This is a genomic window from Anaeromyxobacter sp. Red801, assembly GCF_049201065.2.
Lineage (GTDB): Bacteria > Myxococcota > Myxococcia > Myxococcales > Anaeromyxobacteraceae > Anaeromyxobacter.
Genome location: NZ_CM181236.1, coordinates 1,178,444 through 1,235,164 on the forward strand (window position 1 = coordinate 1,178,444; position 56,721 = coordinate 1,235,164).

The window sequence follows — 56,721 nt, forward strand, 5'->3', positions numbered from 1 at the left end:
CCGCGCGCGTTCGACCCGGAGGAGCGCGCGCTCGTCACCGCGGTGGCGACGCAGTGCGGGCTCTCGATGGAGCGGGCGCGGCTGCACGAGGGGCAGCGCAGGCAGGCCGAGCGGCTGAGGCAGATCTTCTCGACCACCGCGGCGCTCTCCGGCGCGGCCACGCCCGGCGCCGTGGCGGACGCGGCGTTCCGCGGGCTCTCGGCCATCGGTGCGGTCGCCGCCGAGCTGCACGCGCTCGAGGCGCCGGACCGGCTGGTGCGGGTGGCGCGGCACGGGCCGGAGCCCGGGGCGGAGCCGGACGCGCCCGGGGCGCCGGCGCCCGCCGCCGACGTGGTGCGCAGCGGCAAGGCGCTGTGGCTCGAGTCGCCCGAGGCCATCGACGCCAGCTTCCCCAACCTCGAGGCCGGTCGGCGGGCGCGGGGGGAGGGCGCCTGGGCCGTGGTCCCGCTCCTCGCCGGCGGCGAGCCGCTGGGCGCGATCTCGGTCGCGTTCCCGGGGCCGCGCCGGTTCGACCCGGACGATCGGCTGTTCGTCCGCATGCTCGCGGTCCCGTGCGCGCAGGCGCTCGAGCGCGCGCGGCTGTACGAGGCGGCGGAGCGGATCCGCCGGGACGCGCAGTGGAGTGCCGCCACGCTGGACGCGATGTTCGCGTCGCTGCCGGTGGGGCTCGGGCTGCTCGATCGCGCCATGCGGTACGTGCGCGTGAACGACCGGCTCGCGCGCCTGAACGGGCTGCCGGTCGAGGCGCACCTCGGGCGCATGCCCGCCGAGATCCTGCCGGGCCTGCCCGGCGAGCAGCTCGCCGCGGCGTTCGGCCGCGTCGTCGAGGGCGGCGGCGCGTTCGAGGAGGTGGTGGTCGGGGAGCTGCCCTCCGAGCCGGGCGCCACGCGGCGGTTCCGGGCGACCTGGTTCGCGGTGGCCGTGGCCGGGGAGGTGGTGGGCGCGGGCGTCATGGTGCGGCAGGAAGGCGAGGGATAGCCCGGGCGCGGCACGGTCCCGCGGGCATGCGACAGGGACCGTTGCTTGCGTGGCGCGCGACCCCGCCGGTAGGATCCGCGCGTGAAATTCTCCTGCGACCGGTGCGGCAAGCGGTACGCGACCGCGGACACGCCCGTCCCGGGCCGCGTGTACAAGCTCAAGTGCCGCGCGTGCGGGCACGTCATCGTGCTGAAGGGCCCGGCCGCCGGGGCGCCGCCCGGCGCGCCGCCGCGCAGTGCCGCGGTCCCTCCCGCCCCGCCGCCGCCATCGGCGCCGACGCCGGTGCCGACCGTCACCGCCGTCGAGATCCCACCCCCGCCGCCACCCGAGCCCGAGCCCCTCCCTCCCGTCGAGCCCCCGCCGCCGCTCGAGTCACTCTTCCCCGAGGCCCACGAGGCGAGCGCCGCACCGCGTACTTCCGTGGCGCCGCCCGGCCCGGCCCCGCGCGCCGAGCCCGAGCCCGCCGACGCCGGCTACGTGGATCTCTTCGAGGAGGGGTCGCTCGGGGACGGCACCGGCCTGCCGCTCGCCCGCGGCCCGCGCTCCGGCCCGCCGCCGTCCGGCGACGACGCGAGCGGCGAGCTGCCCGCGCCGGCGCCCGAGCCCGCCGTTCCGGCGGCGCCGCCGCTGCCCACGCCCCGCGTCCCCGATCTTCCCCGCCCGCCGTCGGAGCAGCGCGGCGCGCCGCTGAAGCTCATCGGGTTCGGGGTGCTCGTGATGCTGGCGATCGTCGCGGTCGCGGTGTGGCGCGGCGCCGGCCGCACCGCGCCGTCCCGTCCGCCCGCGCCCGCCAGCGCGCCCGCCGCGAAGGCGCCCGAGGCCGCGCCGGCGCCCGTGCCGCCCGCGCCCGGTCCGGCCCAGGCGCCTGCCGCCGCGGAGCCCGCCCCAGGCGCCGCCCCGGCCCCGGGCACCGCGACGCCGCAGGCCGAGCCTCCGCCCGCGCCCGAGCGCGCGCAACCCGCCCGCCCGGCCCCGGAGGCGCCGCGCCCGTCCCGCGCGCCCGCGGCTGCCCCAGCCGCCCCCGCGCCCGCCGGCGACGTCCGGCGGCCTCACGCCCGAGCGCATCCAGCAGGTGATCGCGACCTCGCGCCCGCGGTTCGATGCCTGCCTCGCCGAGGCCCGGCCCGGCCGCGGGCTGGCGCTCGATGGACGGACCGTGAACCTGCGCGTCGCCATCACGCCGGCCGGCGCGGCCACCTACCCGACCTTCGACGACGTGACGATCGGCTCCACCGAGCTCGGCGCCTGCCTGAAGTCCGCCGCGCGCCAGATGGCGTTCCCCCGCTTCGAGGGCGAGCCGGTGCGGATCGAGGTGCCGATCACGCTGCCGAAGCGGTAGGGATGTGGTCCGGCTTCGACGGGCGGACGTTCCGCCGCGGCTTCGCCGAGAGCCCCTTGCGCCGGGCGCGGTCGGCGAGGAGGAGGTCGAGCGCCGCCTCGAGGACGTCCTCGCGGGAGGCGCCGGGCATGGAATGGGAGAGCGCATCGCGGGCGGCGTCGAGCTTCTTCAGGAAGGCCTTCGACACCGTGAGGTGCATGCGAGCCGAATCCCCGTCGAGCCAGTCCACCGAGCTGGGCTTCGCGGCTGGCGTCACCCGCTCGCAGTTCGACAGGCTCACTGCGAGCGGACTCTGTGCGAGCGGACTCTGTGCGAGCGGACTCTGAATGACCCGCGGCCTCGACCCGGCTGGGCACAGGCGTTTCATGCGCATGAAACAGAACGACCGGTGGGGGTCCCGGCGATGCGGGGTCTGCACGAAGCATCGCACGCGGACTTCGTGCTCCGTGAAAACGCACGAGGATGGCCCAGGACGAGAGAACGCGGCCGGGGTGCCGCGACCCCTCGGCTCACGAACGCGCGCCACGGCGACGCCCTGCGCATGCGCGGAGACCCTGCGCGACGGCGTGTCAGTTCGCGAAAGCCGCCCCGAGCCCCGATCCCGTCAAGCGTTCACTGTGAGACAAATGGGCGCCGCCGCGCTCCGCCGCTCCGCCCGCACCCGCCTCGCGCAGGACCCGCGCCCCGCGCCACGCCCTCAGGTCTCTCCGTAAGCCGATCCCCGCAGCCCCGGCTCCGGCCCGCAGCACCGCCCCCGACCCCCGCCGCACCCTCGTAGCCCGCCAATGCCACCACAAAAGGAAACGGCGACGACCTCTCGGTCGCCGCCGTCTCGCTACACGATCCGGCTCGGCGCCTCAGATCAGCCCGTGCGCCACCATCGCCTTGGCCACCTTGATGAAGCCGGCGATGTTCGCGCCCACCACGTAGTTGCCCGGGGCGCCGAACTCCTCGGCGGTCTCGTAGCAGTTCTGGTGGATGTTCTTCATGATGTTCGCGAGCCGCTTCTCGGTGTACTCGAAGGTCCAGCTGTCGCGGGTCGCGTTCTGCTGCATCTCGAGCGCGCTCGTGGCGACGCCGCCGGCGTTGGCGGCCTTGCCCGGCCCGTAGGAGATCTTCGCGTCGAGGAACACCTTGATGCCCTCGGGCGTGGTGGGCATGTTCGCGCCCTCGCCGACCGCGATGCAGCCGTTCTTCACCAGCGTCTTGGCGTCGTGGCCGTTGATCTCGTTCTGGGTGGCGGACGGCATCGCCACCTGGCACGGGATCTCCCAGATGTTGCCGCCCGAGACGTAGCGGGCGTGGCCGCGGTACTCGACGTAGTCCTTGATGCGCCGCCGCTCGACCTCCTTCAGCTGCTTCACGAGGTCGAGGTCGATGCCCTTCTCGTCGATGATGTAGCCGTTCGAGTCGGAGCAGGCGACCACGCGGCCGCCGAGCTGGGTGATCTTCTCGATGGTGTAGATGGCCACGTTGCCGGAGCCGGACACCACGCAGCGCTTGCCCTCGAAGGAGTCCTTGCGGACCTTCAGCATCTCCTCGACGAAGAACGTCGCGCCGTAGCCGGTCGCCTCGGTGCGCACCAGCGAGCCGCCGTAGTCGAGCCCCTTGCCGGTGAGCACGCCCGCCTCGTACCGCGAGGTGAGGCGCTTGAACTGACCGTACATGTAGCCGATCTCGCGGCCGCCCACGCCGATGTCGCCGGCGGGCACGTCGGTGGTGTCGCCGATGTACCGCCACAGCTCGGTCATGAAGCTCTGGCAGAACCGCATGATCTCGTTGTCCGACTTGCCCTTCGGGTCGAAGTCGGAGCCGCCCTTGCCGCCGCCGATGGGCAGGCCGGTGAGGGCGTTTTGAAGATCTGCTCGAACCCGAGGAACTTGATGATCCCCAGGTAGACGGACGGGTGGAACCGCAGGCCGCCCTTGTACGGGCCGAGCGAGCTGTTGTACTGGACGCGGAACCCGCGGTTGACGTGGACCTCGCCGCGGTCGTCCTGCCACGGCACGCGGAAGATGATCTGCCGCTCCGGCTCGCAGATGCGCTCGATGATCTTGCGCTCGCGGAACTCGGGGTACTTCGCGAGCACGGGCCCGAGCGTCTCGAGCACCTCCCGCACCGCCTGGTGGAACTCGGCCTCGCCGGGGTTGCGGCGAAGCACGTCCTGGTACATCGACTCCAGCCTCTCATCCATCTTGTTGGACATGCTCTCCCTTTCGTTGCGGGCGCGATCCCGCGTTCGAAGATCGGGCAGTCTGCACGGTCCGCAGGCACCTGAGAAGGGGCCGGCGCCGGAAATCGACTGATCCGATCGAGGGAGCGCCGGGCGCCGCCGCGTCAGAAATGCACGGCGTGTGCGCGCGCCGCGTTCGACCGGAACAGCTCCAGCCAGCCCGGGCCGCTGATCCGCTCCGCCAGCGCGATGGCGAGGTGCTTCGGCTGCACGCCCATGGGCGCGTTGCGGCCGAGGCCCTGGACGCACGACGGGCAGTTGGTGAGCACGGTCGCGCCGCCGGGCCGCGTCTCGAGCGCCTCGGCGAACGCGGCGCGCTTGCGGTGCAGCATGGCGTCGGTGATGTCCGGCCGCGACAGCGTGAGCGTGCCGGCCTCGGAGCAGCAGTGCGGCACGGCCTCCACCTTGCCGAACCCGCCGAGCTTCACCAGCACCTCCTGCGCCTTGCCGTCCAGCGAGTCGTGGCAGGGCGCGTGGTACAGGAAGTCGCCGGAGCCCTCCAGCTTCAGGCCGCGCTCCAGCGCGTACCGGGTGACGTCCACGAGGCGCCCGCCGAAGAGCTGGCCCGCCTCCATCTCCGCCAGCCCCTCGCGGCAGGTGCCGCAGGTCACGACGCACCCGTCGAACTGCAGGTGCGCGAACATGTCGCGGATCTGGCTGAACAGGATGGTGTCCCGCAGCATGATCTGCGAGTGCGTGTCCGCCTTCCCGTTCACCTGCTGCGGGAACCCGCAGCACATGAACGGCGGCGGCAGGATCACCCGCGTGCGCAGCTGGGTGAGCACGTGGAGGGCGGCCATCGAGATGTGCGACTGGAGCCGCTCCGAGCCGCAGCCCGGGAAGTAGAAGACGGTCCGCTCCGCCTCGGCGCCGCCGCCCGGCTCGAACACCAGCACCTGGTCCTGCTCGCAGGCGGGGATGACGTCGCGGAGCGTCTCCGGAGGCGCCGGCGGCATGGGCGCGCGCAGCAGCTGGAGCGGGTAGAGCCGCGGCGCTGCGTCCTTCGGCTGGAACGGCGCGGTCACCTCGCAGCCGGCCCGCTGCAGCGCGCCGCCGATCTGCACCACGGTGGAGCGGAACAGCCGGTTGTAGGTGGGCGAGCGGCTGTCGAGGTAGCCGAGCGTGGCGCGGGTCGCCGCGGTCGAGTGCTTGTAGCCCCAGCTCGCCAGGATCTCGCGCTCCAGGATCGACACCTTGCCCGAGTCGATGTCCACCGGGCAGGGCTTCAGGCACTTGTGGCAGATGGTGCAGTGGTCGGCGACCTCCTCCAGCCACCGCAGCAGCTCGAAGCGCGTGGAGCGCTTGCGCTGGGCGTCGTAGAGCAGCGCCTCGATGAGCGAGCCGATCGCCAGGTTCTTGTTGCGAGGGTGGAAGAACATGCCGCGCGCCGGGTGGTACACGCAGCAGTCCGGCTTGCACTTGCCGCAGCGGACGCAGTGCGCGATGGCGCGGGCCAGCTCCTCCAGCTGGCCGTGCTGGAGGATGCGCGCCTCCAGCTCGAGGAGGTTGAACGACGGCGTGAAGACGCGGTCGAGCACGTCCACGTCCTCGAGCTTGCCCGGGTTCATCAGCCCGCCGGGATCCACGTCGCGGCGGTGCGCCGACAGCTCCTCGATGCGCTCCGGCTCCAGGTACTTGAGCTTGGTGATGCCGATGCCGTGCTCGCCGGAGACCACGCCCCCGAGCGACACCACCTTCTCCATCACCACGTCGAGCACGTGCTCGGTCCGCCGCAGCATGGGCCGGTCGTTGGACAGCACCGGGATGTTCACGTGGACGTTGCCGTCGCCGGCGTGCATGTGCGTGGCGAGGACCACCAGCCGGTCGCGCACCTCCTGGTGCGCCCGGTCCACCGCGCGGGTCAGCTCGGGCCAGCCGCGCATCAGCTTGGCGAGGTCGCGGCGGAAGTCCTCCAGCAGCGCCAGCGCGCGCAGGTCCTTCGGGCCGGCGCGCGAGATGGCGTCGCGGGCGCGGGCGCAGCGCTCGAGCGCGGCCGGGATCTTGCCGGCCAGCCACTCCGGGTCCTCGCGCGGCGGCTCGGTGGTCCGCAGCAGCTCCTCGGCCCGGTCCACCAGCCGGCCCTGCGCGTACCGCTCCTCCTCCACGTTCATGTCCTCGACGAACCGCGCGAACCCGGCCAGCTGGTCGAGCGGGAGGACGATGTCCTCGTTCATCTTGAACGCGTTGGTGCGCCGGGCGATGGCGCCCAGCTTCTTGCGGTCGGCCCAGAACCGCTTGCCCTCGGCCGCGTCGCGCGCCTCGAACAGCTCGGTGTTGGGGTGCTCGTCGAGGATGGCGCGGATGCTGCCCACGCCGCGCGCCGCCTCCTCGGCGGAGTGGCCCACCACGTCGATGAGCAGCACCGCCCGCGGCGTGTCGGCCCGGGCGGCCTTCACCTTGTAGTCGATGGCGCGGACGTACTCGTCGTCGAAGTGCTCCAGCGCGGTGAGCGTCTCCTTGCCGTCGTTCGGGAACGGGAACGCGCGGGCCAGCTGGAGGATCACCCGCGAGGCCTCGTCGAAGTCCGGCCCGAAGAACTCCAGGCACAGCGTCCGCTTCACCTCGAACTCGGGGTAGAGGATGAACTCCGCCGAGGTGATGACGCCGTCGGTGCCCTCCTTCTGCAGCCCCGGCACGCCGCCCAGCGCCTTGTTGGTGATGTCCTTCCAGAGCCCCTTCTTGCGGACGTCGGCGCCGCGCAGCGCGACCGTCTTCACCACCGCGCCGTCCTGGTCGGACACCTGGAACGTGACGGTGTCCTCCGGGAGGATCTTGCGCAGCTGGTGATCGGTGCGCCGGACCGTCCAGAGCCGGCCGGACGGCATCGCCATCCGCCACGAGATCAGGTTGTCGATGCAGGTGCCCCACTGCACGCAGTCCTTGCCGCCGGCGTTCTCGGCGATGTTGCCGCCGATGGTGCAGGCCCAGGCGCTGGTGGGGTCGGTCGCGAACACCAGGCCGCGCGCGGCGGCGTGCTCCATGGCCGTCTCGGTGACCACGCCGGCCTCGAGGTCCACCACCTGCGCGGCCGCGGTCCGGCCGTCCGCCAGCGTGAAGGCGCGCTGCGAGACGCCGCGGATCCGGTTCAGCTTCTCGGTGTTCACCACCACGCAGCCGGGCCGCAGCGGCACCGCGCCGCCGGTGAGCCCGGTGCCGCCGCCGCGCGGGATGGCCTTCAGGCCCAGCCGCGCGATGCCCGCCAGCACCGGCGCGACCTGGCGCTCGTCGTCGGGCATCACCACCGCGACCGGCAGGTGCAGGCGCCAGTCGGTGGCGTCGGTGGCGTGCGACACGAGCGTGAACGGGTCGAAGAGCACCGCGTCCTTGCCCACCACCGGGCCCAGCTCGCGCAGCATCCGGCGGCGCAGCTCCGGGGTCCCGTCCACCTCCTGGCGGAAGGCCACGAGGAGCTGCCGGCTCTCGGACAGGACCTCCAGCACGCGGGCCTCGCCGTTCGCGTTCTTCTCGACCAGGCCGAGGTCGGTCTCGATGTTCGCGAAGAAGCGCCGGCGCCGGGCGCGGGACTCGACCAGCTCCTGGAACAGGAAGGGGTTGCGCCGGTGGATGAGGATCTCGCCGAAGAACCGCATCAGCAGGCGCGCGCTGCGGCCGGTGACGCGGAGCCCGCGGAGCTCCTCCAGCTTCTGCCAGACGTGCGGACCGAGCAGGTGGGAGATGGCCTGGCGGTCGTCGGCCGAGGTGTAGTTGAACGGGATCTCGCGGGGTGAGGTGCTGGCCGTCATCGTCGAGGTGCCTTCGGGAGGGGCTCCACGCCCCCATGTGGAGCGGAACTGGCGAAGATAGCAGCTTTCGTGCCGCGCGTCTTTGGCGGAGCCCCTGCTTTTTCGCGGGGTTGGCTCCACCTCGCGCGCCGCGGAGCCGGCAAGCTTTTCGCGCGCGCGCATGCCTGGGGACAGGAGGGCGCGGTCGCCGGGACGAGGGACTACCCCGAATGCGTCGTCCGGGGGACTGTGCCGGCCGGGGGAGTCGAGGGGGAAGCCTGATGAGCACGCGCTGGAGCCCGGCGCTGGAGCTCGGTCACGACGTGATCGATCGGCAGCATCAGGAGCTGTTCCGCCGGTACGAGTCGCTGGTCCAGGCCCTGGCGCGCGGGGATCGCGCCGAGGTCGGCCCGCTGTTCGAGTTCCTGGGCAGCTACGTGGTCGAGCACTTCGCGGACGAGGAGCGGCTCATGTCGGAGACCGCGTTCCCCGGCCTCACCGTGCACAAGGCCTCCCACGACCGCTTCGTGCGCGAGTACCACGCGCTGCGCGACCTGTTCGAGCGGGCCGGGCCGAGCGCCGGCATCGCGGTGCGGGCGGAGACCTGGATCGCCGACTGGCTGGCCACGCACATCGGCGCGACCGACGCCCACCTGGCGCGGCACCTGCGGGGAACCCGGTGAGCGGGGCTGCGGCGCCGCGCCCGTGGCGGCCGGGACCGCGACCGGGGATACTGGGCCCGCCATGGTGATCGAGTGGACGCCGTCGCTCTCGGTGGGGGTGGCCGAGATCGACGCCCAGCACCAGGAGCTCTTCCGCCGCGCCGCGCGCCTCATCGTGGCGCTGCGCGCGGGCGATCGCTCCGAGGTCCAGCCGCTGCTCGAGTTCCTCGCCGACTACGTGATCGAGCACTTCGAGGCCGAGGAGCGGGAGATGCGCGCGGCCGGGTTCCCGGAGTACGCCGCGCACAAGGCCGCGCACGACGCCTTCCGGCGCGACTTCGAGGAGCTGGCGGGCGAGGTCCAGCGCAGCGGCGCCAGCCCGCTCGCCGCGCTGACGCTGCACAACTGGATCTCCGACTGGCTCCGGCGGCACATCGCCGGCGTGGACCAGGAGCTCGGGCGCTACCTGCTGGCGCGCGGCTAGCGGAGCGCTCGCGCCGCCGCCGGCCCCGGCGCGGCGCCCTTCACTTGCGGTGTCGTGGACCGCTCCGGTCGCCGACCGGGGAATCGGTCGCCCGCCCTCCGACGCCCCTCGACACGGTGCGGCAGGCTGTGCTCCACTTCCCAGCCCGACGCCGAACCGCTGGACCGAGCCGAGCCCGTGACGCCCGACTTGATCCTCGACGCCCCGTTCCTCGCCCGCCCCAGAGCGGACGGCGATCGCCATCGACTCTCCACCTCGCCAACGACGCGCGCCTCGCGTGCGCGCGCCGCTACGTCGTCCCGGAGCCCGACATGACGATCCCGTTCAAGCGCGTGATGGCCGCGAACCGCGGCGAGATCGCGATCCGGATCTTCCGAGCCTGCACCGAGCTCGGCATCCAGACCATCGCGATCTACTCGGAGGAGGACCGCCTCTCGCTGCACCGCTACAAGGCCGACGAGGCGTACCTCGTCGGCAAGGGCAAGCCGCCCATCGACGCGTACCTCGGCATCGAGGAGATCGTGGAGCTGGCGAGGCGGCTGGAGGTGGACGCGATCCACCCCGGCTACGGCTTCCTCTCGGAGAACCCGGAGTTCTCCGAGGCCTGCGAGCGGGCCGGGATCGCGTTCGTCGGCCCGACCTCCGAGATGCAGCGCAGGCTGGGCGACAAGGTGGCCGGCCGCAAGGCCGCGCAGGCCGCCGGCGTGCCGGTGGTGCCCGGCACCCCCGAGCCCATCCTCCACGACGAGGAGGCGCTCATCTTCGCGAAGCAGCACGGGTACCCCATCATCATCAAGGCGAGCGCCGGCGGCGGCGGCCGCGGCATGCGCGTGGCCCGCAACCAGAAGGAGCTGCTGGAGGGGCTGGTCTCGGCGCGCAGCGAGGCGCGCGCCGCGTTCGGCAACCCGGCGGTGTTCCTCGAGCGCTACATCGAGCGCCCCAAGCACATCGAGGTCCAGGTGCTGGGCGACCACCACGGCAACCTCGTCCACCTGTTCGAGCGCGACTGCTCGATCCAGCGCCGCCACCAGAAGGTGGTCGAGTTCGCGCCCTCGCTCGCGCTCGGCGAGGCGCAGCGCGAGGCGATCTGCGGCGACGCGCTGAAGATCGCGCGCTCGGTGAGCTACCGGAACGCCGGCACGGTGGAGTTCCTGGTGGACCAGCAGGGGCACCACTACTTCATCGAGGTCAACCCGCGCATCCAGGTCGAGCACACCGTCACCGAGTCCATCACCGGCCGGAACCTGGTGCAGGCGCAGATCCTGGTCGCGCAGGGCAAGCGCCTCTCCGACCCGGAGATCGGCATCGCGCGGCAGCAGGACGTGCAGCGGCGCGGCTTCGCCGTGCAGTGCCGCATCACCACCGAGGACCCGCAGAACGGCTTCGCCCCCGACTACGGGGTGCTGAAGGCGTACCGGTCGCCGGGCGGGTTCGGGGTGCGGCTCGACGCCGGCTCGGCGTTCGGCGGCGCGGTGATCACGCCGCACTACGACTCGCTGCTGGTGAAGATCACCACCTGGGGCCTGACGCTCGACGCCGCGGCGCACGTCATGGACCGCTCGCTGCAGGAGTTCCGCGTACGCGGCGTGAAGACCAACATCGCGTTCCTCGAGAACGTGATGCGCCACCCGGTGTTCCTGACCGGCCGCTGCGACACCTCCTTCATCGAGGCCCACCCCGAGCTGCTGGCGCGGTCGGAGCGCAAGGACCGCGGCACCAAGCTCCTGCGCTACCTCGCCGACGTCACCGTCAACGGCTCGCCCGGCGTGTCGCGCGCGACCCGGCCCGCCGAGATCCGCGAGCCGCGCGTGCCCAGGGTGGACCTGTCGCGGCCGCGGCCCAAGGGCACCCGGGACATCCTGCTGGAGCGCGGGCCCGAGGGGCTGGCGCGCTGGGTGCTCGCCGAGAAGCGGCTGCTGTTCACCGACACCACGCTGCGCGACGCGCACCAGTCGCTGCTCGCCACCCGCGTGCGCACGCACGACATGCTCCGCGTCGCGCCCGCCACCAGCGTGCTCGGCGCGGGCCTGTTCTCGCTGGAGATGTGGGGCGGCGCCACGTTCGACGTGGCCATGCGCTTCCTGCGCGAGGATCCGTGGGAGCGGCTCCACAAGCTGCGCAAGGAGATCCCGAACGTCCTGTTCCAGATGCTGCTCCGCGGCTCGAACGCGGTCGGCTACACGAACTACCCGGACAACGTGGTGGAGCGCTTCGTCGAGGAGGCGGCCCGCTCCGGCGTGGACGTGTTCCGCGTGTTCGACGCGCTGAACTGGACCCGGGGCATGCAGGTCGCCATGGAGGCGGTGCGCCGGCAGGGCAAGGTCTGCGAGGCGGCCGTCTGCTACACGGGCGACATCGACGACCCGCGGCGCGACAAGTACCCGCTCGACTACTACGTGAAGCTGGCGAAGGAGCTGGAGCGGATGGGCGCCCACTTCCTCGCGGTGAAGGACATGGCCGGGCTGCTGAAGCCGTTCGCCGCCGCGAGGCTGGTGAAGGCGCTCAAGGACGCGGTGGGCCTGCCGGTGCACCTCCACACGCACGACACCTCCGGCGTGGCCTCCGCCACGCTGCTCGAGGCGACCAGGGCCGGCGTGGACGTGGTGGACGCGGCGCTCTCGCCGCTCTCCGGCCTCACCGCGCAGCCGAACCTGAACTCGCTCGCGGCGGTGCTGGAGGGGAGCGCCTGGGATCCGAAGCTCGACCGCGACGGGCTGCAGCAGCTCGCGAACTACTGGGAGACGGTGCGGGACTGGTACGCGCCGTTCGAGTCGGGGCTGAAGAGCGGGACCGCCGAGGTCTACCGGCACGAGATCCCGGGCGGCCAGTACTCCAACTACAAGCCGCAGGTGGCCGGGCTCGGCCTCCTCGACCGGTGGGAGGAGTGCAAGGACATGTACCGGAAGGTGAACCTGCTGTTCGGGGACATCGTGAAGGTGACGCCGTCGTCGAAGGTGGTCGGCGACATGGCCATGTTCCTGGTGAAGAACGGGCTCGAGCCGGAGGACCTGTTCACCGAGAAGGCGAACGACCTCGCGTTCCCGGAGTCGGTGGTGGGGCTCGCCCGCGGCATGCTGGGCCAGCTCCACGGCGGGTTCCCGGAGCGGCTGCGCCAGGTCATCCTGCGCGGGCAGGAGCCCATCACCTGCCGGCCCGGGGAGCTGCTGGAGCCGGCCGACCTCGAGCTGGAGCGGCGCAAGGCGGCGGAGCGGGTGGGGCACCCGGTGGACGACAAGGCGCTCGTGTCCTGGCTGCTCTACCCGAACGTCTGGCCGGAGCTCTCGCGCCACCGCGAGACGTTCTCCGACACCTCGGTCGTCCCCACGCCGGTGTTCTTCTGGGGCCTCGAGCCGGGCCAGGAGACGAGCATCGAGATCGAGCCGGGCAAGACGCTCATCGTGAAGCTGGTCTCGATCGGCAAGCTCGAGAAGGACGGCACCCGCGACCTGATCTTCGAGCTGAACGGCGAGGGGCGCACCATCAACGTGCGCGATCAGTCGGCCACGCAGGCCTCCGCGGCGCGCGTGAAGGCCGAGCGCGGCAACCCGGCGCACGTGGGCGCGCCGATGCCGGGCAAGGTGCTGAAGGTGAACGTGAAGCCGGGCGACGAGGTGAAGGCCGGCGCGGTGCTGCTCGTCACCGAGGCGATGAAGATGGAGACCAACGTCAAGGCGAAGGGCGACTGCCGCATCGCCGAGGTCCGCTTCAAGGAGGGCGACAAGGTCGAGAAGGAGGACCTGCTCGTCGTCCTCGGCTGAGGCGCGCGGCCCGCCGCGCCGTCGAACGTGAGGGGCGGCCCCCGCGCGGAGCCGCCCCTCACCCCCGTCCGTGCACTACGGCCGGTACACCCCGCCGTCGAGCGTCTTCGCCTCGCCGTCGATGGTCACCCCGCCGGCCGCGCCGGCCGGCGTGCCCGCGCCCCCGCGCGCGGTGAGCGGCGCCGTCACCGCGGTCGCCGTGGCCGAGGAGGCCAGGTCGATCGACCCGCCGATGCCGCCCGCCATCGCGGCCGACGCGCCACCGTCCACGTTCACCGCGCCGCAGGCCACCTGCGTGCCCCACAGCTGGACGTGGCCGCCCACGCCGCCCTCGCCGGCGCCGCCGGCGCCCCCGGCGGCGCGGAGCGCGGCCTCGATCTGGATGCCGTCCGCTGGCACCGCCGCCGCCGCCGGCGCCAGCGTCGGCGCGCTCGCGCCGTCCACGCCGATCCAGCCGGCGTTCCCACCGCCGTCGGCGCCGTCGCCGCCGCCCGTGTCCACCGCGCCGGTCCCCACCTCGACCCGCACGTCGCCGCCGGCGAAGCCCTCCTGCCGCACCACCACCGCGCCGGCGTCGCCGCCCACCGTGCCGTCGCCTCCGCCCGCGTCGAGCTGGGCGAGCACCACCGCGCGCACCGCGTCGGTCGAGCCGGTGGCGTACACGTCCACCGCGCCGCCGGTGCCGCCGGGCCCGTTCTGCGCGCGCCCGCCGCGCGCCCGCAGCACGCCGCTCGCGAGCGCCCGCCCGTCGGAGGCCTCGAGGGACACCACCGCGGCGCCGCCGCCGGGGCCGTCCACGGTCGCGGCGCCGCCCGACGCGTCCAGCTCGCCTGCGCTGAAGGTGTCGCCCACGCCGCAGCCGGACAGGTACACGTACCCGCCGTCGCCGCCGCCGCTGGTGCCGTTCCCGCCGCGCGCGAGGATGCGGCCGGTGTTGTGGGCGTCGCAGGTGCCTCCCTCGCCCCAGATGCCCCACAGCGAGGCGGCGATCGCGTAGCCGCCGGCTCCGTCGGCGCCCTCGCCGCCGGACCCGTCGATGGTCCCGGTGTTCACCAGCGGTCCGTTCGAGGAGCCGAGGTCCAGCTCGCCGGCGTGGCCGCCGGAGGCGGTGCCGCGGCCGCCGCGCGCGAGGATGGCGCCGGCGTTCACGATGGCGCCGCTGATGCGCACGATCACGCCGCCCGACGCGAGGCCGTCGCCGGCCGAGTCGGGGGGCGTGCCGTCGATCCGGCCGCTCGGGGAGACGTGCAGCGCCGCGGCGCGGAGGGAGATCGCCGCGGTGGACCGGTCGGCCTCGAGGACGGGGGTCCGGAGGGTGCCGTCCACCCGGATCGCGCCGCTCACCGCGACGTACGCCTCGAAGGACTCGCCGGGATCCAGCGTGAGCGTCGCCCCGGCCTTCACCCAGAGGCCGGTCGCCGGGTTCGCGCCGTCGTCGCCCAGGATCTCGCCCGCGACGGGCACGAGCGCGGTGTCGGCGGCGATGGTCCGCGGGTTCGCGCCCAGGTCGGGCGCGGGCACCGTCGGGATGGCGAGCCCGGGCGGCGCGACGCCGGGGCGGACCGCGGCGCCGCTGCCGGGGGTGACGGACACGATGAACGCGCCGCCGGCGCCGCCGCCGGCGGTGCGGCCGGTGCCCCCGCGCGCGCCCACGGCGGGCAGGGCGGCGGAAGGGGCGTCGCCACCGGCGCCGGAGCAGGCGGCCAGCGCGACCGCGCTGGCGAGGGAGGCGAAGGTCCTGAGGTGCAGACGGGTCACGGTGGTCCTCTCGGGCCCGCCCGCGAGGTGCGGGCACGGGGCCGCGCAGGAATGCCCGCGGGCGCGGTCCGGGTCGAGCGGGCGCGCGGGGGCCTGACCGGGGGGCCAGTGCGCCGGCACGGTCGCGCGAGACGCGGGCACGGGATGCCCGCGCGGGTCGCGGAGCGGGACCGACCCGGGGGCTGGCTGGCGCGGCCCCCGCGCCCCGTTATCTCCGGTCCGTCACCTCTCGTGCACCCGGAGCGCCATGCTCGAGCACACCACTGCAGCGGCGGAGGCGGGGGGCGGCCGCGCGGCCGCTTCCCCGCTCGTCAACGATTTTTCCATCCAGGTCGCCACCGCGAACGGCTCGGGCTCGCAGAGCTCCAACACCGTCCTGCTCCGGGCGCTCTTCCAGATGGGCATCCCGGTCTCGGGCAAGAACCTGTTCCCCTCCAACATCGCCGGGCTCCCGACCTGGTACACGGTCCGCGCCTCGAAGGACGGCTGGGTCGCGCGCAAGAAGGAGATCGATTTGCTCGTGGCGATGAACCCGGACACGGCGCGCGAGGACGTGCGCGCGCTGGCGCCGGGCGCGGCGGTGGTCTACGACGCGCCGCTCGGTCTCGCCTCGCTGCGCGACGACCTCGTGTTCTACCCGGTCCCGTTCGACGAGGTGGTCGCGCCGGTCGCGAGCGAGGCCCGGCTCCGCAAGCTCCTCCGGAACATGGCGTACGTGGGCGTCCTGGCGCGGCTGCTCGGGATCGAGGCGGCCGAGGTCGAGCGCGCCATCGGGCGCGTGTTCGGGCAGAAGGCGAAGGCGCGCGAGCTGAACGTGGCCGCGGCGCGCGCCGGCTTCGAGCACGCCGGCGCGCTGGAGAAGCGCGACCGCCTCTCGGTCCGGCGCATGGACGCGACCGCGGGGAAGATCATCGTGGACGGGAACTCCGCGGCGGCGCTCGGGGCGCTGTTCGCCGGGGTCACCGTGGTGGCCTGGTACCCGATCACCCCGTCGTCCTCGCTGGTCGAGACGCTCATCGGCCACCTCCGCGAGCACCGCGTGGACGCGGACGGCCGGGCCACCTACGCGGTGGTCCAGGCCGAGGACGAGCTCGCCGCGGTGGGCATGGCCATCGGCGCCGGGTGGGCGGGCGCGCGCGCCATGACCGCGAGCGCCGGCCCGGGCCTCTCGCTCATGGCCGAGTTCGTGGGGCTCGCCTACTACGCCGAGATCCCCGTCGTGATCTTCGACGTGCAGCGGGTCGGGCCGTCCACCGGCCTGCCCACCCGCACGTCGCAGGGCGACGTGCTCTCCACGGCGTTCCTCTCGCACGGCGACACGCAGCACGTGCTGCTGTTCCCGGGCTCGGTCGAGGAGTGCTTCTCCATGGGCGTGGCGGCGTTCGACGTCGCCGAGCGGCTGCAGACCCCGGTGTTCGTGATGACCGACCTCGACCTGGGGATGAACAACTGGATGGCCGACCCGTTCCCGTACCCCGATCGCCCGCTCGACCGCGGCAAGGTGCTCTCGAAGGAGGACCTCGACCGGCTGGGCGGCTTCGCCCGCTACCGCGACGTGGACGGCGACGGGATCGGCTGGCGCACGCTGCCCGGCACCGATCACCCGCGCGCCGCGTACTTCACGCGCGGCACCGGCCACGACGACGCGTCGGCGTACAGCGAGAGCCCGGCCGTCTTCGAGGAGAACATGGCGCGGCTGGCGCGGAAGCTCGACGGCGCGCGGGCGCTCCTGCCCGCCCCGGAGCGGCACGGCGGCGGGACGGCGCCGGTGGGCATCCTCGCCTACGGGTCCTCGCACCCGGCCATCCTGGAGGCGCGCGCGCAGCTCGCCGCCGAGGCGGGCCTCGACACCGACTACCTGCGCGTCCGCGCCTACCCGTTCTCGCGCGAGGTGGAGGCGTTCGTGCGCGCGCACGAGCGGGTCTACGTGGTGGAGCAGAACCGCGACGGGCAGCTCGCCGCGCTGCTGAAGCTGGATCTCCCCACCGAGCTGGTGCCGCGGCTGCGCGGCATCGCCCACGTGCACGGGCTCCCGCTCGACGCGCGCTCGGTGACCGACGAGCTGCTGGCGAAGGAGGCGAGGTGACCATGGCCGCTCCCGTTCCCCCCGGCGGCGCCGCCGCGCGGCAGAACCGCCTCGGCCTCGCGCTCGCGGACTACAAGGGCGGCAAGACCACCCTGTGCGCCGGCTGCGGCCACAACTCCATCTCCGAGCGGCTGCTCGAGGCCATGTTCGACCTGGGCGTCCCGCCGGAGCGGGTGGCCAAGTTCTCCGGCATCGGCTGCTCGTCCAAGACCCCCGCCTACTTCATGAGCCGCTCGCACGCGTTCAACGCCGTGCACGGGCGCATGCCGGCGGTCGCGACCGGCGCGCTGCTCGCGAACCGGACGCTGGTCGGGGTGGGGGTGTCCGGCGACGGCGACACCGCCTCCATCGGCATCGGCCAGTTCGCGCACCTCATGCGGCGCAACCTGCCCATCCTCTACGTCATCGAGGACAACGGCGTGTACGGCCTCACCAAGGGCCAGTTCTCCGCCACCGCCGACGTCGGCTCGCGCCTGAAGAGCGGCGTCGCGAACGAGCTGCCGCCCATCGACACCTGCGCGCTCGCCATCCAGCTCGGGGCCACCTTCGTCGGCCGCTCCTTCTCCGGCGACAAGCGGCAGCTCTCGGCCATGCTCAAGGCGGCCATCTCGCACCGCGGCACCGCCATGCTCGACGTGCTCTCGCCCTGCGTCACCTTCAACGACCACGAGGGCTCGACGCGCTCGTTCGCCTACGTGAAGGAGCACGACGCGCCGCTGCAGGAGCTGTCGTACGTGCCGGCGCACGAGGACGTGGCGGTGGACTACGATCCCGGCACCACGGTGGACGTCGAGCTGCACGACGGCGCGCACCTGCGGCTCCGGAAGCTGGAGGAGGGGTTCGACCCGCGCGACCGCACCCGCGCGGTGGCGCGGCTGATGGAGGCGTCCGCGCGCGGCGAGGTGCTGACCGGCGTGTTCTTCGTGGACGCGAAGGCGGCCACGTTGACCGACCAGCTCCGGACGGTGGACGCGCCGCTGGCGACGCTGCCGGAGGCGCGGGTGCGGCCGCCGCCGGCGGTGCTCGAGGAGATCATGGCGTCGCTGCGCTGATCAGCGCGCCAGCAGCCGCGGCCAGACGCGCCAGCGGCAGGCGCCCTGCGCGTCCTGCTGCGCCACCGTCCCATCCCAGCCCTGCTCCACCGCGCCGGTGGTGCAGGCGCCGGCGCCGGGCCGGCGCAGCCAGATCCGCCCGCAGAGGCGCCCCGAGGGCGCGCGCAGCTCGACCGCCTGGGCGCAGTCGGCCGCGGCCTCGCCGGGCGGCGGGAGCAGCGCGTAGCCGGCGTCGCCGCGCGTGAGGCGCAGCGTCCAGGCCGCGCGCCCGGCCAGCCAGCCGGGGAGCGGCGCGCTCGCGGTGGCGAGGCGCGGGTAGACGCGCCGGAAGGCGCCGTCCGCGCGCAGCGCGAGCGCGCCGTCGAGGAGCGGCACCAGCTCGAGGTCGTGCCGGGGCGCGTCCGAGCCCGTCAGCGCCGCGGCGCCCTCCACCAGCTCGGCGGCGGCGAGCGCGCCGCCGTCGGGACCCAGCCAGGCGACGTCCACGGACGCCGACCGCTGCCACAGCGCGAGCGCCTCGCCGCCGCGGGAGACGCCGCCCACCAGGAACGTCACGTCCGGCTCGCTGCGCGCGCCGAGGCGGGCCGGGGCGTCCCAGCGCGGCGCGCCGGCGGCGTCGAAGCGCTGTGCGTGGAGCGCGCTCCAGTGGTTGCCGGCGACGGCGGTGTCGGCGACCAGCGCGAGCGCGCCGCCGGAGGGGTCGCCGGCGAGGCCGGCGCCGCGCAGCACGGCCTCGGCCGGATCGGCCGACACGGTCTCGGCGCGCAGCGGGGCGCCGTCGCCCGAGAGGGCGATCACCCGCACCGCCGGGCCGCCGGGCGCGGCGTCGTCCTGCACCAGGCCGAGCCAGCCCGAGGGCTGCGCCAGGAGCGGCCAGGCCGGGAACGTGCGGCCGGGCGCGCCGGCCGCGTCGAACACCTGCCAGCTGGCGCCGCCGGCGGCGTCGCGCGCGGAGGCCGCCACCTGCCCTGCGCCGTCGGACAGCGCGGGGCCGCAGGTGGCGCCCGCCGGCAGGTCGCGCGAGATGGCCACCGGCTCGGGCGCGTCCTGCGGCACGAGCCCGGCGCACTCGCCGGCCGCGTCGAGCCGCTCGATGGTGAGGGCGGCCGACGGCGCGGCGGACGGCGGCACGGGGGCCGGGTCCGGCGCCGCGGGGGGCTGGGCCGCGGCCGGCGTCGGGGCGGGGCCGCCCCCTCCGCAGGCGAGCGAGAGGGCGAGCACGGCGGGGAGGGCGGTGCGCACGGGCCGAATCTCGGCACGCCGCCCCGCCCGCGCCTGCCCGCCTGCCCGCCCCGCCTGCGGCGAACCGGGCGCTGCGAACTCGGGCCGGGCGGGTTAGGACGGACGCATGCGCGCGATCCGGTTCCACGAGCACGGCGGCCCCGAGGTCCTGAAGCTGGAGGATGTGACGGTCGGTGATCCCGGGCCGGGCGAGGCCCGGCTCCGCATCGGTGCCGCGGGCGTGAACTTCGTGGACGTGTACCACCGCTCCGGCCTGTACCCGATGCAGCTCCCGTCCGGCCTGGGCGTCGAGGCGGCGGGGCGGGTGGAGGCGGTGGGCGCGGGCGTGGACCACGTCCGCCCGGGCGACCGGGTCGCGTTCGTCGGCGGCCCGGGGTGCTACGCCGAGGCGCGGGTGGTGCCGGCGGACCGGCTGGTGCGCCTGCCGGACGCGATCTCCGACCGCACCGCCGCCGGCGCCATGCTGAAGGGGCTCACCGCCCAGGTGCTCATCCGGCGCACCTATCCGGTGAAGGCCGGCGACACGGTCCTGTGGCACGCGGCCGCGGGCGGGGTGGGGCTCATCGCGATCCAGTGGCTGAAGGCGCTCGGCGCGACCGTGATCGGCACGGTGGGCAGCGACGAGAAGGCGGCGCTGGCGCGCGCGCACGGCTGCGACCACGTCATCGTGTACACGCGCGAGGACTTCGTGGCGCGGGTGCGGGAGCTCACCGGCGGCGAGGGCGTGCCGGTGGTGTACGACTCGGTCGGGAAGACCACCTTCGCCGGCTCGATCGACTGCCTGCGGCCGCTCGGCATGATGGTCACGTTCGGCAACGCCTCCGGGCCGGTGCCGCCGGTGGACCCGCTGCTGCTCTCGCGCAAGGGCTCGCTGTTCCTCACGCGGCCGAGCGTGTTCACCTACGTGGCGCGCCGCGCGGACCTGGAGCGCAGCGCCGCCGAGCTGCTCGAGGTGGTCGGGAGCGGGGCGGTGAAGGTGGAGGTCGGCCGGGCGCTGCCGCTGGCGCAGGCGGCCGAGGCGCACCGGGCGCTGGAGGCGCGCGCCACCACCGGCTCGCTCGTGCTCGAGCCGTAGCCGGCGGTGCGCGCCGCTCGCACCCGTCGTCGCTGACGCGCGGCGTCGCGCACGCACACCCTTCCCCGCGGGCCCGCGCGCGTCTAGGATTCCGCCCCCGTTTCCCCCGGAGGCAGCGCCTTGACCGCACCGTCCTACGTCAGCGGACCGTCCACCACGCCGCTCCTCGGCGAGACCATCGGCGAGAACCTGCGCCGCACGGTCGAGCGGTTCCCGGATCGCGAGGCGCTGGTCTCGGTGTACCAGGGCTACCGCGCCACGTACCGGCAGTTCTGGGAGGAGACGTCGCTGGTGGCGCGGGGGCTGCTGGTGCGCGGGGTGAAGAAGGGCGACCGCGTCGGCATCTGGGCGCCGAACCGGTACGAGTGGGTGGTCTGGCAGTACGCCACCGCGCGCATCGGCGCGATCATGGTGACCGTGAACCCCGCCTACCGCGTGCACGAGCTCGAGTACGCGCTGAAGCAGTCCGGGGTGTCGATGCTGGCCCTGTCGCGCACGTTCCGGAACGCCGACTACGTGGCGATGGTGCGCGAGGTGCGGCTGCGCTGCCCGGAGCTGCGGCAGACCCTGGTGATCGACGACGAGTGGGGCGCGCTGAAGCACGACGCGCTGCGCCTCTCCGAGCAGGAGCTGACCCGGCTCGAGCGCGACCTGCAGTTCGACGAGCCCATCAACATCCAGTACACGAGCGGCACCACCGGGTTCCCCAAGGGCGCGACGCTCTCGCACCACAACCTGCTCAACAACGGCTTCTTCATCGGGGAGTACCTCGGCTACGGCGAGACCGACCGGGTCTGCCTGCCGGTGCCGTTCTATCACTGCTTCGGCATGGTGATCGGGAACCTGGCCTCGACCAGCCACGGCTCCACCATCGTGATCCCGCTCGACAACTTCGACCCGGTCACGGTGATGCGCACCGTGCAGCAGGAGCGCTGCACCTCACTCTACGGCGTGCCGACGATGTTCATCGCGGAGCTCGACCACCCCGAGTTCCACACCTTCGACTTCTCCTCGCTGCGCACCGGGGTCATGGCCGGCTCGCCCTGCCCGATCGAGGTGATGAAGCGGGTGCAGAAGGACATGCACATGCCGGAGGTCACCATCTGCTACGGCATGACCGAGACCTCGCCGGTGTCCACGCAGTCGCGGACCGACGATCCCATCGAGAAGCGGGTGACCACCGTCGGGCAGGTCCACCCGCACGTCGAGATCAAGATCGTGGATCCCACCACCGGCCGCGTGATGCCCCGCGGGACGCCCGGCGAGCTGTGCACCCGCGGCTACTCGGTGATGCTCGGCTACTGGAACGATCCGCACGCCACCCGCGGCGCCATCGACGACGGCCGCTGGATGCACACGGGCGACCTCGCCACCATCGACGAGCACGGCTACGTGAAGATCGTCGGGCGCATCAAGGACATGGTGCTGCGCGGCGGCGAGAACATCTTCCCGCGCGAGGTGGAGGAGTTCCTCTACACGATCCCGGGCGTCTCCGACGTGCAGGTGATCGGCGTGCCCGACGTGAAGTACGGCGAGGAGCTGATGGCCTGGGTGAAGCTGCGGCCCGGGATCTCGCTCACCGGCGAGGAGATCCGCGCCTACTGCAAGGGCAAGATCGCGACCTACAAGATCCCGCGGTACTACAAGTTCGTGGACGGGTTCCCGATGACGGTCTCGGGCAAGGTCCAGAAGTACAAGATGCGCGAGACGGCCATCCAGGAGCTGGGGCTGCAGCAGGCGGCCTCCATCGAGACCGCCTGAGCGCCGGCGCGGCGGACGCGCCGCCCGCCGTCCGGGCCACGGGCGCCCGCCTCCCTCCCCGCCCTCGCGGCGCATCGCGCCCGTACGGACGCGTGCCTACCTTCTGCGTCGGACGGGCAGACGCCCGCCAGGAGGGGACCATGCGCAAACTGGCAGTGTTGATGGGCGCGCTGCTGCTCGCCGGGACGGCGGCGGCGGACGATCGCCTCGGCAGCACCAAGCAGGAGACCAAGGAGGCCGGCCAGGCGGCCGCGCGCGACACGAAGGAGTCGGCCGACCGCGCCGGGCAGTGGACGCGCGATCAGACCGGCACCGGCAGCGCGAACGACTCGACCATGCACCAGAACACGGCGCAGGCCGAGCAGCGGCGGGACGAGATGTCGAAGAAGGACTTCGACATCAAGGGGAAGATCTCCAAGGTCTCGGGCACCAGCATCACGCTGGATCGCGACGACGCGACCACCGCGACGCTGCACTGCGACCGGAACACCAAGGTGGAGCTGGACGGCAGCACCGCCCGCCTGTCGCAGCTCAAGCCCGGCCAGGACGTGAAGGCGTCCTTCAACCTCAAGGGCGACAAGCCCATGGCGATCGAGGTGAAGGCCGACTCGAACAAGTAGCGTCGCCCGGAGGCAGCACGGGCCTCGCGCGCGTGCGCGGGGCCCGTGCCGTCCCCCGGCGGGCGCCGCCCGGGCCTCAGGACTGCTGCTTCACCTCGTGCACGAGCTTGGCGAGCGAGGCCTTCGCGTCGCCGAACAGCATCGAGCTGTTCTCGGCGTAGAACAGCTCGTTCTCGATGCCGGCGAAGCCCGGGTTCATCGAGCGCTTCAGCACGATGACGTGCTTCGCCCGGTCCACGTCGAGGATGGGCATGCCGTAGATGGGCGAGGAGCGGTCGTTGCGCGCGGCGGGGTTCACCACGTCGTTCGCGCCGATCACCAGGGCCACGTCGGCGTTCTGGAACTCGTCGTTGATCTCGTCCATCTCCTTGAGCTTGTCGTAGGGGATGTCGGCCTCGGCGAGCAGCACGTTCATGTGCCCCGGCATGCGGCCCGCCACCGGGTGGATGGCGTAGAGCACGGTGCCGCCGTTCTTCTCGATGAGCTGGGCCAGCTCCCGCACCTGGTGCTGCGCCTGCGCCACCGCCATGCCGTAGCCGGGGACCACGATCACCAGCCGCGCGAAGGCGAGCTGGATGGCGGCGTCCTCGGGGGTGATGGAGCGGACGGTGAGCCCCTGCGCGGTCTTGGCGGAGGGCGGGGGCGCCGAGCCGAACGCGCCGAACAGGACGTTCGTGAACGACCGGTTCATGGCCCGGCTCATGATGATCGAGAGGATGAAGCCCGAGGCGCCGTCGAGCGCCCCGGCGATGATGAGCACGTTGTTGCCGATGGCGAAGCCGGTCGCGGAGGAGGCCAGGCCCGCGTACGAGTTGAGCAGGGAGATGACCACCGGCATGTCGGCGCCGCCGATGGGGAGCACCAGCGAGATCCCGAACGCGAGGCCGAGCGCCACCATCGCGTAGAACGCGGCCGGGTGGGCGCCCGGGTCGTAGACCAGCCAGCAGAACAGCCCCAGCGCCGCAGCGAACATGGCGATGGAGACCACGTTCTGGCCGGGGAAGGTGAGCGGGCGCGAGGGGAGCAGCTCCTGCAGCTTCCCGAACGCCATGAAGCTGCCGGTGATGGTGAGGGCGCCGAACAGCACCTCGAAGCCCAGCGCCGCCATGGTGCCCCGGCCCACCTCGGCGCCGTTGCCCAGGTGCCAGTACTCGGCGACGCCGACCAGCGTGGCGGCGACCGCGCCGAACATGTGCGAGATGGCGATGCGCTGCGGCATCGCGGTCATGGGCACGTAGACGCCGAGCGGGTAGCCGATGGCCGACCCGAGCGCCAGGCCCGCCAGGATCCACCCGTAGTGGACGACCTCGTGGTGCACCAGGGTGCCCACGATGGCGAGCAGCATGCCGAGCGCGGCGAGCTGCATGCCGCGCCGGGCCTTGTCCGGGATGGTGAGGCTGCGGAGGCCGAGGATGAACAGGATCGACGCGGCGAGGTACGCCGCCTCGATGAACAGCGTGCGCGGGCTCACTTCTTCTGGCCTCCCGCCCGGTCGGCGCGCTTGAACATCTTGAGCATGCGGTCGGTGATGATGAAGCCGCCCACCACGTTGATGGTGGCGGAGGTCACCGCCACGAAGCCGAGCACGTTCGCGAGCAGCCCGCGCTCCGCGCCTGCCATCACCAGCGAGCCCACCAGCGAGATGGCGCTGATGGCGTTGGTGGCCGACATGAGCGGGGTGTGCAGCAGCGCCGGGACGCGGGTGATGACGAAGAACCCGACGAAGCCGGCGAGGACGAAGACGTAGATCTGGATGAGCTCGAGCATGGTCAGGCCCGCACCTTCCCGCCGTGCACCACCAGCATGGCGGCGGCGATCTCCTCCTGCGCGTCGAGGTCCGCCTCGGCGCCCTTGAACAGGTGGGCGAGCAGCGTGACCACGTTGCGGCCGTACATCTGGCTGGCGTGGAACGGCACGGTGGACGGGAGGTTGACCGCGCCGATCACGGAGACGCCGCCGTCCACCACCGTCTCGCCGGCGCGCGTCAGCTCGCAGTTGCCCCCGGTCTCGGCGGCCAGGTCCACGACCACCGACCCGGGCCGCATGGAGCGGACCATGGCGGCGGTGATCAGCCGGGGCGCCGGCCTGCCCGGGATCTGCGCGGTGGTGATCACGAGGTCCATGTCCTTCACGTGGCCGGCGACGGCCGCGAGGACGCGCTCCTGCTCGGACTGGCCCAGCTCCTTCGCGTAGCCGCCCGTGCCCTCCGCGGCCACCGCGGGCACCTCCACGAACGCGGCGCCGAGCGACTGGACCTGCTCCTTCACGACCGGGCGCACGTCGAACGCGGACACCACCGCGCCGAGGCGGCGCGCGGTGGCGATCGCCTGCAGCCCCGCCACGCCGGCGCCGACCACGAACGCCTTCGCGGGCGCGAGCGTGCCGGCCGCGGTGGTCATCATGGGGAGGATCCGGGGGAGGGCGCTCGCGCCGATCAGCACGGCCTTGTAGCCGGCGAGCGTCGCCTGCGAGGAGAGCGCGTCCATGGACTGGGCCCGCGTGGTGCGCGGGACCTTCTCCATGGCCATCGCGTCCACGCCGCGCGCGGCGAGCCGCTCGAGGAGCGGCCCGGCGGCGTGCGGCGCGAGCAGGCCGACGAGCAGCGCGCCGGGCGGGAGCCGCTCCACCTGCGCCTCGGAGGGCCGCTGCACCGCCGCGACCACGCGCGCGCCGTCGAGCGTCGCGCCCGCGTCGCCCACCTGCGCGCCGGCCGCGGCGTAGGCCTCGTCGGGGAAGCCGGCGGCCTCGCCGGCGCCGCGCTCGACGCGGACCTCGTGGCCCTGCTTCACCAACCGTGTGACGTTCTCGGGGACCAGGGCGACCCGGCGTTCTCCGGGCGCCGCCTCACGTAGCACCGCGATGCGCATCGTCGTCGTTGACCTCGGTCCATCGGGGGTATCCCCCGGACGTGGGCAAAAGAAGGCCCCACGCGGGGAATACCCGCAAGGCGAGCCGGGTCGTACCGCCGGCGTCTTTGACGGTGCGTGAACACCCGCGCGCGGCCGCGCGCCCGCGCCGCGGGTGCGTCAGCGGCCGTCGATGTACGTCTGCAGCTGCTCGATGAGGAACTGCTTCTCGTCGAGCATGAGCTGGATGATGTCTCGCATCGAGACCACGCCCACCACCTGGCCGCCCTCCTCGACGAGCAGGTGGCGGGTGGCGTGGTCGCGCATCAGCCCGGCCACCTCGGCCTCGGTGGCGCTGGAGGAGACGCGCGGGAGCCCCTGGCGCATCGCCTCGCGCATGGGGTGGTTCGCGTCGGCGCCGCGCGCGAGCACGGTGGCGACGAGGTCGCGCTCGGTCACCAGGCCGACGATCCGGCCGCCGTCCCGGACGGCCACCGAGCCGATCTTGCGCTCCGACATGAGGCGCGCCGCCTCGCGGATCGGCGCGGTCGCCTCGAGGGACACCATCTCGCGGGTCACGTGCTTGTGGATCGACGCCATCGGCGCCTCCTTGTGAAAGGATGGCCTAACCGGCCGCGGCCGCCGCGCATCCCACGTCGGAGCGCGCCTGGTGGGGGCCGTCGGCCTCGGCGCGCCGCGTCAGCCCGGGGCCGCCGTGGCCTCACAGCGCGTCGGTCCCCACCACCCACATGCCCTTGTAGATGGCCTTGTAGCGCGCGCGGCACTCGGCGGGCGCGTCGGGGCGGTCCCACACGATCCCGGCGAACGCCGCCTCGACGTCCTTCCACCGAGGGTTCGAGTGGGTCGGGTCGCCCAGCTTGTAGTGCCCGAGCTCGTGCAGCAGCTCGGCCGCCTCGAAGCAGCCCCCGGAGTCCTCGGGCACGTGCAGCGACAGCGTGTGCTGGAGGTAGTCGGTGCAGCCCTCGTTGCGGGTGGCGAGGTAGCAGACGTACTCGGTGGTGTCGCGGTACTGGATGCGCCAGCCGGACAGCGAGTGAAGGTCCCAGAACGGCAGCTCCAGCTCGAGCAGGCGGTCCATCCTGGCCCTGGCCGCCTCGAGGTCCGCGGGCGGCGACTCGAACTCGACGCAGGCGCCGTGGCTCTCGAACGAGCAGTGCCAGGGGTCGCAGGCGGCGAGCGACAGGAGCGCCGCGGCCGCGGCCACCGCCGCGCCCGCCCCCCGGAGCCTCCCCGCCCGCCCGACCGCCGCGCCCGCCACCGGCCGTACGCTGCGCACGCGGCCGGGCGGCGTGGAACGCCCCTCGCAGCGCAGGACCCGCCGCCGCACGGCCCCTCGCCGGCGCGCGGCGGCGCGCAGGCGGCGGACCGGCCCGGAGGGGCGCCGCGCGCGCATGCTCCGCGCGGGGAGGGCGGTCCGGATGTACCTTACGGACTCGTGTCACGGACGCGCGGGCCCGGCCGGCCCGGGGAGGCACATGGCGATCTCGCAGCGCAGGCGGGCAGTCGATCCGCTCTGGTTCAAGGACGCGGTCATCTACGAGACGCACGTGAAGTCGTTCTACGACTCCAACGGCGACGGCGTGGGCGACCTGCGCGGCCTGGTGGAGAAGCTCGACTACCTCCAGGACCTCGGCATCACCTGCCTGTGGCTGCTGCCGTTCTTCCCGTCGCCGCTGCGCGACGACGGCTACGACATCGCCGACTACAAGGGCATCCACCCCGACTACGGCACGGTGGACGACTTCCGCCAGCTGGTGGCGGCGGCCCACGCCCGCGGCATCCGGGTGGTGGTGGAGCTGGTGGTGAACCACACCTCCGACCAGCACCCCTGGTTCCAGCGGGCGCGCCGCGCGCCGCCCGGCTCCCCGGACCGCGCCTACTACGTGTGGAGCGACACGGACGAGCGCTACCGCGACGCGCGCATCATCTTCACCGACACCGAGAAGTCGAACTGGACCTGGGACCCGGAGGCGAAGCAGTACTACTGGCACCGCTTCTTCTCGCACCAGCCCGACCTGAACTTCGAGAACGCGGTGGTGCTGGGCGAGGTGCTGGACGCGCTGCGCTTCTGGGCCGAGATGGGGGTGGACGGGTTCCGGCTGGACGCGGTGCCCTACCTCATCGAGCAGGACGGCACGAACTGCGAGAACCTGCCCGGCACGCACGAGGTCATCCGGAGGATCCGGGCCTACGTGGACCAGCACTTCCCCGGGCGCATGCTGCTCGCCGAGGCGAACCAGTGGCCCGCCGACGTGCGCCCGTACTTCGGCGACGGCGACGAGTGCCACATGGCGTTCCACTTCCCGCTCATGCCGCGCATCTTCATGGCGCTGCGGCTCGAGGACGTGGAGCCCATCGTCGAGATCATGCGGCGCACCCCGGCCATCCCGGACACCTGCCAGTGGGCGCTGTTCCTGCGCAACCACGACGAGCTGACGCTGGAGATGGTGACCGCCGACGAGCGCGACTACATGTACCTCGCGTACAGCCAGGACCCGCGCATGAAGCTGAACGTCGGGATCCGGCGCCGCCTCGCGCCGCTCGTGGACAACAGCCGCCGCCGGATGGAGCTGCTCAACTCGCTCCTGTTCTCCTTCCCGGGCACGCCCATCGTCTACTACGGCGACGAGCTCGGCATGGGCGACAACATCTACCTGCACGACCGCAACGGCGTGCGCACGCCCATGCAGTGGAGCCCGGACCGCAACGCCGGCTTCTCCCGCGCCGACCCCGGCCGGCTCTACTCGGCGCCCATCTCCGACGCCGTGTACGGCTACCAGGCGGTCAACGTCGAGGCCCAGCTGCGCGACCCCTCGTCGCTGCTGCACTGGATGCGGAACACCATCGCGCTGCGCAAGCTGTTCCGTGCGTTCGGGCGGGGCACGATGGAGTTCCTGCCGGTGCAGAACCGCAAGGTCCTCGCCTACGTGCGCCGCCACGACGAGGACGTGATCCTGTGCGTGGCGAACGTGTCGCGCTTCGCGCAGCCGGCGCAGCTCGACCTCTCCCACCTCGAGGGCTACGTGCCGGTCGAGATGGTCGGCTACACCGAGTTCCCGCGCATCGGGCGGCAGCCCTACGCGCTCACGCTCGCGCCCTACGGCTACTTCTGGTTCGAGCTGCGCAAGCCCGCCTGAGCGGGGGCGCGCCCGTACACCGCCGCGAGGCGCCGCAGCCGGGCCGCCAGCGCCGCGTCGAGCGCCTCCTCGCGCACGCGCCAGCGCCAGTTGCCGCCCAGGGTGGCGGGCGTGTTCATGCGCGCCTCCGAGCCGAGCCCCAGCGCGTCCTGGAGCGGGAACACGGCCGTGTCCGCCACCGAGGCGAGCACCGCCCGGATCATCGCGCCGGGCACGTCGCGGCCGTCCACCCCGAGGTACTCGAGCGCGAACGCCTTCTCGCGCGCCACCGCCTCGGCCGTCCGCACGCTGTCGCCGGCGCCGCCCCGCCACCAGCCCGCCACCGTGTCGTTGTCGTGCGTCCCGGTGTAGGCGACGAGGTCCGGCGCGTAGTTGTGCGGCTGGAAGGTGGGCGCCTGCGGGTCGTCCCCGAACGCGAACTGCAGGATGGCCATGCCGGGGAGGCCGAAGCGCCGCCGGAGCGCCTCCACCTCCGGCGTGATGACGCCCAGGTTCTCGGCCACGAACGGCAGCGGGCCGAGCGCGCGGAGGAGCGCCTCGAACAGCCGCGCGCCCGGGCCGGGCACCCAGCGGCCGCGCTCGGCGGTGGGCGCGCCGGCGGGGATCTCCCAGTACGCCTCGAAGCCGCGGAAGTGGTCGAGCCGGATCCGATCCACCAGCGCGAGCGCGCCGCGCACGCGCTCGATCCAGAAGCGCCAGCCCTCGCGCGCCACCGCCTCCCAGTCGTAGAGCGGGTTGCCCCAGCGCTGGCCGGTGGCGCTGAAGTAGTCGGGGGGGACGCCGGCGACGGCGGCGGGCTCGCCGGCGGCGTCGAGCCGGAACAGCTCCGGCCGCGTCCACACCTCGGCGGAGTCGTGGGCCACGTAGATGGGCAGGTCGCCCATCAGCTCGATCCCGAGCGCGCGGCAGCGTGCGCGCAGCGCCGTCCACTGCCGGAAGAACGCGAACTGCGCGAAGACCTCGGCGAACACCTCGTGCGCGAAGCGCGCCCGCGCCGCCTCCAGCGCGGCCGGCTCGCGCCGGGCGAGGGGCGCCGGCCAGGCGGTCCAGGGCCGGCCGCCGTGCGCCGCCTTCAGCGCCGCGAACAGCGCCCAGTCGTCCAGCCAGGCCGCCTCGCGCGCGCGGAAGTCCTCCAGCTCCGCGGCGCGCTCGCCGTCCGCGCCCGCCCGGAACGCCCGCGCCGCGCGCGCCAGCCGCTCGCGCTTCCACTCCAGCGCGGCGTGGAGGTCGGCCCGGTCCGGCTCGCCGGCGGGCGCGCCGGAGAGGTCGCCGCCGTCCAGCCAGCCCTCGCTGCGGAGCACCTCCAGCGAGACCAGCAGCGGGTTCCCCGCGTGCGAGGAGAGCGCCTGGTAGGGCGAGTCGCCGAAGCCGGTCGGGCCGAGCGGCAGCACCTGCCACAGGCGCTGGCCGGCGTCGGCGAGCCACCCGGCGAAGCGGTGCGCGGCGCCGCCGAGGTCGCCCGCGCCATGGGGCCCGGGCAGCGAGGTCGGGTGCAGCAGGATGCCGGAGCGGCGATCGCGCATCGGGGCCCTAGAGGTGCTGGATGCGCCGCGGGTTCTCGCGCGGGTCCTCGGTCGGGTGCGGCCCCTCGGCCGGGAGCTGCCGGTCGAGCGCGCGCGAGACCGCGTCGCGCGCGCCCAGGCCGAGCGCCAGCGACGCGGTGAGCACGAGGCCGCCGAGCACGATGCCGAAGGCCAGCGTGGGCAGGCCGCCGCCGACGCCGACGTGCTCGAGCGCCATGGCCGCCGCGAGCACGAGCAGGAACCACTTCACGGCGAGCGACAGGGGCCGCGCCTGCCGGATCCCGAGGTTCACCGCGCCGATGAGCACGCTGCGCTCGAGGAACCGCGCCGCGCCCACGCCGACGAGGAGCACCACCGCGCCGACCACCAGGCGCGGCAGGAAGGCGAGCAGCGAGTGCCCCACGGCGGTGGTGGTGGCGGCGCCCAGCACGTCGAGCGAGAGCGCCACCGACAGCAGCACCAGGAACCAGAACGCGCCGCGCGCCACCAGCCAGGAGGGCTCGTGCTGCGGCTCGATCCCGCGCCCGGTGGTGAGCCCCCACTCGCGGGCCCGGCGGTCGAGCCCCACCCGGGCGAGGAGCCGGCGCAGCCCGGCCCGGACCGCGAAGGCGAGCGCCACGCCGCCCGCCAGCACCACCACCATGGCCACGAGCGCCGGCAGGTCCGCGGCGAGCGCCGCCCCCAGCCGCCCGAACGCCTCCGCCAGCACCTGCGAAACGCGCTCCCACATGGCGCCTCCTAGGGCGTGAAGCGGTCCGGCCAGCGCCACCTCGAGATGAGGTAGGGCTTCTCCGCCTCGAACGCCTCGCACAGCCGCTCCACCCGCGCCTCCGTCTCCGGCCGCCCCAGCCCGCCCACCTCGTTCACGAAGCTGGCCACCCAGCCCAGGTACAGGGGCGTCATCGACCGCAACAGCTGCTCCCGATCCATGATCTTCACGCGCCAGCCCACCGCGAAGTCGTAGACCACCCGGGCCCAGACCGCGTCGGGCATGCGGAACGCCTCGGGCGGATCGCGGGCGATGCGCTGCAGGGCCAGCATGGTCTGGGGCGGCAGCACCGCGCCCCACAGCGCGCGCAGGTCCTGCCAGCCCAGCTCGAACGCGGACACCAGCGGGCCGGCCGCGGGCGGCGGGTTCGGCTCGCCCGGGAGGTGCTCCTCGCCGAACGTCGGGACCGGGCGCGAGCCGCGCACGCGCTGCCAGCGCGGCGCGTGCAGCGCCATGTCCTGGAACACCGTCCCGAGCACGCGCGCGACCGCCTGCGAGACGTCGGCGGGCTGCGGCGGCGGGCGCGTGCGCGGCCCCAGGTACACCTGCGCGATGCGCGTCTCGTGCGCGGCGGCCTTCGCGATGACCCACAGGTCCGCGGTCGCGCTGGACGGGTCGGTGCGCCAGGCGCCGTCGGCGAGGAGGCGCTCGGCGAGGGCGCGCGAGACCACCACCTCGCGCCCGAGCGGCTGCCGCAGGCGCTGGCCGAACAGGGCGCGGGTGAGCGGGTACACCACGCCGGTGACCAGCACGCCGTCGAAGCGGCCGCGGGCGTACGCCGGCGCGACGAGGTCGAAGGAGCCGTCCAGGACGGGGTCGAGGAGCTGGCGCATCCAGGTCGGATCCGCCGGGCGGGGCATGGGCTCGAGCAGGGCGCAGGCGGGCGCGCCGAGCGACAGCTCCACCTCGAGCAGCGTCGGCAGCGCCGCCTCCAGCCCGTCGTGACTCCCCGTGTAGACCGCCGGGGGCTCGCCCTCCGGGGAGGCGGGCGCCAGCAGGTCGCCGGGGGGCGCCGCGCCGCGGGGGTCGCCGGTGAGCACCACCGCGACGGCGGGCCGGGAAGGGTAGGCGGCGCGCAGCGCGGCCTGGAGCGCCTGCGCCGACTCGCTCGCCGCCAGCCGATCCGGTTCCGCGGGGACGCCGACCACGAGCTCCGGTGCGAGCGCCTCGCCCGCTCTGGTGGGATCGAGCACGCCCGACAACGTAACCGATTCCGGCGGGAACGGCGGGGTCTCGTTGGCGCACCGACCAGCGCGGGGCCGGAGGGGAGCGGCCGGCCGCGCGGGGCGCGGCGGGCCTCGAGGCCACGCGCCGCCCGGCCCCCTCCCCGCGGGCGGCGGGGAGGGAGCGGGCGGCGGAGCGCCGGGCGCTACGCGAGCGCCGGGACGAGCAGCAGCTCCTTGCGCTCGTGGTCGGCGATCTGCGCGGCGACCTCGCTCGCCAGGCGGCCGAGATCGGCCGGCGCGGGCGCGGACGGGCCGCGGGCGCGCTCCACCAGGCCGGTCACCAGCCGGAGGATCTGCTGGTGCTCCTCGACCATCCGCTTCAGCTCGGCGCGGCGCGCCGGGCTGCGCGCGCCCACGATCCCGTACAGGCCCTTGGCGTGCTCCTCGTGCGCGAAGTGCTCGCGCAGCGCCTGGGCCAGCTCCTCCAGCGCGCCGGAGAGCGCGGGCCCGTCCGCGGCGCCGCGCACGCGGGCGACGAGGGCGTGGAGCCGCTCGTGGTCCGCCTCGATGGCGCGGGCCACCTGCTCCGCGCCGTGCGCGGGCGCCGCCTCCGCCGGGTGGAACTGCGCCGCCTCGGTGGAGCCCTCCAGCGCCAGCGTGGAGGAGGTGCCGCCGGAGACGGCCTGGGCGACGAGGTCGAAGTAGCCGGTGCCGACCTCGCGCTGGTGGCGCGTGGCGGTGTAGCCCTGCGGCTCCGCCGCGAACTCCGCCTGCTGCAGCTCGGTGTACGCCGCCATGCCGCGCTCGCGGTAGCCGCGCGCGAGCTGGAACATGGAGTGGTTGAGCGCGTGGAAGCCGGCCAGCGTCACGAACTGGAACTTGTAGCCCATGGCGCCGAGCTCGCGCTGGAAGCGGGCGATGGTCGCGTCGTCGAGCTTCTTCTTCCAGTTGAAGGACGGCGAGCAGTTGTACGCGAGCAGCTTGCCCGGGAACCGGGCGTGGATGCCCTCCGCGAAGCGCTTCGCCTCGTGCAGGTCGGGGGTCTGCGTCTCGCACCAGACCAGGTCCGCGTACGGCGCGTAGGCGAGGCCGCGCGCGATGGCGGTGTCGATGCCGGGGCGCAGCCGGTAGAAGCCCTCCGGCGTGCGCTCGCCTTCCTCGAGGTACGGGTGATCGTACGGGTCGATGTCGCTCATGATGAGCTTCGCGCCCTCGGCGTCGGTTCGCGCCACGATGAGCGTCGGCACGTCCATGACGTCGGCGGCGAGGCGCGCGGCGGTGAGCGTGCGGACGAACGTCGAGGTCGGGACCAGCACCTTGCCGCCCAGGTGGCCGCACTTCTTCTCCGAGGCCACCTGGTCCTCGAAGTGCACGCCGGCCGCGCCGGCCTCGATCATCCCCTTCATCAGCTCGAAGGCGTTGAGCGGCCCGCCGAAGCCGGCCTCGGCGTCGGCCACGATGGGCGCGAACCAGTACGTGCCGTCCCGGCCCTCGGAGTGCTCGATCTGGTCGGTGCGCTGCAGGGCGGCGTTGATCCGCCGGACCACCTCGGGCACCGAGTTGGCCGGGTAGAGGCTCTGGTCCGGGTAGGTCTGCCCGGCCTGGTTGGCGTCGGCCGCGACCTGCCAGCCGGACAGGTAGATGGCCTTCAGGCCCGCCTTCACCATCTGCACGGCCTGGTTGCCGGTGAGCGCGCCGAGCGCGTTCACGTACGGCTCGGCGTGGAGCAGCTCCCACAGGCGGAGCGCGCCCATCCGCGCGAGGGTGTGCTCGACCCGCACGCTGCCGCGGAGCCGCTCCACCTCGTCGCGCCCGAAGCGGCGGACGATGCCCTCCCAGCGGCGCGGGTCGGGGTGGTGCGGCCCGGGGGCGGCGCCGGCGGGCTCGCCGCCGGCCAGGATGCGCGCCCGCTCGTCGGCCCGCGCCTCGAGGAGGTCGTAGGCGGGGAGGGTGATGAACTCGGTGAACTCGGCCTGGGTGCTCATCCGCTCGAACAGCGCGCGCGCGTCCTCGAAGCGCCCGCCGGCGAAGCGCGCCTCCCCCACCTCGAGGCGGATCCGGTCCATCTCCTCGGCGAGCACCGCGCGGAAGCGCTCGGCGGTGAGCGGCTGGCCGTCGTCGAGCGCCACGCCGTGGTGGATCCACTGCCAGGCGAGGGCGCGCGAGATCTCGGCGGTAGCGGCGTCCTCCATCAGGCCGTAGAGCGGGACGCAGCCGGAGCCGCGCAGCCAGGCCTCGATGTACTGCACCGAGACGCGGACGTTGTGGCGCAGGCCGGCCTCGGTGCGCGTCCCCTCCACCGGGCGGAGCAGGTCGCGGGCGCCGACCCGCACGTCCTCGCGCCTCCGGCCGATCTGGTTCGGCCCTTCCATGTGCTGGTCGAAGACGGCGCGCGCGACCGGGACCAGGCCCGGGTGCGCCACCCAGGTGCCGTCGTGCCCGTCGGTCACCTCGCGGAGCTTGTCGGCGCGGACCTTGGCGAGCGCGGCCTCGTTGGCCCCGGCGTCGTCCTTGACCGGGATCTGCGCGGCCATGCCGCCCATGGCGTGCACGCCGCGGCGGTGGCACGTCTGGATGAGCAGCTGCACGTAGGCGCGCAGGAACCCCTTGTCCATCGTGACCTGGGCGCGGTCCGGCAGCACCGCGCGCGCGTCGGCGCGCAGCCGCTTCACGAACGAGAAGATGTAGTCCCAGCGCCCGCAGTTCAGGCCGGCGGAGTGCTCGCGCAGCTCCCAGAGGATCTCGTCCATCTCGAACGCGGCGGGGAGCGTCTCGATCAGGCAGGTCGCGCGGATCGTGCCGCGCGGGATCCCGAGCGCCGCCTGCGCGTGGACGAAGACGTCGTTCCACAGCCGCGCCTCGAGGTGGCCCTCCAGCTTCGGCAGGTAGAAGTACGGGCCGGTGCCCTTCGCGACCAGCGCGCGCGCGTTGTTCCAGAAGTAGACGCCGAAGTCCCACAGCGCGGCGGTGGCAGGCCGGCCGTCCACCAGCGCGTGCCGCTCGAGCAGGTGCCAGCCGCGCGGGCGGACCATGAGCACGGCGGTGCGGTCCTTCAGGCGGTACTGCTTCCCGTCCGGCGACGCGCACGCGATGGTCCCGGCCACCGCGTCCCTGAGGTTCACCTGCCCCTCGACCACGTTCTGCCAGGTGGGCGAGCTCGAGTCCTCGAAGTCCGCCATGAACACGCTCGCGCCGGAGTTGAGCGCGTTGATGATCATCTTGCGGTCGGTCGGCCCGGTGATCTCGACCCGCCGGTCCTGCAGGTCGGCCGGGATGGGCGCCACCGTCCACTCCGACTCGCGGACCTCCTCGGTGGTGGAGAGGAACGCCGGGCGCTCGCCGGCGTCCCAGCGGCGCTGCAGCTCGCGCCGGCGCTCCAGCAGCTGCTCCACCCGCGGGCGGAAGCGGCGCACCAGGTCGGCCACGAAGGCCAGGGCGTCGGCGGTGAGCACGGACTCGTGTCCGGCGGGGAGGGGGCCCCGAAGGTCCATCCGGGGGGGAGCGGCGGGCGCTGCGCGTCGGTCGTCTCGGGCATCGTGTGTGTTCCTCCTGTGCCCGGAATCGTTATCGTGATTTGGATCAAGCACAATAGCTGCTGTGATTCCGAACAGTTAAGCTGTCGGCGGGTTGTCAATGGGGCGCGGTCAAGCCGTAAAGCTTGAAAATGGCGTGCTGCGCCATGATGTTCGCGTGGCCACCGCCCGGCCGCCCGGCAGCCTGCCGCGCCGGCCGCGCCCCTCCGCGCCCCGACCCGGCGCGGGAACGGCGCCCCGTGCGGCGCGCGCGGTGGCGAGGAGGCGGACATGCGCGAGCCCGGCCAGCACCTCGGCGCGAAGGTCCGGGCGCTCCGGCGCCAGCGCAACCTCACCCAGGCGCAGCTCGCCGATCGGCTGGGCATCTCGGCGAGCTACCTGAACCTCATCGAGCACAACCGGCGGCCGCTCCCCGCGCAGCTGCTCATCAAGCTCGCGGACCTGTTCGAGCTCGACCTGAAGTCGCTCTCGACCGAGCACCACGCGCGCGTGGTGGCCGACCTGATGGAGGTCTTTGGGGATCCGCTGTTCGAGCCGCACGACGTCACCAACGCGGAGGTGCGGGACCTCGCCTCGTCCTCGCCCACCGCCGCCCGCGCGGTCCTGTCGCTCTACCAGGCGTACCGCGCGGCCCGCGAGGCGTCGGACACGCTCGCCGCGACGCTGTCCGACGGCGACCTCGACGGCGTGGACTCCTCGCACCTGCCCACCGAGGAGGTCTCGGATCTCGTCCAGCGGCACATGAACCACTTCCCGGAGCTGGAGGCGGGCAGCGAGGCGCTCTGGCGCGAGGCGCGGCTCGACCCGGACTACCTGTACACGAGCCTGGTGCGCTTCCTCGGCCAGCTCGGCGTGACGGTCCGGATCGTCCACACCGCCGAGGCGCGCGGCGCCATGCGGCGCTACGACCCCGAGGCGAAGGTCCTCCACCTCTCCGAGCTGCTCCGCCGCGGCAGCCGCAACTTCCAGCTCGCCTACCAGATCGGCCTGCTCACGCAGGCGGACGTGCTCGATCGCTTCGTGGCCGACCCGCACCTCACCAGCGACTCGTCGCGCGCGCTCGCCCGCGTGGCGCTCGCGAACTACTTCGCCGCGGCCGTGCTCATGCCCTACGGGCCGTTCCTCGAGCAGGCGCGCGCCGAGCGCTACGACCTCGACCTGCTCGGCCACCGGTTCCGCACCAGCTTCGAGCAGGTGTGCCACCGGCTCACCACGCTGCGGCGGCCCGGCGCGGAGGGCGTCCCCTTCCACCTGGTCCGCGTGGACATCGCCGGGAACATCTCCAAGCGGTTCTCCGCCTCCGGGCTCCGCTTCGCCCGCTTCTCCGGCGCGTGCCCGCGCTGGAACCTGTTCGAGGCGTTCACCACGCCCGGCCTGGTCCGCACGCAGCTCTCGCAGATGCCCGACGGCGCGACCTACTTCTGGATCGCGCGCACCATCAACCGCGAGGGCGGCGGGTTCCACGCGCCGCGCTCGGTGCTCGCCATCGCCATGGGGTGCGAGGCCTCGCGCGCCCGCGAGCTGGTCTACGCGGACGGCGTGAACCTCGAGGCGCGCGAGGCGGTGGTGCCGGTGGGCCTCACCTGCCGCCTGTGCGAGCGGATGGACTGCGAGCAGCGGGCGTTCCCGCCGCTGCAGCATCCGCTCAAGGTGAACGCGGACGTCCGCGGCGTGTCGTTCTACGCGCCGGTCGAGGGCCGCTGAGCGGCCGGCTCCGGGGACGGTCCTACCCCGCCACCTCCAGCCGCTCCGCCGCGCGCTCCAGCAGGATGGGCCGGGCGGCGGGGCGCTCGGCGACGCCGCGCGCGCCGGCCGCGGCGCGGCGCAGGTACGCGTAGCGGTCCAGCTCGAGCGCGCCGGCCAGCGCCTCGGAGAGCCGCTCCAGGCGCCGGGCCTCGGCCCGGGCCGCGCGCTCGTCGGCCTCGTCGGCCTCCACCGCGCGCCGCTCCAGCGCCCGCAGGCGCCGCCGCACCTCCTCGCGCTCCGCCTCCACCCGCGCCAGCGCCGCCTCGGCCTCGGCGACGACCCCGGCGCGCCGGCCGCGCTCGACCATGTCGCGCGTCCGCTCGCGGTCCCACTCCAGCGCCGCCGCCTCGGCCGCGTCGCGAACCGCCGCGCGGCGCGCGGCCTCGCGCAGGCACGCCACCGCCGCGAGCGGCACCGCGAGCAGCAGCACCCCCTCCGTCCAGCGCCCGGGGGCGGCGCCCGACGCGGCCACGGCCGCGGCGAGCGCGGCCGAGCCGGTGGCGCCCATGCCCAGCAGGAGCCCACGCCGCGCGGCCGCGGCGCCGTCCGCGACCTCGACGGCGCGGCGCACCGCGACCCCGAGCAGCGCCAGCACCGCGCCCGCGGCGCCGGCCGCGAACGCGAGCGAGAGCCCGGCGGCGAGCGGGGCGCGCTGCAGCGCCCCGGGGAGATCGTCCACGGAGAGTCCCGCCGCGCCCAGGACCGGACGCGCCAGCCGCCAGGTCTCGGCCAGCAGGAGCGCGAGCGCCGCGCCGCGCAGCGCCAGCACGGGGAACGGAGGGGGCACCGGGGGGCGCCCGAGCTGCTCGGCGGTGGCCTCGACCTCCACGGGCGCCGTGATCGCGCCCCGGGCCAGGTCCTCGGCGAGCGTGCGCGCCGCGGTCTCGATCCGCTCGCGGGCCGCCGCCGAGCGCTCCGCCAGGGCGTCGAGCGCGGCCTCGTGGTCGCGGATCTCGCGCAGCGCCCCGGCGCCCTCGCGCTGCACCAGCGTGCGCACCCAGCGCGGCTCGCCCCCGCGCCCGGCCGGCATCGCGCCCAGGGCGGACGAGGGCTGCGGGCGCGCGCGCACGACCGGCTCGCCCCCGTCCACGTCCACCACCACCGGGAGCGCCTCCAGCGGGACCGGCAGCCGGGCCGCGTAGCGCGCCAGCCGGTAGCGGAGGAAATCCTCGAGCCGCACGCCCGAGCGCACCGCCAGGCGCGCCTCGAGGGCCGTCCCCAGCCGCGATCGGGGCAGGCGCGGCGCGCGCGCGGACGACCCCGGGCGGCCGGCGCCGGGCCTCGCGGGACGGAGCGATCGGACCGCGTCGCCGAGTCCGTCCAGCAGCCTTCGAAGCCCCGCCGCGCCCCCGCCCCAACCTGCGATCACCGCTGCTCCACGCATCGCGCGCTCGCCTCCTCGACCCCTGTCCTCGCGGAACCTAGGGAGGCCACCGGGGGCGGGCCAGCGGTACCGGCGGGGCGGCATCGGACGAGGGGGCCCGGCTCCGGCCCCGCGATGCACCGTCGCCGGGCCACGGGATAGCTGCGGCGCGAGCGACGGGGCTACCGTGCCTACATGGACGCACCGGCTCCGCACCGGATCCTGGTGGTCGACGACAACGAGATCCTGCGCACGCTCCTGGCGCAGGCGCTCGAGTCGGGCGGCTACGTCGCGCTCGCGGCCGATTCGGCCGAGAGCGCGCTCGACGTGGCGCGCTTCGACCCGCCGGACCTGTGCGTGGTGGACGAGGTGATGCCCGGCATGAGGGGCAGCGACCTCATCCGCGTGTTCCGCGCCTCGCCCGACCCGCGGCTGCGCAGCCTGCCCATCATCGGGCTCTCCGGCGTCGCCGGCGGGGACCGGGCGCTGCTCGAGGCCGGCGCGGACGTCGCCATCCGCAAGCCGTTCGCGGAGGGGCCGCTCCTCGAGCTGGTGCGCCGCTGCCTCACGCGCGTGCCGGCGCTCACGCTGGTTCACTCGGCGTAGCTGCCGCGGAGCGTGCAGGTCGCACCGCCCCGCGGGCGCGGCGTCGCCGCGCCTGCGGATCCGGGCGTTCAGCTCCTCGCGTACGACTCGAGCGCGGCGGCGAGCGACGCGCCGACGCGGGCGAGCTTGCCCTGCTTCGCGAGCGCCTGCTCGATCGCGGCGAGCACCGCGAGCACGTTCTCCTGCCGGGCCGACTCGCCCATCAGCCCGATGCGCCAGACCTTGCCCGCGAGCGGCCCGAGCCCGCCGCCGATCTCGATGGAGTGGTCGGCGAGCAGGCTCCTGCGCGCGGCCGCCTCGTCCACGCCGGCCGGCACCTTGATGCAGTTCAGCGACGGCAGGCGGTGGCCCTCCTGCGCCTGCGGCTCGAACCCGAGCGCGCCGACGCCGGCCATGAGCGCGGCGGAGTGGCGCCGGTGCCGCGCGAAGCGGGCCTCGAGCCCCTCCTCCAGCACCAGGCGCAGCGACTCGCGCAGCGCGTACACCATCGAGATGGGCGCCGTGTGGTGGTACACGCGCTTCCCCTCGGCCCAGTAGTCCGCCACCATCCCGGCGTCGAGGTACCAGCTCTGCACCTTGGTCTTGCGCGCCTTCACCGCCTCGAGCGCGCGCGGCGAGAGCGTGAGCGGGGCCAGGCCCGGCGGGCACGACAGGCACTTCTGCGTGCCGGAGTAGCACGCGTCCACGCCCCACGCGTCCACCTCGACCGGCACGCCGCCGAGCGAGGTGACGGTGTCCGCGACCAGCAGCGCGCCGTGCGCGTGGCACAGGGCGCCGAGCCCCTCGAGCGGCTGGTGCGCGCCGGTGGAGGTCTCGGCGTGGACCAGGGCCACCACCTTCACCTTGCCCTCCTTCTTCAGCGCCTCCTCGATGCGCGCCGGATCGCAGACCTCGCCCCAGGGCACGTCGATCTTCACCAGCCGGGCGCCGCAGCGGCCCACGATGTCGGCCATGCGGCCGCCGAACACGCCCGCCACCACCACCACGGCGGTGTCGCCCGGCTCGAGCAGGTTGACGAGCGCGGCCTCCATGCCGGCCGAGCCGGTGCCCGAGACCGCGATGGTGAACGGGTTCTCGGTGCGGAACACGGCGCGGAGCTGCGCCTGCACCTCGTTCATGATCTCGAGGAACTTCGGATCGAGGTGGCCGAGCAGCGGGGTGGACATCGCGCGGAGCACGCGCGGGTGGACCATGCTGGGACCGGGGCCGAGGAGCAGGCGCAGCGGAGGCGCCAGCTCGGAGACGACGGGGGTGCTCATGGAGACCTCGTGGCGCCGGCGCGGGGCCGGCCTGGGGAGAGGAGGTCGACGAGATTACGCCATCGCCGCGGGCCCGCGCGACCCCGGAGGGGTTTTGCCGGGCCGCGCAGCCCCGCACGGCGACCCTCGTCCGCGCGGGATGGCGGCGCGCTCACCCGCCCGGCCGCTGCCAGGCCAGGGCGCAAGGGCCGTCTTTCACCCCGCCTTGCCGTGGTCGCCGCGCGGCGCGCCGGTGAGGTTGGCGGGCACCGCTGGCGCCGCGCCTCCGCACCTCGATCGCACTCCGCCGGGCCGCCGGCCGACGCGGACACGTGGAGGATCCGATGCAGCTGAACGAGGACAGGCTGAACCAGTTCATGGGCAAGGTGCTCGGCGAGATGGGCGCCGCGATGAACGCGGCGCTGGTCATCGTCGGGGAGCAGCTGGGGCTGTACAAGGCGATGGCGTCGGCGGGTCCCATGACGCCGGCGCAGCTCGCGGAGAAGACCCACACCGACGCCCGCTACGTGCGCGAGTGGCTGTGCGCGCAGGCGGCGGGCGGCTTCGTGGAGTACGACGCGAGCGCCGGCACGTTCACGCTCCCCGACGAGCAGGCGTTCGCGCTCGCGATGGAGGACAGCCCCGCGTACATCCCCGGCGCGTTCCAGATCATCAGCTCGGTCGTGAAGGACACGCCCAAGCTGGTGGAGGCGTTCCGCACGGGCGACGGCGTGGGCTGGGACGAGCACGACGCCTCGCTGTTCGAGGGGACCGAGCGCTTCTTCCGGCCGAACTACGCCGCGCACCTGGTGGGCGAGTGGCTGCCGGCGCTGGACGGGATGGAGGCGAGGCTGCGCGCGGGCGCGCGCGTCGCCGACGTCGGGTGCGGCCACGGCGCCTCCACCGTGCTGATGGCGGAGGCGTTCCCGCGCTCCACGTTCGTGGGGTTCGACTACCACGGTCCGTCGATCGGGACGGCGCGCCGCGCCGCGACCCGGCGCAAGCTCGCGAACGCGAGCTTCCAGGTGGCGACCGCGAAGGACTTCCACGGCGAGCCCTACGACCTGATCGCCTGCTTCGACTGCCTGCACGACATGGGCGATCCCGCCGGCGCGGCGGCCCACGTGAAGGAGATGCTGAAGCCGGGCGGGAGCTGGATGATCGTGGAGCCGTTCGCGAACGACCAGGTGGAGAAGAACCTGAACCCGGTGGGCCGGGTGTTCTACTGCGCCTCGACCATGATCTGCACCCCCGCGTCGCGCGCGCAGGAGGTCGGCGCGTGCATGGGCGCGCAGGCGGGGGAGGCGCGCACGCGCGCGGTGGTGGCGGAGGCAGGCTTCCGGACGTTCCGGCGCGCCACCGAGACGCCGTTCAACGTGGTGTACGAGGCCAGGCCGTAGCGACCGCGCCGGGGCCGGCCCGGGTCAGCCCGGCCGGCCCCCACCGCGCAGCCAGAGCTCGGCCTGGCCGACGGCGTACGGCACCGCCGCGTCCACGCGCAGCACGCGGGGGCCGAGCGTGAACGGGGCGAACCCGCGGTCGCGCAGCGCGGCGGCCTCGTACGGCGTCCACCCGCCCTCCGGGCCGATGGCGAGCGCGGCGCGCGCGCCCGCCGGCGCGAGCGCCTCCAGCGGCGCCGCGCCGGCGGGGTGCGCGAGGAGCCGGTCGCGCTCCGGGAAGCGCGCGTCGAGCAGGTCCTCCACGAACGGCTTGAAGAACCGGTGCAGCTCCACCTCGGGGAGGATCGTGTCGCGCCCCTGCTCCAGGCCGAGCAGGAGCTGCTCGCGGACGGCCTCGGGCGCGAGCAGCGGGGAGGCGAAGTAGCTCTTCTCCACGCGGTAGCTGCCGAGCAGCACCAGCCGCTTCACGCCCATCGAGGCGGCGGCCTGCAGCACCTTGCGCAGGATCTTCGGGCGGGGCAGGGCGAGCAGGAGCGCCACCGGGGCGGGCGGCGGCGGCGCGCGATCGAGCCGCGCCGCGACGACCACCTCGTCCGGCGCAGCGGACAGGATCTCCGCCTCGCCCATGTCCCCGCCGACCACGCCGGCCTGGAGCCGGTCGCCGGCGCCGGCGCGGAGCACCTCCAGCACGTGGCGCGCGCGCCGCCCGGCCAGCCGGGCGGTGCCGCCGGCGGACAGCTCTCCGGGCTCGAGCAACAGGAGGTTCACGCGCGCGGACCCTGTCCGAGCGGCGACGGGCTGTCAACCGGAACGGGGCTGCGCCCCGCCCCACGGAGCGGAGCTCCGCGGGGCCCCACCTTGCTGCGCGGGCCCCGTGACCTCGCGCGCCCGCTGACGCGGGTGCGCGCGAGGTCCCCGCGGGCGCGGCTGCGCCGCGCGGGGAACGGGGCTGCGCCCCGTCCCACGGACCCTGAGCCTGCCGAAGGGGCCGCGGGGCCCCACCTTCAGCATCACGACGCCAGGCGGCCGCCCTCCGGCACGGGCACCGCGACCGGCGACGGCGGCGCGGCCTCGGGGCGCGGCGGCTCGGGGCGGCGGCCGTCCCCGCCGGCGCGACGGCGCGGCGGGGCGATGAGGTCGGTGGCGCCGCGCGCGGCGGCCTGGCGCAGGAACTCGTAGCGGTCGAGCTCGAGCGCGCTCACCAGGCTCTGCGCCACCCGCGACAGCTCGGCGCGGCGGCGGCGGAGCGGCTCGGACGCGAGCCGGACGGCGGCGGCGGCGCGCGCGCCGATGGTCCGCAGGCGCCGGCGGGCGGCCTCGCGCTCGCGCTCGAGGTCCTGCTCCTCGGCCTCCGCCCAGTCCAGCTCCTCGAGGCGCCGCGCGCGATCGGCGAGCGAGCGGGCCCGGGTGCGATCCCACTCCAGCGCGTCGGTGAGCTCGAGCCCGCGGCGCGTGGCCAGCGAGCGCGCGGCGCGGAGCGCGAGGGCGGCGCCCACCGGCACGGAGGCGAGCAGCAGCGTGGAGACGGCCGGCGGCAGCCCGCCGATCCCGCCCGGCAGCGCGGCGACCGCCGCGGCGAGCCCGACGGAGAGCAGGGCGGCGCCGGCCGCGCCCGCCGCGGAGTAGCGGCGGCGCGCCAGGTCCTGCTCGCCCGAGGCGAGCACCGAGGCGGCGTCGAAGCCGGCCCAGGCCAGCGCCAGGAGCGCGCCGGCGATGCCCAGCGCGAACGCGAACGCGAACGCGGTCTCCGCGGGGTTGCGCGCCGCGGAGGCGCCCAGCGTGGCGGGGTCCACCCCGGCCGCGCGCAGCAGGGGCAGCGCGATCTGCCAGGTCTCGGCCGCGATCGACGCGGTCGCGAAGGCGCGCAGGCCCGCCTGCGGCATGGCGCTCGACACCGGGGGACGCCCGAGCTGCTCGGCGGTGGCCTCCACCTGCGGCGGCGCGCACACGGTCCCCGCCGCGACGTCGGCGGCGAGGCGGCGCGACAGCTCCTCGGCGCGGCGGCGCGCGGCGTCCGCGTCCACCTCGATCGAGGCGAGGCGGATCTCCAGCTCCGCGACCTCCTGGCGCACGGCCGGGCCCTCCACGTGCACCAGCGCGGCGAGCCAGGCGTCGCCGTCCGCCGGCTGCTCCGCCGGCCGGCGCTCCGGGGCGGCCTCGCCGACCAGGATCTCCCCGTCCTCGACCTCGACGGAGAGCGGGAGCTGCGCGCGCGGCACGGGCAGCGCTGCGGAGTAGCGCGCCAGGCGCGAGCGCAGGTAGTCGTCGAGCGGGACGCCGGCGCGGACCGAGACGCGCGCCTGCCAGTAGGCGGCGGCCCAGCTCCGGCGGACGGTCTCGAGGCGCGCCGGACGGGCCGAGCGGAGGGGCGGCTCCTCCGACATGCCGAACCAGCCGCGCAGGCGCCGGGGCAGCGCGCCGGGCGTCAGCGGCTCGGCAGCGGGGCGGTGCGGACGATCCTCGATCACGGTCTGGTCCCTCCGTATGCCCGGTGGGTAAGCATGCCGGCGGGCGCTGGCTCCTCCCTGCGTGGGCCCCGCGCCGCCCTGCGCCCCACCACGGCGCCGGTTTCACCTCCCCATGCAATACCTCCCGGCGCGCCGCGCGCATCCCGCATCCGTACGTCGCTCGCACATGGCTCGCGCGGGCGCGCGCAGGCCCGCTCGGTTACAATCGTTCGGATGGCCTCCGAGGCGCCCCCGCCGCACTGGACCCTCATCTCGGTCCTTTTCTCCTCGATCCCGCTCTCGCCCTCGCTCGCCGCGACGCTGCACGAGGGCGCGCTCGACCTCTACCGCCGCGACGCCGCGACCGGTCCCGTCGCAGGCGACCTGGCCACCGGCCGCATCGTGAACCTCAAGAAGACGCTCCAGCTCGGGGCCATCACCGGGCCCGCGTTCGAGGCGAAGCTCGACACCGAGCGCGGGAGCGGGACCGTGCGGTACCTGCTCACGCGGCAGGGGCTGGAGCTGGCCGGCGCCGACGCGCCGCCGGTCCCGGCCGCGGCGCGCCCGCGCTACCTGAACTGACCGTCAACGCCCCGCGCGGCGGCGCCGCGGCCGCCGCCGCCGGTGCCCGCGCGAGGCGTACGGCCGCCCGTGCAACCACCGTTGGGCCCTTCCACCCGTGGCGGGATGCCCCCGCCGGCACGGCTCCGCAGCGTGAGTGCCGAGAGGGGAACGGCCCGATGAGGCTCGGCTCGACGATCGAGGACGGGAGGGGTGTACCCGGCGGCGGCCGCCTGGCGCGGTTCGCGGCGGTGGGCGGCAGCGGCGTGGTCGTGAACCTGGCCGTCCTGCACGGGCTGGCGCAGGGGCTGGGGGTCCCCGAGGTGGCCGCGTCGGCGGTCGCGATCGAGGCGAGCGTCCTCTCCAACTTCCTGCTCCACGACGCCATCACCTTCCGCGATCGCCGCGGCCGGCACGGGCGCCTGGCGCGGCTCGGCCGCTACCACGCGGTGAGCCTGGTGGGCGTCGCGATCCAGCTCGGCACCTTCGCCGTGCTGGCGCTCCTCGCGCGCCACGCGCTCGGGCGGCCGTCGCTCGGGGCGCTGCGCCTGCCGGCGCAGGCGGTCGGCATCGCGCTCGCGTTCGCCTGGAGCTGGGCGGGCAGCGCGCGGTGGGCCTGGGCCGGCGCGGGCGCGGCGGCGCGCGGGCCGGACGGCGGTGCGCGCGGGCGTGCCCTGCTCCCGGCGGCCCTGTTCGGCGCGCTCGTCGCGCTGCACGTCCTGCCCATCTGGCTGGTCCGCTACTTCCCCACGCAGGACGGGCCGCTGCACGTCGAGAACGTGCTCGCGCTCCTCCACCACGGCGCCTCGCCGCTGCTCCGTGGCTACTACGAGGCGAACTGGGGCGCGCAGCCCAACTGGCTCACGCAGGCGCTGCTCGCGCCGCTGCTCTCGATCGTCTCGCCGCTCACCGCGGAGAAGCTGGTGCTCAGCGGCTACACCGTGCTGCTGCCGATCTCGTTCCGCGCGGTCCTCCCGCGCGGCGCGCGCGGCTGGTGGGCGTCGCTGGCCGTGTTCCCGTTCGTGCACGCCTACCCGTTCCACATGGGCTTCTGGAACTTCTGCTACGGGCTCGCGCTCGCGTTCCTGGCGGCGGGGTTCTGGCTGCGCACCCGCGGCCGCCTCGGGCCCGGGCGCTTCGCGGCGCTCGCGGTCCTCTCGCTGCTGCTCTACCTCGCGCACTCGGTGGCGTTCGCCGGCGCGCTGCTCTTCGCCGGCGCCGTGCTCGGCCTCCGGGCGGCCCGCTCGCTCGCCCGGGCGCGCCGCCACCCCGCCCGGCGGCGCCGGGTGGCGGCGGCGTACGCGCGCCGCGCCGCGGTGGGGCTCGCCGCGGCGGCGCCGGGCCTGCTGCTCCTCGGGGCCTGGCTGCTCGCGCACCGCGACCGCGTCGGCGCGGATCCCGCTGCCGGAGCTGGCGGCGAAGCTCGCCGCCGGGTACTCGCTCGTCTCCATCGACCGGCGCGAGCTGCCGCTCGGGATGGCGGTGATGCTGGTGCTCGCCGTGGCGGTGGTGCACGCGGCGCTGGTCCGCGCCGGGCGCGGGGCGCGGCTCCGCTCGCACGACGGGTGGCTCGTCGCCGCCGCCGCGTTCGTGGTCCTGTACTTCGCCGTCCCCGACGTGGTGGCGGCGGGCGCGCACGTGTCGGATCGGATGGCGCTGCTCGCGCTGCTGTGCGTCGCGGCGTGGATCGGCGCCGCCGCCGCGGGCCCGGCCGCCCCGGCCCGGCGCGCCGCCGTCGCGCTCGCGGCCATCGCGGTGGTCGCGCTCGGGGTCCGGCTCGACAAGCAGCGGGAGCTCTCGGCCTACCTCGAGGAGTACGCCTCGGCGTCCGCGGCGGTGGAGGAGGGGCGGGTGATGCTGCCGCTGGCGCTCTCGCCGCACGGCCCGCTGGACGCGAACGGGCGGCGCATGGGCTACCGCATCAAGCCGTTCCTGCACGCGACCGGCTGGATCGTGGCGGCGCGCGGCGGCGTGGACCTCAAGAACAGCCAGGCCAACACCGACCACTGCCCGGTGCGCTTCCCCGCCGGCCGGAACCCGTTCCACGTCATCGCGGGCTCGCTGGGGCGGATGGAGGGCGTCCCGCCCTGCGTCGATCTGCGCGGGGCGCGGCGGCTCGGCCGGCTCGACTACGTGCTGGTGTGGGGCGCGACGCGCGAGCTGCTGGCCACGCCCTGCGGCGCCGCGCTCGCGGCCGACCTCGCGGCGCGCTACGAGCCGGTGTGGCTCTCGGCGCCGCGCGGGATGCTCGAGATCTGGCGGCCGCGGGCCGCGGTGGCCGCGGTGCGGTGAAGCGGAGCACGGCGCCGGTCCGTCCTCCCGGAGGCGGTCTCGGGAGCCCGCTCGCCCCGAGCCTGTCGAGGGGCGAGCGGGCAGGTCGCCGCTACTTCTTGGCGGGCGCCGGGGCGGGCGCGGCCGCGCGCTTCGCGCCGGACTCGTCCATCGACGTGAAGAGCGCCGCCTGCTTCACCGTGGCCGCGTCGGCCTTGCCCGGGTGGCACACGCCGCAGAACGCGTCCATCTGCTGGCCCTTGGCGGTGTCCACGCGGAGGTACTTGTAGTTCGGGTTGGACGGGTGCGGATCGTGGCAGCCGATGCACTCGAAGCGCCCGTCGCGCAGCAGCTCGGCCGGCACCTTCGCGACCTTCGGGTTCACGTTCCCGACGCCGTACGGGTGGCTCATGTGGCCCGACACCGGCGCGTAGCCCTGGCCGCCGTCCTTCGAGTCGGCGTGGCAGGCGAGGCAGAGCGCGGTGGTGCCGGAGTACGGCTGCTTGGTCTTGGGATCGAGCGCCTTGGTGTTCGGCGTGACCGCGAAGATGATCTTGCCCTTGGCGGTGTGGATGGAGTGGCAGCCGCCGCAGCCCACGCTGTCGTGGCCGCCCGCGGCGCGGGCGGCGAACGGGACGGCGAGGGCGAGGGCGGCGACGAGCAGGCTGCGGACGAGCGTCATGGAGGCTCCTGGTGCGCGGGGGTAAGTCCTCGGAGGGCGCACCTTAAGGGAAGCCCCGCCGGGTCGGCCTTGACCCGCGCCAAGGAAGCTATCGCTCGCCTGTCCCGTCCTCGCCCGACAGCGCCTCGGTGCGCCAGCCCAGCCACACCGACAGGATCCGGACCGCGAACGCGGCGGCGATCGCGATCAGCGCCGACAGCGTGCCGGGCAGCCCGGCGCCGCGGGTGAGCCCGATGAACACCACCTCGCCGGCCATGGCGGCGAGCGCGTAGAACTCGCCGGGCCGGAACACCAGCGGCACGTCGTGCACCAGCAGGTCGCGCAGCAGCCCGCCGCCGACCGCGTTCACCGCCCCGACCAGGAGCGCGGTGAGCATGGGCAGCCCCGCCGCGATCGACTTGTTGGCGCCCACCACGCCGTAGGTCCCGAGCGCCACCGCGTCCGCGAGCAGGAACGGGATCTGGAACCGGTGCAGGCGCTTGCCGAAGAAGACGCCGGTGGCGGCGCCCAGCGCCACCGCCACCAGGTACCGTCCGTCGGTCACGACGGCGGGCGGGCCGAACTGGAGGAACAGGCCGTCGCGCAGCAGCGCGCCGCCGAGGCCGGTGACGAACGCGAGCACGAGCACGCCGACGAAGTCGTAGCGCTTCGAGATCGCGGCCAGCGCACCGGTCACCGCGAACAGGTAGGTCGCGGCCAGGTCGAACGTGATGTGGAGCTGGAAGGGGTTCTCGAGGAACCGCGCTGCGTGGGGCACGGGCCTCCTTTAGCACGGCCGGACCGGGCCGGCGCGGTAGCATGCGCCGCGATGCGCCTCCCCGTCCGCCTGGTGCTGCTGCGCCCCCGCAACCCCGAGAACCTCGGCGCGGTGGCGCGCGCCATGAAGAACTTCGGCGCCGACGACTGGGCCATCGCCGAGCTGGGGACGCACGACTTCGCGGCCATGCGCCGCGTGGCGGTGCACGCCGAGGAGCTGCTCGACCGGCCGCGGCTGGTGCGCACGCTCGACGAGGCGGTGGCCGACTGCGCCTGGGTGGTCGGCACCAGCTCGCGCGCGGTGAAGGGCAAGCGCCGGCTCCCGCCGGCGGAGGTGGCCCGCGAGGCGCTGGAGCGCGCCGCCGCGGGGCGGACCGCGATCGTGTTCGGCGACGAGCGGAGCGGGCTCACCAACGACGAGGTGCACCGCTGCCACGACCTCTCCGCCATCCCCGCCGGCGAGGCCCAGCCCTCGCTCAACCTGGCGCAGGCGGCCCTCGTCTACCTGTACGAGCTGCGCAAGGCGGCGCTCGCCGCCGCCGCGCCGCCGGCGCGCGCGCCCGACGCGGGCGCGACCGACGCCGAGCTCTCCGCGGTGGAGGACGCGCTCCGCGCCGCGCTGCGCGGCGGGGGCTTCCTGGCCGGGCCGGAGCGCCACGCGGTCCGCGACCTCGCCGCCGCGCTGCGGCGCTCGCGGCTCAGCCGGCGCGAGGCGCGCCTCTGGCTCGCGGCGCTGCGGACGCTGGGGCGGGGCGGGGACGGCTAGCCACCCGCGGCGCGCGCGAGGGGCAGGTCCTCCAGCGTCACCCCGGGCAGCGCCGTGACGAGCTCGGGGCCGTACGCGGACGCCGGGGTCTGCCAGCCGGGCGGCGCGTAGCCGGCGAGCGCGCGCGCGGCGATCTCCACGGCGGCGTGCGCGGTGAACGCGTAGCCCTCGGGGAGCGCGAGGCGCGCCGCCGCCCGCGCGCCGGCCGCGTCCACCGCCTCCGCGTACACGCGGCTCCGCCCGCGCGCGCGGGCCTCCGCGTCCGGGCCCGCCGCGCCGCCGGTCAGGAGGCGCACGGCGAGCGCCCGCGCCCCGGGGAGCGCGAGCAGCGGCGCGACGGCCGGGACGGCGCGGAGCAGGACGCGGCGCGCCTGCGAGGCGCACAGGTACACCGCCACGTCCTCCACGCCGGTCGAGCGCGGCACCGCCACGCGCTCGGGCCACGGCACCTGCACCGCCTGGAGGCGGCCGGAGCCGAGGTCGAACGTCCGCGCGGCGGGCTGGTGCGGGTTCAGCTCCCGGGCGTCGGCGTCGCCCGCGTGCGCCACCACCGTGCGCGCGGTGCCGCGGGACAGGCTGCCGAGCGCGTCGATCGCGATCGCGATGCGGACCGCGCCGGGGAGGCGCCGGGCCACGTGCGCGGCGAGGCAGTCGGTGGGCACCACGTCGAAGGCGGCGCCGGAGAGCAGCATCACGCCGGCCCGCTCGGCGTGGAGCCCCATGGCGGCGAGCGCGCGGTACACCCCGGCCTCGCCGGCGAGGTCGAGGTAGTGCACGCGCGCCTCGAGGCACGCCTCGGCCATGGGGCGCCAGGTGTCCACGTACGGACCGGCGCAGTGCAGCACCGCGCCCGCGTCCTGCAGGCCGGCCCGCAGCGCCTCCGGGTCGGTGAGCGGGAAGGCGCGCCAGGGCCGGCCGAGCGCGCGGCCGAGGCGGGCGAGGCGCTCCGAGTCGCGGCCCGCGAGCACCACCGGCAGGCCGCGGGCCGCCGCCTCGCGCGCGACCAGCTCGCCGGTGTAGCCGTAGGCGCCGTAGACCACGAGGGAGGGGGCCATGGCGCGGAGCCTAGCAGCGATCTCCCGGGTAGAATGCGGAATCATGGCACCTCTCCGGTGGATTCCCCGCGACGGCGGGCTGTGGCTCGACCTCTCCTCGGGCGGCGAGGGGGAGGGGACCTGGCTGGCGGTCCTCCCGCACGCCGAGCCCGGCTACTGGCGCCCGGTGTGCGTCCTCGTGCCGGGCGAGGAGGAGCGCGAGATCGGCGACGGCGTGGCCGGCCGCGAGCTGGCGCAGGACACGGTGGTGAAGTACGCGATCCAGGCGATCGCGGCGCTGCACGGCGTCTCGCCCGCGCACCGCGAGCCGGAGGAGGACGCGCCCTGGCCGCGGCGCACGCTGGGCCGGCTCTGGGGGCTGCTGGAGGCGACCGCGACCGGCGAGGGCGGGTAGCCGGCTCACGCGCCCGGCGCGCCGTCGAGCACCGGGACCCTCGCGGCCCGCGCGTGCGCCTCGCCCATGCGATCGAGCGCGCCGCCGCCGCGGGCCTCGACCGCGATGGCGCCGGCAGCCGCGCCGAGCCGGGCGGCGTCCACCGGGTCGTCGCCGCGCGCGAGGCCGAACAGGAACCCGGCCGCGAACGCGTCGCCGGCGCCGGTCGGATCCACCTCGCGCGCCGGCGAGACGCCGACCCGCCGCGCGCGCCCCCGCGCCACGACCTCGCACCCGCGCACACCGCGCGTCACCACCACGATCGGCACCGCCCGGGCCAGCCGCGCCGGCAGGTCGCCCTGGCCGCGCAGGTCGTCCTCCCCGACGAACGCCACGTCCACGCCGGCGAGCGCCCCCGGCGCGGGCTCCCAGCGCGGCTGCGCCACCTCGCCGCCGGGGAGCACCGCGCGCACCAGGCCCTGCACGCCGAGCCCGACCACCCGCGCCCGGACGGCCGCGGTGAACGCGCGCACGTCCACCTCGCCGAGCACCGGCGCGAGGTGCAGCACGTCGGCCTCGCGCCAGCCGGGGGGGAGCGCGCCCGGGTCGAGCGGCGGCGCGGCGGCCTCGACGCGCTGGGCCCGGGCGCCGTCCGGGCCGTAGCGGTTCTCGAACGCGGTGGTGCGCGGCGCGGGGACGACGAGGGCCTCGAGCCCGGCGAGCGCCGCGGCCGGGAGCTCCGGGCCCGCGGCGGTGAGCACCCGCACCCGGGCGCCCAGCCCGCGCCAGGTGTGGCCCGCGTACCAGGCCGAGCCGCCGGGCACCTGCGCGCCACCGGTCCGGTCGAGCGTGACGTGACCGCAGGCGAGGACCAGCGGCGCCGCGCTCACGTCGAGTCCTGGGGCGTCTCCACCGCGCGCCGCACCACCTCGGCGAGCCGGGAGCGGTCGGCGAGCGCCTCCTCGGCCACGTGGAGCGGCGCCACCACCGCCCGCCCCAGCGCGACCTCCACCGGCCGGCCGATCTCGCTGCGCCAGGCGCCGCCGCGCTCGACCAGCGACAGCCCCACCAGCGCGCCGAGCGCGTGCGAGACGATCCGCTCCACCTGCCGCGTGCGGTCGTCCACCGGGACGGACGCGAGCGACGGGTCGAGCACCAGCGCGGCGGCCTCGTCGTGCCGCCGCTCCAGCGTCGGCAGCAGCGCGGCGAGCGCGCCCTGGCCGGTGGCCGGCGCGCCGAACTCGGCGGCCACCCGGGCCGCGTAGGCCCGGCCGGCGCGCTCGACGCGCGGCCCGTACACCCGCGCGCCCACCTCGGCCCACGGCACCACCGCGAGCGGCCGCTCCCCGGCGCGCTCCGCGGCCACGCGCGCGGTGAGCTCGCGCTCGAGGCGCTCGGCGTTCAGCAGGAGGCTGCGCGCGGGCCGCGCGTCTCGCGGGCGCCCGGCGTCGGGGAACGCGCGCGCGAAGGCGAGGCGCGCGGCGAGGGGAGGGTGGAGGCCCTCCGGCTCGGCGGGCGCGCGGGCCAGCTCGCGCTCCAGCGCGACGGAGCGGCCCTGCTCGGTGAGCTCCGCCTCGTAGGCGCGGAAGCCGTCGTAGAGGTTCTCCGGCTGGTGGCCCTCGGCCACGAGCGGCTCGACCTCGTCGGCCAGGAACGCGGTGAACAGCACCGCGCCGCGCGCCGCGCGCTCGAGCGCCGCGAGGTGGGCGGCGGCCCCGGCCACCTGGATCGCCGCCCGGTCCGCCTGCAGCTCCTGGGCGCGCGCCAGGTGCAGCGTGGCGCGCAGGTACGCGGCGCAGAGCCGGCGGAACGGCGCCCCGATCGCGCCGCCGCGGCCGGGCGCCGACGCGCGCGCCAGCACCGCGCGCGCCCGGTGCAGCAGGCCCCCGGCGCGCCCGCCCGCGCGCCGGTGCCCCAGCTCATGGGCCAGCGCCGCCTCCAGCTCCGACACGCCGAGGAGCGCGATCAGCCCGACGCCGATCCCGAGCACCGGGTGCGCGCCGAGGCCGAGGACGCCGCCCTCCTCGACGGCCGTCACCTCCACGCCCGCCACCAGGCACACGCGGCGCGGCGCGGGCGCGCCCACGCGGCCGGCGACGAGCTTCACGAGCGCGATCAGCGCGGGCTGCTCGGCGGCGCGCACGTCGATGCCGGTGAGGCGCACCGGCGGCACGCGGAGCAGCAGGAGCCAGCGGACGACGAGCGCGGCCGCCGCCGCGGCGAGCGCGCCGAGCGCCCAGTGCCCCATGGGGACCGCGAGGACGGCCCCCGCGGCGAGCCCGCCCGCGAGCAGCAGCGCGACGGCGAGCCCCGCGGCGAGCAGGCCGAGCGCCAGGACGGCACGGGCGGTGACGAGCGGGGCGCGGGCGGGCAAGCGGGCGAGACCTCCCCAGCGACGGATCGTAACACGCGGCCCGGCGCTCACCCCATGATCTGGAGCACCCGCGCGCCGCGCACCGCCGCGTCCTCGATCTCGACCGTGGTGGGCACCTGGAATTCCGCCACGACCGTGAACCCCTCCCGTGGCGCGTAGGTGCGCCCCGCGTCGCCGGCGAGCACCGTCACGCCCCGCCCGGCGAGCGCACGGAACCAGGCGAGCGCGCGCGCCGCGAGCGGCCCCTCGTAGAACACGTCGCCGGCGAGCAAGACCTCCACGCCCGGCAGCGGCGCGCCGATGGGGTCGCCGGCCCGGAACGGGAGCGCGAGCCCGTTCAGCGCCGCGTTGGCGCGGACGGCCGCCTCGCAGAACGGGTCCACGTCCCAGGCCTCCACCTCGGCCGCCCCGGCGCGCACGGCGGCCAGGCCCACCAGGCCGCTCCCGGTCGCGAAGTCCACCACCCGGCGCCCGCGCACGCGCTCCGGCCGGTCGAGCAGGTGCCGCGCCAGGGCCTGGCCACCCGCCCACGGGAACGCCCAGAACGGCGAGTCGTCCCACCCGGCCAGCTCGCCGGCGGTGGCGTGCCAGAGCGGGGTCAGCTCGGTGGCCTGGTGCAGGACGAGCTCCGGGACGAGCGGGACCGGCGCGGGCGCGGTCCGCGCGCGCACGAAGGCGATCAGCTCGTCGAGGGGGCGTGCCGGGGCGGGCATGACCCGGCACCGTCGGCCCGGCGCGCCCCCGGGTCAAGCCCTCCGTGGCCGCGGGGCGCTTGCGCCGGGCGCGCGGGTGGCGGGACAATCCGCGAAAGGGGGAAGTCCATGGCCAGCGTGCAAGGGCAGCCCGAGCGCCGGCGGTTCTCGCGCATCGCGTTCCACCGGCCGGGCGAGCTGCGCGCCGGGACCGCCCGGGCCGGCTGCGGCGTCCAGGACGTCTCGCTGAAGGGCGCGCGGGTGGAGGTCCCGGCCGCGTTCCCCGGCGTCGCCGGCGAGCCCTGCGCGCTCGTCATCCAGCTCGACCAGGGCGACACGCTCATCCGCATGGACGGCGTCATCGCGCACCGCGACGGGGAGAAGGTCGGGGTCCGCTGCACCGGGATCGACCTCGACAGCATCGCCCACCTCCGGCGGCTGGTGGAGGTGAACCTCGGCGACGAGGCCCTGCTCCACCGCGAGCTGGCGGCGCTGGTGGGCGCCGAGGACTGATCGTCAGGGCTTCGCGGGCGGCGCGGCGGGCGCGGGCGCAGGCGCGGGGGCCGGTGCGGGCGCCGCCGGCTTCGCGGGAGGCTTCGCCTTCATGTGGGCGCGGAACTCGGCGCATGGGTCGGGCCGCTTCTCACCCGGCGTGAATATCACCCAGTCGAACGGGAGCCGCCCCGCGTAGTCGGCGGCGTAGGCGGCGGGGTCGTCGCGGCCGGGCACCACCTCCCGGAACAGCACGCTCGCCACCGTCGCGCCGGGATCGAGGTACGACGCCACCCCGCGGTCGGTCCGCGCGTGGCCCGAGCCGGTGATGAGCACCGCGCCGGCCGCCCCGGTCCGCGCCAGCGACTCGGCCATCTGCGCGTCGCGCGCGCGCTGGCCGGTCACCAGGGGGTCGAGCATCGACTCGGGCAGCGCGCCGCAGTGCGACTCCGCCATCTCCTGGCGCATCTCGCGGGCCACCGCCTCGGGGAGCGGCCCCTGCCGCTCGATGCGCGCGCGCACCGGCGCCGGGAGGGCCTGGACGCCGCCCCGGGCCGCGGCCTGGATCTGCGCGCGCGGCAGGTTCGCGCCCTCGATGCGCAGGCCGGCGTCCAGCGCGGCGGCGAACACCGGCCGGTAGGTCTCGAACGGTGGCCAGCCGCTCTGGCCCCAGCGCGCCGCGCGCGACACGTCCTCCGGCGTGGGCCGCGGGCCCGCCAGCGCCGCGTCGAGCGCGGGCTGCTGCTCGGTGGCGAGCATCTCGAACGCGACGGCGGGGCGCTTTCCGGCGGCGGCCAGGGCGCGGAGCAGGCGCGCCTGCAGCACGTGGTGATCGGGGTTGTCGTGCGTCTCGCCGAGCAGCACGAAGCGCGCGCCGGAGAGCCCGGCCTCGAGCGCCGCCTCGTCGGCGAAGCGCCCGGCGCGGACGTCCCAGATGCGCCCGACCAGCGGGTGGTCGCGATCGACGGTGCTGAGCCAGGCGCGCCCCGGCGCGAGCGGCTGGGCGACGAGGGTGGACGCGGACGGGCGCGGGTGGCAGGCGGCGGCGAGCAGGGCGGCGGCGAGGAGGAGGGCGCGGTGCATGCCTTGTGAGCATAAGCCACCTCGCACGGCTATCCAGCCCCGCGGCCGGAGCCGCGCTGCCCCGCCCCGCGCGGCCGGACGCCGCGGTCGCGGCGCCCCGGCCGGTGCGGCGGGCCTCGCTACTTCTTCCTGGGCGGCGGCGGGTTCGCCTTGAGCTGCGTCAGCGCCTGCTGCGCCTGCTGCGCCTGCGGGCTCGCCGGCGCGGCCGCGATCACCTGGTTCCAGGCCTTGGTGGCCTTGTCCGCGTCCTGGAGGTCGTGCAGGTAGACCACGCCGAGGTTGAACAGGCTCTGCACGTGCTTCGGGTCGAGCTCGTTCGCCTTCTTGAAGTTGGCGATGGCCTTGTCGAAGTTGCCGAGGTCCCGGTACATCACGCCCTGGTCGGTGAGGACGTCGGGGTTGTTGGGCTCGAGCTCGAGCGCGCGCCCGTAGGCCTCGACCGCCTTCTGCGCCTGGCGCGAGTCGAAGTAGTCGTTGCCGAGCTGGATCCAGGCGCGGACGTTCCGGGGATCCTTCGCGACGATCTGCTCGGCGGCGGTGATCCGGGCCTGCAGGTCCATGCTGGCGCCGGGCGAGGGCATCGGCGCGGGCAGCCCGCCCATGCCGCCGGGCGGCATCGCCGGCGCGCCGGCGGGCGCGGCGACCACGGGGACGGACGTCACCTGATCCCGCCTCGAGGCCAGCTGGCCGATCAGGAACCCGACCACGAGCCCCACGACGAGGGCGATGACGGTGTTGCGGTTCACGCGGACCTCCTTGGAAAGGGCGCTGATGTAAGCATCACTCACCCCCTCCGCGCCAGCAGAAGATCACCCGTCCGTGACGGGGCGCCGGCCGGAGAAGACGGCGAAGTGGTGCCACTTGTACGCGCAGTCCACCTCGGCGAGGCCGAGCGCCCGGAGCCAGCCGAGCTGGAGCCCGAGCGGCGCGAGCACGTCCACCCGCGTCCGCTCCAGCGCCGCCTCGAGGTCCGCCTCGGCCAGGCCGCTCGCGCGGATGGCGCGGATCCAGAGCGCCCGGTCGCGCGCGGCCACCGCCGGGTCCTCGGCGA

General features: G+C 75.2%; 44 protein-coding genes and 3 pseudogenes (2 of these 47 only partly in view). 20 read left to right on the forward strand and 27 right to left on the reverse strand.

Going from position 1 to position 56,721, the window contains the following annotated elements; all coding sequences use genetic code 11:
* Window positions 1-978, forward strand: partial view of a GAF domain-containing protein gene (locus ACOQFB_RS05380; RefSeq protein WP_421608892.1) — the 3' portion only. It extends 432 nt beyond the left edge of the window; 978 of the gene's 1,410 nt are visible here — the last part of the coding sequence; its start codon lies off the left edge, out of view; its stop codon occupies window positions 976-978.
* Window positions 979-2,050: 1,072 nt separating this feature from the next.
* Entirely contained in the window at window positions 2,051-2,317 is a 267-nt protein-coding gene (locus ACOQFB_RS05385) for a hypothetical protein (RefSeq protein WP_494492487.1), read from the forward strand.
* On the opposite strand, the pseudogene ACOQFB_RS05390 reads toward ACOQFB_RS05385, so the two are convergent.
* The 3 genes and pseudogenes from ACOQFB_RS05390 to ACOQFB_RS05400 form a co-directional block, all read right to left on the reverse strand.
* Window positions 2,316-2,700, reverse strand: a pseudogene (locus ACOQFB_RS05390) (HNH endonuclease); the annotation flags it as partial. The gene ACOQFB_RS05385 and the pseudogene ACOQFB_RS05390 sit on opposite strands and share 2 nt — an antisense overlap.
* 474 nt (window positions 2,701-3,174) lie before the next feature.
* Window positions 3,175-4,523, reverse strand: a pseudogene (gene gdhA / locus ACOQFB_RS05395) (NADP-specific glutamate dehydrogenase).
* Window positions 4,524-4,654: 131 nt separating this feature from the next.
* Window positions 4,655-8,293 (reverse strand): DUF3683 domain-containing protein, encoded by a 3,639-nt coding sequence (locus ACOQFB_RS05400; protein ID WP_059438734.1) that lies wholly within the window; start codon window positions 8,291-8,293, stop codon window positions 4,655-4,657.
* Between the two features lie 260 nt (window positions 8,294-8,553).
* Here ACOQFB_RS05400 and ACOQFB_RS05405 point away from each other — a divergent pair, with 260 nt between their 5' ends.
* The 3 genes from ACOQFB_RS05405 to ACOQFB_RS05415 all read left to right on the forward strand — a co-directional run bounded on the left by ACOQFB_RS05405 (window position 8,554) and on the right by ACOQFB_RS05415 (window position 13,176).
* Window positions 8,554-8,955: a bacteriohemerythrin gene (locus ACOQFB_RS05405; RefSeq protein WP_059438735.1), complete on the forward strand. Its 402-nt coding sequence runs from the start codon at window positions 8,554-8,556 to the stop codon at window positions 8,953-8,955.
* A 61-nt stretch (window positions 8,956-9,016) separates the two neighbouring features.
* Window positions 9,017-9,418: a bacteriohemerythrin gene (locus ACOQFB_RS05410; RefSeq protein WP_059438736.1), complete on the forward strand. Its 402-nt coding sequence runs from the start codon at window positions 9,017-9,019 to the stop codon at window positions 9,416-9,418.
* Window positions 9,419-9,729: 311 nt separating this feature from the next.
* Entirely contained in the window at window positions 9,730-13,176 is a 3,447-nt protein-coding gene (locus ACOQFB_RS05415; RefSeq protein ID WP_421608895.1) for a pyruvate carboxylase, read from the forward strand.
* 75 nt (window positions 13,177-13,251) lie between these two features.
* Here ACOQFB_RS05415 and ACOQFB_RS05420 read toward each other — a convergent pair whose 3' ends face one another.
* Window positions 13,252-14,934, reverse strand: coding sequence for a pirin family protein (locus ACOQFB_RS05420; protein WP_421608896.1), 1,683 nt, complete (start codon window positions 14,932-14,934; stop codon window positions 13,252-13,254).
* A gap of 247 nt (window positions 14,935-15,181) precedes the next feature.
* Here ACOQFB_RS05420 and ACOQFB_RS05425 point away from each other — a divergent pair, with 247 nt between their 5' ends.
* Both ACOQFB_RS05425 and ACOQFB_RS05430 read left to right on the forward strand, forming a co-directional pair.
* Entirely contained in the window at window positions 15,182-17,020 is a 1,839-nt protein-coding gene (locus ACOQFB_RS05425) for a 2-oxoacid:acceptor oxidoreductase subunit alpha (protein WP_421608897.1), read from the forward strand.
* Between the two features lie 2 nt (window positions 17,021-17,022).
* Window positions 17,023-18,072 carry a 2-oxoacid:ferredoxin oxidoreductase subunit beta gene (locus ACOQFB_RS05430; RefSeq protein WP_421608898.1) on the forward strand — a complete coding sequence of 350 codons (1,050 nt, stop codon included), beginning with the start codon at window positions 17,023-17,025 and terminating at the stop codon, window positions 18,070-18,072.
* On the opposite strand, the gene ACOQFB_RS05435 is transcribed toward ACOQFB_RS05430, so the two are convergent.
* Window positions 18,073-19,314, reverse strand: a complete 1,242-nt coding sequence (locus ACOQFB_RS05435) for a hypothetical protein (protein ID WP_421608899.1) — start codon at window positions 19,312-19,314, stop codon at window positions 18,073-18,075.
* A 106-nt stretch (window positions 19,315-19,420) separates the two neighbouring features.
* On the opposite strand from ACOQFB_RS05435, the gene ACOQFB_RS05440 reads away from it, so the two are divergent.
* From ACOQFB_RS05440 to ACOQFB_RS05450, 3 genes are all read left to right on the forward strand, one after another.
* Complete coding sequence (locus ACOQFB_RS05440; protein WP_059437240.1) at window positions 19,421-20,389, forward strand: quinone oxidoreductase family protein; 969 nt, start codon at window positions 19,421-19,423, stop codon at window positions 20,387-20,389.
* 120 nt (window positions 20,390-20,509) lie between these two features.
* Complete coding sequence (locus ACOQFB_RS05445) at window positions 20,510-22,150, forward strand: AMP-binding protein (RefSeq protein ID WP_059437239.1); 1,641 nt, start codon at window positions 20,510-20,512, stop codon at window positions 22,148-22,150.
* A 140-nt stretch (window positions 22,151-22,290) separates the two neighbouring features.
* Window positions 22,291-22,770: a hypothetical protein gene (locus tag ACOQFB_RS05450; RefSeq protein WP_059437238.1), complete on the forward strand. Its 480-nt coding sequence runs from the start codon at window positions 22,291-22,293 to the stop codon at window positions 22,768-22,770.
* A gap of 76 nt (window positions 22,771-22,846) precedes the next feature.
* Here the strand turns inward: ACOQFB_RS05450 and ACOQFB_RS05455 are convergent, their stop codons facing one another.
* The 5 genes from ACOQFB_RS05455 to ACOQFB_RS05475 form a co-directional block, all read right to left on the reverse strand.
* The gene (locus ACOQFB_RS05455; RefSeq protein ID WP_421608900.1) at window positions 22,847-24,241 is read right to left on the reverse strand and encodes an NAD(P)(+) transhydrogenase (Re/Si-specific) subunit beta; all 1,395 of its coding nucleotides are present in this window, start codon (window positions 24,239-24,241) and stop codon (window positions 22,847-22,849) included.
* Window positions 24,238-24,537, reverse strand: a complete 300-nt coding sequence (locus ACOQFB_RS05460) for an NAD(P) transhydrogenase subunit alpha part 2 (protein WP_011422058.1) — start codon at window positions 24,535-24,537, stop codon at window positions 24,238-24,240. The genes ACOQFB_RS05455 and ACOQFB_RS05460 overlap by 4 nt, the downstream gene beginning before the upstream one ends.
* 2 nt (window positions 24,538-24,539) lie before the next feature.
* Window positions 24,540-25,637: a Re/Si-specific NAD(P)(+) transhydrogenase subunit alpha gene (locus ACOQFB_RS05465; protein WP_421608901.1), complete on the reverse strand. Its 1,098-nt coding sequence runs from the start codon at window positions 25,635-25,637 to the stop codon at window positions 24,540-24,542.
* Between the two features lie 159 nt (window positions 25,638-25,796).
* On the reverse strand, window positions 25,797-26,216 hold the full coding sequence (locus ACOQFB_RS05470) for a CBS domain-containing protein (protein WP_059437235.1): 420 nt from the start codon (window positions 26,214-26,216) through the stop codon (window positions 25,797-25,799).
* Between the two features lie 121 nt (window positions 26,217-26,337).
* Window positions 26,338-26,964 carry a hypothetical protein gene (locus ACOQFB_RS05475; protein WP_237757882.1) on the reverse strand — a complete coding sequence of 209 codons (627 nt, stop codon included), beginning with the start codon at window positions 26,962-26,964 and terminating at the stop codon, window positions 26,338-26,340.
* 148 nt (window positions 26,965-27,112) lie between these two features.
* On the opposite strand from ACOQFB_RS05475, the gene treS reads away from it, so the two are divergent.
* Window positions 27,113-28,774, forward strand: a complete 1,662-nt coding sequence (gene treS / locus ACOQFB_RS05480; protein WP_193388348.1) for a maltose alpha-D-glucosyltransferase — start codon at window positions 27,113-27,115, stop codon at window positions 28,772-28,774.
* Here treS and malQ read toward each other — a convergent pair.
* From malQ to aceB, 4 genes are all read right to left on the reverse strand, one after another.
* Window positions 28,741-30,297 carry a 4-alpha-glucanotransferase gene (gene malQ / locus ACOQFB_RS05485; RefSeq protein ID WP_421608902.1) on the reverse strand — a complete coding sequence of 519 codons (1,557 nt, stop codon included), beginning with the start codon at window positions 30,295-30,297 and terminating at the stop codon, window positions 28,741-28,743. The genes treS and malQ overlap by 34 nt on opposite strands.
* Window positions 30,298-30,304: 7 nt before the next feature.
* Complete coding sequence (locus tag ACOQFB_RS05490) at window positions 30,305-31,027, reverse strand: hypothetical protein (RefSeq protein ID WP_059437232.1); 723 nt, start codon at window positions 31,025-31,027, stop codon at window positions 30,305-30,307.
* A gap of 8 nt (window positions 31,028-31,035) precedes the next feature.
* Window positions 31,036-32,259: a hypothetical protein gene (locus ACOQFB_RS05495; RefSeq protein ID WP_237757881.1), complete on the reverse strand. Its 1,224-nt coding sequence runs from the start codon at window positions 32,257-32,259 to the stop codon at window positions 31,036-31,038.
* A 176-nt stretch (window positions 32,260-32,435) separates the two neighbouring features.
* Window positions 32,436-35,723, reverse strand: a complete 3,288-nt coding sequence (gene aceB, locus ACOQFB_RS05500) for a malate synthase A (protein WP_494492488.1) — start codon at window positions 35,721-35,723, stop codon at window positions 32,436-32,438.
* 312 nt (window positions 35,724-36,035) lie between these two features.
* On the opposite strand from aceB, the gene ACOQFB_RS05505 reads away from it, so the two are divergent.
* Window positions 36,036-37,469: a helix-turn-helix domain-containing protein gene (locus ACOQFB_RS05505; RefSeq protein ID WP_059437229.1), complete on the forward strand. Its 1,434-nt coding sequence runs from the start codon at window positions 36,036-36,038 to the stop codon at window positions 37,467-37,469.
* Between the two features lie 22 nt (window positions 37,470-37,491).
* On the opposite strand, the gene ACOQFB_RS05510 is transcribed toward ACOQFB_RS05505, so the two are convergent.
* The gene (locus ACOQFB_RS05510; RefSeq protein WP_237757880.1) at window positions 37,492-38,691 is read right to left on the reverse strand and encodes a hypothetical protein; all 1,200 of its coding nucleotides are present in this window, start codon (window positions 38,689-38,691) and stop codon (window positions 37,492-37,494) included.
* Window positions 38,692-39,069: 378 nt separating this feature from the next.
* On the opposite strand from ACOQFB_RS05510, the gene ACOQFB_RS05515 reads away from it, so the two are divergent.
* Window positions 39,070-39,480, forward strand: a complete 411-nt coding sequence (locus ACOQFB_RS05515; RefSeq protein WP_059437227.1) for a response regulator — start codon at window positions 39,070-39,072, stop codon at window positions 39,478-39,480.
* Between the two features lie 68 nt (window positions 39,481-39,548).
* Here the strand turns inward: ACOQFB_RS05515 and ACOQFB_RS05520 are convergent, their stop codons facing one another.
* Window positions 39,549-40,739 carry a pyridoxal-phosphate-dependent aminotransferase family protein gene (locus ACOQFB_RS05520; RefSeq protein ID WP_421608904.1) on the reverse strand — a complete coding sequence of 397 codons (1,191 nt, stop codon included), beginning with the start codon at window positions 40,737-40,739 and terminating at the stop codon, window positions 39,549-39,551.
* 323 nt (window positions 40,740-41,062) lie between these two features.
* On the opposite strand from ACOQFB_RS05520, the gene ACOQFB_RS05525 reads away from it, so the two are divergent.
* Window positions 41,063-42,118 carry a class I SAM-dependent methyltransferase gene (locus ACOQFB_RS05525; protein WP_421608905.1) on the forward strand — a complete coding sequence of 352 codons (1,056 nt, stop codon included), beginning with the start codon at window positions 41,063-41,065 and terminating at the stop codon, window positions 42,116-42,118.
* Window positions 42,119-42,142: 24 nt separating this feature from the next.
* Here the strand turns inward: ACOQFB_RS05525 and ACOQFB_RS05530 are convergent, their stop codons facing one another.
* The gene (locus ACOQFB_RS05530; RefSeq protein WP_421608906.1) at window positions 42,143-42,886 is read right to left on the reverse strand and encodes a 16S rRNA (uracil(1498)-N(3))-methyltransferase; all 744 of its coding nucleotides are present in this window, start codon (window positions 42,884-42,886) and stop codon (window positions 42,143-42,145) included.
* 242 nt (window positions 42,887-43,128) lie between these two features.
* A complete protein-coding gene (locus tag ACOQFB_RS05535) occupies window positions 43,129-44,586 on the reverse strand; it encodes a hypothetical protein (RefSeq protein ID WP_421608907.1) in 1,458 nt (485 codons plus the stop codon).
* Window positions 44,587-44,799: 213 nt separating this feature from the next.
* Here ACOQFB_RS05535 and ACOQFB_RS05540 point away from each other — a divergent pair, with 213 nt between their 5' ends.
* The 3 genes and pseudogenes from ACOQFB_RS05540 (at window position 44,800) to ACOQFB_RS05550 (ending at window position 47,418) form a co-directional block, all read left to right on the forward strand.
* Window positions 44,800-45,147, forward strand: coding sequence for a hypothetical protein (locus ACOQFB_RS05540; protein ID WP_059439569.1), 348 nt, complete (start codon window positions 44,800-44,802; stop codon window positions 45,145-45,147).
* Window positions 45,148-45,305: 158 nt separating this feature from the next.
* Window positions 45,306-45,686, forward strand: a pseudogene (locus ACOQFB_RS05545) (GtrA family protein); the annotation flags it as partial.
* Window positions 45,687-46,602: 916 nt separating this feature from the next.
* Window positions 46,603-47,418, forward strand: coding sequence for a hypothetical protein (locus tag ACOQFB_RS05550; protein WP_494492489.1), 816 nt, complete (start codon window positions 46,603-46,605; stop codon window positions 47,416-47,418).
* Window positions 47,419-47,509: 91 nt separating this feature from the next.
* On the opposite strand, the gene ACOQFB_RS05555 is transcribed toward ACOQFB_RS05550, so the two are convergent.
* Window positions 47,510-48,079 (reverse strand): cytochrome c3 family protein, encoded by a 570-nt coding sequence (locus ACOQFB_RS05555; RefSeq protein ID WP_059439548.1) that lies wholly within the window; start codon window positions 48,077-48,079, stop codon window positions 47,510-47,512.
* Between the two features lie 88 nt (window positions 48,080-48,167).
* On the reverse strand, window positions 48,168-48,836 hold the full coding sequence (locus ACOQFB_RS05560) for a trimeric intracellular cation channel family protein (protein ID WP_059439549.1): 669 nt from the start codon (window positions 48,834-48,836) through the stop codon (window positions 48,168-48,170).
* Window positions 48,837-48,887: 51 nt separating this feature from the next.
* On the opposite strand from ACOQFB_RS05560, the gene ACOQFB_RS05565 reads away from it, so the two are divergent.
* Window positions 48,888-49,601, forward strand: coding sequence for an RNA methyltransferase (locus tag ACOQFB_RS05565; protein ID WP_059439550.1), 714 nt, complete (start codon window positions 48,888-48,890; stop codon window positions 49,599-49,601).
* Here ACOQFB_RS05565 and ACOQFB_RS05570 read toward each other — a convergent pair.
* Complete coding sequence (locus ACOQFB_RS05570; RefSeq protein ID WP_421608909.1) at window positions 49,598-50,656, reverse strand: saccharopine dehydrogenase family protein; 1,059 nt, start codon at window positions 50,654-50,656, stop codon at window positions 49,598-49,600. The two genes, ACOQFB_RS05565 and ACOQFB_RS05570, sit on opposite strands and share 4 nt — an antisense overlap.
* Before the next feature lie 43 nt (window positions 50,657-50,699).
* On the opposite strand from ACOQFB_RS05570, the gene ACOQFB_RS05575 reads away from it, so the two are divergent.
* Window positions 50,700-51,050 (forward strand): hypothetical protein, encoded by a 351-nt coding sequence (locus ACOQFB_RS05575; RefSeq protein ID WP_421608910.1) that lies wholly within the window; start codon window positions 50,700-50,702, stop codon window positions 51,048-51,050.
* 5 nt (window positions 51,051-51,055) lie between these two features.
* On the opposite strand, the gene ACOQFB_RS05580 is transcribed toward ACOQFB_RS05575, so the two are convergent.
* Genes ACOQFB_RS05580 through ACOQFB_RS05590 form a run of 3 tightly spaced genes read right to left on the reverse strand, consistent with a single transcriptional unit; the run spans window position 51,056 to window position 54,116 of the window.
* A complete protein-coding gene (locus ACOQFB_RS05580; RefSeq protein WP_421608911.1) occupies window positions 51,056-51,919 on the reverse strand; it encodes a PfkB family carbohydrate kinase in 864 nt (287 codons plus the stop codon).
* Window positions 51,916-53,403, reverse strand: a complete 1,488-nt coding sequence (locus ACOQFB_RS05585; protein ID WP_421608912.1) for a M48 family metalloprotease — start codon at window positions 53,401-53,403, stop codon at window positions 51,916-51,918. The genes ACOQFB_RS05580 and ACOQFB_RS05585 overlap by 4 nt, the downstream gene beginning before the upstream one ends.
* A 47-nt stretch (window positions 53,404-53,450) precedes the next feature.
* Complete coding sequence (locus ACOQFB_RS05590; protein WP_059437578.1) at window positions 53,451-54,116, reverse strand: class I SAM-dependent methyltransferase; 666 nt, start codon at window positions 54,114-54,116, stop codon at window positions 53,451-53,453.
* A 108-nt stretch (window positions 54,117-54,224) separates the two neighbouring features.
* On the opposite strand from ACOQFB_RS05590, the gene ACOQFB_RS05595 reads away from it, so the two are divergent.
* Window positions 54,225-54,608: a PilZ domain-containing protein gene (locus ACOQFB_RS05595; RefSeq protein WP_421608913.1), complete on the forward strand. Its 384-nt coding sequence runs from the start codon at window positions 54,225-54,227 to the stop codon at window positions 54,606-54,608.
* Window positions 54,609-54,611: 3 nt separating this feature from the next.
* Here the strand turns inward: ACOQFB_RS05595 and ACOQFB_RS05600 are convergent, their stop codons facing one another.
* From ACOQFB_RS05600 to ACOQFB_RS05610, 3 genes are all read right to left on the reverse strand, one after another.
* Complete coding sequence (locus ACOQFB_RS05600; RefSeq protein ID WP_421608914.1) at window positions 54,612-55,670, reverse strand: ChaN family lipoprotein; 1,059 nt, start codon at window positions 55,668-55,670, stop codon at window positions 54,612-54,614.
* A gap of 119 nt (window positions 55,671-55,789) precedes the next feature.
* Window positions 55,790-56,416 (reverse strand): tetratricopeptide repeat protein, encoded by a 627-nt coding sequence (locus tag ACOQFB_RS05605; RefSeq protein ID WP_059437575.1) that lies wholly within the window; start codon window positions 56,414-56,416, stop codon window positions 55,790-55,792.
* 63 nt (window positions 56,417-56,479) lie between these two features.
* Window positions 56,480-56,721: the 3' end of a class I SAM-dependent methyltransferase gene (locus tag ACOQFB_RS05610; protein ID WP_059437574.1), read on the reverse strand. Its footprint extends 448 nt past the window's final position; only the last 242 of its 690 coding nucleotides appear in the window; the start codon falls outside the window, past its right edge; its stop codon occupies window positions 56,480-56,482.

Excerpts from the sequence above, each read along its gene's own strand:
- ACOQFB_RS05425 (WP_421608897.1), top strand. The coding sequence starts at position 15,182 with ATGCTCGAGCACACCACTGCAGCGGCGGAGGCGGGGGGCGGCCGCGCG.
- ACOQFB_RS05415 (WP_421608895.1), top strand. The coding sequence starts at position 9,730 with ATGACGATCCCGTTCAAGCGCGTGATGGCCGCGAACCGCGGCGAGATC.
- ACOQFB_RS05525 (WP_421608905.1), top strand. The coding sequence starts at position 41,063 with ATGCAGCTGAACGAGGACAGGCTGAACCAGTTCATGGGCAAGGTGCTC.
- aceB (WP_494492488.1), bottom strand. The coding sequence starts at position 35,723 with ATGGACCTTCGGGGCCCCCTCCCCGCCGGACACGAGTCCGTGCTCACC.
- ACOQFB_RS05460 (WP_011422058.1), bottom strand. The coding sequence starts at position 24,537 with ATGCTCGAGCTCATCCAGATCTACGTCTTCGTCCTCGCCGGCTTCGTC.
- ACOQFB_RS05575 (WP_421608910.1), top strand. The coding sequence starts at position 50,700 with ATGGCACCTCTCCGGTGGATTCCCCGCGACGGCGGGCTGTGGCTCGAC.
- ACOQFB_RS05490 (WP_059437232.1), bottom strand. The coding sequence starts at position 31,027 with ATGTGGGAGCGCGTTTCGCAGGTGCTGGCGGAGGCGTTCGGGCGGCTG.
- ACOQFB_RS05540 (WP_059439569.1), top strand. The coding sequence starts at position 44,800 with ATGGCCTCCGAGGCGCCCCCGCCGCACTGGACCCTCATCTCGGTCCTT.
- ACOQFB_RS05450 (WP_059437238.1), top strand. The coding sequence starts at position 22,291 with ATGCGCAAACTGGCAGTGTTGATGGGCGCGCTGCTGCTCGCCGGGACG.
- treS (WP_193388348.1), top strand. The coding sequence starts at position 27,113 with ATGGCGATCTCGCAGCGCAGGCGGGCAGTCGATCCGCTCTGGTTCAAG.
- ACOQFB_RS05470 (WP_059437235.1), bottom strand. The coding sequence starts at position 26,216 with ATGGCGTCGATCCACAAGCACGTGACCCGCGAGATGGTGTCCCTCGAG.
- ACOQFB_RS05405 (WP_059438735.1), top strand. The coding sequence starts at position 8,554 with ATGAGCACGCGCTGGAGCCCGGCGCTGGAGCTCGGTCACGACGTGATC.
- malQ (WP_421608902.1), bottom strand. The coding sequence starts at position 30,297 with ATGCGCGATCGCCGCTCCGGCATCCTGCTGCACCCGACCTCGCTGCCC.
- ACOQFB_RS05555 (WP_059439548.1), bottom strand. The coding sequence starts at position 48,079 with ATGACGCTCGTCCGCAGCCTGCTCGTCGCCGCCCTCGCCCTCGCCGTC.
- ACOQFB_RS05465 (WP_421608901.1), bottom strand. The coding sequence starts at position 25,637 with ATGCGCATCGCGGTGCTACGTGAGGCGGCGCCCGGAGAACGCCGGGTC.
- ACOQFB_RS05590 (WP_059437578.1), bottom strand. The coding sequence starts at position 54,116 with ATGCCCGCCCCGGCACGCCCCCTCGACGAGCTGATCGCCTTCGTGCGC.
- ACOQFB_RS05600 (WP_421608914.1), bottom strand. The coding sequence starts at position 55,670 with ATGCACCGCGCCCTCCTCCTCGCCGCCGCCCTGCTCGCCGCCGCCTGC.
- ACOQFB_RS05410 (WP_059438736.1), top strand. The coding sequence starts at position 9,017 with ATGGTGATCGAGTGGACGCCGTCGCTCTCGGTGGGGGTGGCCGAGATC.
- ACOQFB_RS05400 (WP_059438734.1), bottom strand. The coding sequence starts at position 8,293 with ATGACGGCCAGCACCTCACCCCGCGAGATCCCGTTCAACTACACCTCG.
- ACOQFB_RS05505 (WP_059437229.1), top strand. The coding sequence starts at position 36,036 with ATGCGCGAGCCCGGCCAGCACCTCGGCGCGAAGGTCCGGGCGCTCCGG.
- ACOQFB_RS05520 (WP_421608904.1), bottom strand. The coding sequence starts at position 40,739 with ATGAGCACCCCCGTCGTCTCCGAGCTGGCGCCTCCGCTGCGCCTGCTC.
- ACOQFB_RS05570 (WP_421608909.1), bottom strand. The coding sequence starts at position 50,656 with ATGGCCCCCTCCCTCGTGGTCTACGGCGCCTACGGCTACACCGGCGAG.
- ACOQFB_RS05550 (WP_494492489.1), top strand. The coding sequence starts at position 46,603 with ATGGCGGTGATGCTGGTGCTCGCCGTGGCGGTGGTGCACGCGGCGCTG.
- ACOQFB_RS05440 (WP_059437240.1), top strand. The coding sequence starts at position 19,421 with ATGCGCGCGATCCGGTTCCACGAGCACGGCGGCCCCGAGGTCCTGAAG.
- ACOQFB_RS05515 (WP_059437227.1), top strand. The coding sequence starts at position 39,070 with ATGGACGCACCGGCTCCGCACCGGATCCTGGTGGTCGACGACAACGAG.
- ACOQFB_RS05565 (WP_059439550.1), top strand. The coding sequence starts at position 48,888 with ATGCGCCTCCCCGTCCGCCTGGTGCTGCTGCGCCCCCGCAACCCCGAG.
- ACOQFB_RS05595 (WP_421608913.1), top strand. The coding sequence starts at position 54,225 with ATGGCCAGCGTGCAAGGGCAGCCCGAGCGCCGGCGGTTCTCGCGCATC.
- ACOQFB_RS05430 (WP_421608898.1), top strand. The coding sequence starts at position 17,023 with ATGGCCGCTCCCGTTCCCCCCGGCGGCGCCGCCGCGCGGCAGAACCGC.